General features: G+C 53.6%; 45 protein-coding genes (1 of these 45 running past the window's edge). 24 read left to right on the top strand and 21 right to left on the bottom strand.

Annotated features, from left to right (window positions below):
• Positions 1 to 263, top strand: the 3' portion of a protein-coding gene (locus tag CLV83_RS00770) for a LysE family translocator (RefSeq protein WP_132286126.1). The gene continues 352 nt to the left of window position 1, outside the view; only the last 263 of its 615 coding nucleotides appear in the window; its start codon lies off the left edge, out of view; it ends in the stop codon at positions 261 to 263.
• A gap of 540 nt (positions 264 to 803) precedes the next feature.
• Here CLV83_RS00770 and CLV83_RS00765 read toward each other — a convergent pair.
• The 4 genes from CLV83_RS00765 to CLV83_RS00750 all read right to left on the bottom strand — a co-directional run bounded on the left by CLV83_RS00765 (position 804) and on the right by CLV83_RS00750 (position 4,804).
• The gene (locus CLV83_RS00765) at positions 804 to 1,733 is read right to left on the bottom strand and encodes a Tim44 domain-containing protein (RefSeq protein ID WP_132286123.1); all 930 of its coding nucleotides are present in this window, start codon (positions 1,731 to 1,733) and stop codon (positions 804 to 806) included.
• A 74-nt stretch (positions 1,734 to 1,807) separates the two neighbouring features.
• Positions 1,808 to 2,719: a DMT family transporter gene (locus CLV83_RS00760; RefSeq protein ID WP_132286119.1), complete on the bottom strand. Its 912-nt coding sequence runs from the start codon at positions 2,717 to 2,719 to the stop codon at positions 1,808 to 1,810.
• On the bottom strand, positions 2,716 to 4,413 hold the full coding sequence (locus CLV83_RS00755; RefSeq protein ID WP_132286116.1) for a potassium channel family protein: 1,698 nt from the start codon (positions 4,411 to 4,413) through the stop codon (positions 2,716 to 2,718). Before CLV83_RS00755 ends, CLV83_RS00760 begins: the two co-directional genes overlap by 4 nt.
• 7 nt (positions 4,414 to 4,420) lie before the next feature.
• Complete coding sequence (locus CLV83_RS00750) at positions 4,421 to 4,804, bottom strand: DUF6394 family protein (RefSeq protein WP_132286113.1); 384 nt, start codon at positions 4,802 to 4,804, stop codon at positions 4,421 to 4,423.
• Between the two features lie 222 nt (positions 4,805 to 5,026).
• On the opposite strand from CLV83_RS00750, the gene CLV83_RS00745 reads away from it, so the two are divergent.
• On the top strand, positions 5,027 to 7,867 hold the full coding sequence (locus CLV83_RS00745) for an insulinase family protein (RefSeq protein WP_132286110.1): 2,841 nt from the start codon (positions 5,027 to 5,029) through the stop codon (positions 7,865 to 7,867).
• A 35-nt stretch (positions 7,868 to 7,902) separates the two neighbouring features.
• Here CLV83_RS00745 and CLV83_RS00740 read toward each other — a convergent pair whose 3' ends face one another.
• Both CLV83_RS00740 and sbcB read right to left on the bottom strand, forming a co-directional pair.
• Positions 7,903 to 8,268, bottom strand: a complete 366-nt coding sequence (locus CLV83_RS00740) for a hypothetical protein (RefSeq protein WP_132286107.1) — start codon at positions 8,266 to 8,268, stop codon at positions 7,903 to 7,905.
• Positions 8,269 to 8,317: 49 nt separating this feature from the next.
• Positions 8,318 to 9,769, bottom strand: coding sequence for an exodeoxyribonuclease I (gene sbcB, locus CLV83_RS00735; RefSeq protein WP_132286105.1), 1,452 nt, complete (start codon positions 9,767 to 9,769; stop codon positions 8,318 to 8,320).
• Positions 9,770 to 9,835: 66 nt separating this feature from the next.
• Here sbcB and CLV83_RS00730 point away from each other — a divergent pair, with 66 nt between their 5' ends.
• Positions 9,836 to 10,264 (top strand): YchJ family protein, encoded by a 429-nt coding sequence (locus tag CLV83_RS00730; RefSeq protein WP_132286102.1) that lies wholly within the window; start codon positions 9,836 to 9,838, stop codon positions 10,262 to 10,264.
• A gap of 225 nt (positions 10,265 to 10,489) precedes the next feature.
• Positions 10,490 to 13,081, top strand: coding sequence for a DUF349 domain-containing protein (locus CLV83_RS00725; protein WP_132286099.1), 2,592 nt, complete (start codon positions 10,490 to 10,492; stop codon positions 13,079 to 13,081).
• Between the two features lie 71 nt (positions 13,082 to 13,152).
• Here CLV83_RS00725 and CLV83_RS00720 read toward each other — a convergent pair whose 3' ends face one another.
• A complete protein-coding gene (locus tag CLV83_RS00720; protein ID WP_132286096.1) occupies positions 13,153 to 13,752 on the bottom strand; it encodes a DJ-1/PfpI family protein in 600 nt (199 codons plus the stop codon).
• 88 nt (positions 13,753 to 13,840) lie between these two features.
• Between CLV83_RS00720 and CLV83_RS00715 the strand changes: the two genes are divergently transcribed.
• Positions 13,841 to 15,211 (top strand): aminotransferase-like domain-containing protein, encoded by a 1,371-nt coding sequence (locus CLV83_RS00715; protein WP_132286093.1) that lies wholly within the window; start codon positions 13,841 to 13,843, stop codon positions 15,209 to 15,211.
• 69 nt (positions 15,212 to 15,280) lie between these two features.
• Here CLV83_RS00715 and phbB read toward each other — a convergent pair whose 3' ends face one another.
• Both phbB and CLV83_RS00705 read right to left on the bottom strand, forming a co-directional pair.
• Positions 15,281 to 16,030, bottom strand: coding sequence for an acetoacetyl-CoA reductase (phbB, locus tag CLV83_RS00710; RefSeq protein ID WP_132286090.1), 750 nt, complete (start codon positions 16,028 to 16,030; stop codon positions 15,281 to 15,283).
• Positions 16,031 to 16,250: 220 nt separating this feature from the next.
• On the bottom strand, positions 16,251 to 17,591 hold the full coding sequence (locus CLV83_RS00705; protein ID WP_243642243.1) for an MATE family efflux transporter: 1,341 nt from the start codon (positions 17,589 to 17,591) through the stop codon (positions 16,251 to 16,253).
• A 169-nt stretch (positions 17,592 to 17,760) separates the two neighbouring features.
• Between CLV83_RS00705 and CLV83_RS00700 the strand changes: the two genes are divergently transcribed.
• The 3 genes from CLV83_RS00700 (at position 17,761) to CLV83_RS00690 (ending at position 21,476) form a co-directional block, all read left to right on the top strand.
• Positions 17,761 to 18,474, top strand: a complete 714-nt coding sequence (locus CLV83_RS00700; RefSeq protein ID WP_132286087.1) for a 16S rRNA (uracil(1498)-N(3))-methyltransferase — start codon at positions 17,761 to 17,763, stop codon at positions 18,472 to 18,474.
• A 274-nt stretch (positions 18,475 to 18,748) separates the two neighbouring features.
• On the top strand, positions 18,749 to 19,768 hold the full coding sequence (locus tag CLV83_RS00695; RefSeq protein ID WP_132286084.1) for a Fe(3+) ABC transporter substrate-binding protein: 1,020 nt from the start codon (positions 18,749 to 18,751) through the stop codon (positions 19,766 to 19,768).
• Positions 19,769 to 19,784: 16 nt separating this feature from the next.
• A complete protein-coding gene (locus tag CLV83_RS00690; protein WP_132286081.1) occupies positions 19,785 to 21,476 on the top strand; it encodes an ABC transporter permease in 1,692 nt (563 codons plus the stop codon).
• Positions 21,477 to 21,519: 43 nt separating this feature from the next.
• Here the strand turns inward: CLV83_RS00690 and CLV83_RS00685 are convergent, their stop codons facing one another.
• Together CLV83_RS00685 and ampD are read right to left on the bottom strand one after the other, a co-directional pair.
• Positions 21,520 to 22,572 (bottom strand): ABC transporter ATP-binding protein, encoded by a 1,053-nt coding sequence (locus CLV83_RS00685; protein WP_132286078.1) that lies wholly within the window; start codon positions 22,570 to 22,572, stop codon positions 21,520 to 21,522.
• A gap of 111 nt (positions 22,573 to 22,683) precedes the next feature.
• The gene (gene ampD, locus CLV83_RS00680) at positions 22,684 to 23,268 is read right to left on the bottom strand and encodes a 1,6-anhydro-N-acetylmuramyl-L-alanine amidase AmpD (RefSeq protein WP_132286075.1); all 585 of its coding nucleotides are present in this window, start codon (positions 23,266 to 23,268) and stop codon (positions 22,684 to 22,686) included.
• A 108-nt stretch (positions 23,269 to 23,376) separates the two neighbouring features.
• Between ampD and nadC the strand changes: the two genes are divergently transcribed.
• Entirely contained in the window at positions 23,377 to 24,216 is an 840-nt protein-coding gene (nadC, locus tag CLV83_RS00675; protein ID WP_132286072.1) for a carboxylating nicotinate-nucleotide diphosphorylase, read from the top strand.
• Between the two features lie 60 nt (positions 24,217 to 24,276).
• On the opposite strand, the gene CLV83_RS00670 is transcribed toward nadC, so the two are convergent.
• From CLV83_RS00670 to CLV83_RS00655, 4 genes are all read right to left on the bottom strand, one after another.
• Entirely contained in the window at positions 24,277 to 24,621 is a 345-nt protein-coding gene (locus CLV83_RS00670) for a hypothetical protein (protein ID WP_132286069.1), read from the bottom strand.
• 368 nt (positions 24,622 to 24,989) lie between these two features.
• Positions 24,990 to 25,457 (bottom strand): pilin, encoded by a 468-nt coding sequence (locus CLV83_RS00665; protein ID WP_207894651.1) that lies wholly within the window; start codon positions 25,455 to 25,457, stop codon positions 24,990 to 24,992.
• A gap of 185 nt (positions 25,458 to 25,642) precedes the next feature.
• Positions 25,643 to 26,995, bottom strand: coding sequence for a sigma-54-dependent transcriptional regulator (locus CLV83_RS00660; protein WP_279387513.1), 1,353 nt, complete (start codon positions 26,993 to 26,995; stop codon positions 25,643 to 25,645).
• On the bottom strand, positions 26,988 to 28,613 hold the full coding sequence (locus CLV83_RS00655) for a sensor histidine kinase (protein WP_132286063.1): 1,626 nt from the start codon (positions 28,611 to 28,613) through the stop codon (positions 26,988 to 26,990). Before CLV83_RS00655 ends, CLV83_RS00660 begins: the two co-directional genes overlap by 8 nt.
• Positions 28,614 to 28,743: 130 nt before the next feature.
• Here CLV83_RS00655 and pilB point away from each other — a divergent pair, with 130 nt between their 5' ends.
• From pilB to CLV83_RS00615, 8 genes are all read left to right on the top strand, one after another.
• A complete protein-coding gene (gene pilB / locus CLV83_RS00650; protein WP_132286060.1) occupies positions 28,744 to 30,459 on the top strand; it encodes a type IV-A pilus assembly ATPase PilB in 1,716 nt (571 codons plus the stop codon).
• Between the two features lie 36 nt (positions 30,460 to 30,495).
• Positions 30,496 to 31,725 carry a type II secretion system F family protein gene (locus tag CLV83_RS00645; RefSeq protein WP_132286057.1) on the top strand — a complete coding sequence of 410 codons (1,230 nt, stop codon included), beginning with the start codon at positions 30,496 to 30,498 and terminating at the stop codon, positions 31,723 to 31,725.
• Between the two features lie 223 nt (positions 31,726 to 31,948).
• Positions 31,949 to 33,190: a site-specific integrase gene (locus CLV83_RS00640; RefSeq protein ID WP_132286054.1), complete on the top strand. Its 1,242-nt coding sequence runs from the start codon at positions 31,949 to 31,951 to the stop codon at positions 33,188 to 33,190.
• Positions 33,174 to 34,907, top strand: a complete 1,734-nt coding sequence (locus CLV83_RS00635; protein ID WP_132286051.1) for a site-specific integrase — start codon at positions 33,174 to 33,176, stop codon at positions 34,905 to 34,907. The genes CLV83_RS00640 and CLV83_RS00635 overlap by 17 nt, the downstream gene beginning before the upstream one ends.
• Positions 34,908 to 34,909: 2 nt before the next feature.
• Positions 34,910 to 37,627: a hypothetical protein gene (locus CLV83_RS00630; protein ID WP_132286048.1), complete on the top strand. Its 2,718-nt coding sequence runs from the start codon at positions 34,910 to 34,912 to the stop codon at positions 37,625 to 37,627.
• A gap of 2 nt (positions 37,628 to 37,629) precedes the next feature.
• On the top strand, positions 37,630 to 38,115 hold the full coding sequence (locus CLV83_RS00625; RefSeq protein WP_207894644.1) for a hypothetical protein: 486 nt from the start codon (positions 37,630 to 37,632) through the stop codon (positions 38,113 to 38,115).
• A 101-nt stretch (positions 38,116 to 38,216) separates the two neighbouring features.
• A complete protein-coding gene (locus tag CLV83_RS00620) occupies positions 38,217 to 38,603 on the top strand; it encodes an H-NS histone family protein (RefSeq protein WP_132286045.1) in 387 nt (128 codons plus the stop codon).
• Between the two features lie 174 nt (positions 38,604 to 38,777).
• Positions 38,778 to 38,972, top strand: coding sequence for a hypothetical protein (locus CLV83_RS00615; RefSeq protein WP_132286042.1), 195 nt, complete (start codon positions 38,778 to 38,780; stop codon positions 38,970 to 38,972).
• A gap of 426 nt (positions 38,973 to 39,398) precedes the next feature.
• Here CLV83_RS00615 and CLV83_RS00610 read toward each other — a convergent pair whose 3' ends face one another.
• Both CLV83_RS00610 and CLV83_RS22525 read right to left on the bottom strand, forming a co-directional pair.
• Complete coding sequence (locus CLV83_RS00610; protein ID WP_132286039.1) at positions 39,399 to 40,052, bottom strand: hypothetical protein; 654 nt, start codon at positions 40,050 to 40,052, stop codon at positions 39,399 to 39,401.
• A gap of 171 nt (positions 40,053 to 40,223) precedes the next feature.
• Positions 40,224 to 40,490: a hypothetical protein gene (locus CLV83_RS22525; RefSeq protein WP_165900204.1), complete on the bottom strand. Its 267-nt coding sequence runs from the start codon at positions 40,488 to 40,490 to the stop codon at positions 40,224 to 40,226.
• A 1,540-nt stretch (positions 40,491 to 42,030) separates the two neighbouring features.
• Here CLV83_RS22525 and CLV83_RS00600 point away from each other — a divergent pair.
• On the top strand, positions 42,031 to 43,470 hold the full coding sequence (locus tag CLV83_RS00600) for a sodium:solute symporter family protein (RefSeq protein ID WP_132286036.1): 1,440 nt from the start codon (positions 42,031 to 42,033) through the stop codon (positions 43,468 to 43,470).
• 45 nt (positions 43,471 to 43,515) lie between these two features.
• Here CLV83_RS00600 and CLV83_RS00595 read toward each other — a convergent pair whose 3' ends face one another.
• The gene (locus CLV83_RS00595) at positions 43,516 to 44,406 is read right to left on the bottom strand and encodes a LysR substrate-binding domain-containing protein (protein ID WP_165900203.1); all 891 of its coding nucleotides are present in this window, start codon (positions 44,404 to 44,406) and stop codon (positions 43,516 to 43,518) included.
• A gap of 114 nt (positions 44,407 to 44,520) precedes the next feature.
• Between CLV83_RS00595 and CLV83_RS00590 the strand changes: the two genes are divergently transcribed.
• From CLV83_RS00590 to CLV83_RS00580, 3 genes are read left to right on the top strand one after another with little or no spacing between them, the layout of a single operon-like run.
• A complete protein-coding gene (locus tag CLV83_RS00590; protein ID WP_132286030.1) occupies positions 44,521 to 46,158 on the top strand; it encodes an amidohydrolase in 1,638 nt (545 codons plus the stop codon).
• Positions 46,148 to 47,071: a CobW family GTP-binding protein gene (locus CLV83_RS00585; RefSeq protein WP_132286027.1), complete on the top strand. Its 924-nt coding sequence runs from the start codon at positions 46,148 to 46,150 to the stop codon at positions 47,069 to 47,071. The genes CLV83_RS00590 and CLV83_RS00585 overlap by 11 nt, the downstream gene beginning before the upstream one ends.
• A gap of 44 nt (positions 47,072 to 47,115) precedes the next feature.
• Positions 47,116 to 48,306, top strand: a complete 1,191-nt coding sequence (locus tag CLV83_RS00580; protein ID WP_132286024.1) for a pyridoxal phosphate-dependent aminotransferase — start codon at positions 47,116 to 47,118, stop codon at positions 48,304 to 48,306.
• 84 nt (positions 48,307 to 48,390) lie between these two features.
• On the opposite strand, the gene CLV83_RS00575 is transcribed toward CLV83_RS00580, so the two are convergent.
• The 3 genes from CLV83_RS00575 to CLV83_RS00565 all read right to left on the bottom strand — a co-directional run bounded on the left by CLV83_RS00575 (position 48,391) and on the right by CLV83_RS00565 (position 52,310).
• Positions 48,391 to 49,764: an NAD-dependent succinate-semialdehyde dehydrogenase gene (locus CLV83_RS00575; protein ID WP_132286021.1), complete on the bottom strand. Its 1,374-nt coding sequence runs from the start codon at positions 49,762 to 49,764 to the stop codon at positions 48,391 to 48,393.
• 32 nt (positions 49,765 to 49,796) lie between these two features.
• Positions 49,797 to 51,443 (bottom strand): thiamine pyrophosphate-dependent enzyme, encoded by a 1,647-nt coding sequence (locus CLV83_RS00570; RefSeq protein WP_132286018.1) that lies wholly within the window; start codon positions 51,441 to 51,443, stop codon positions 49,797 to 49,799.
• 387 nt (positions 51,444 to 51,830) lie between these two features.
• Complete coding sequence (locus CLV83_RS00565) at positions 51,831 to 52,310, bottom strand: Lrp/AsnC family transcriptional regulator (protein ID WP_132286015.1); 480 nt, start codon at positions 52,308 to 52,310, stop codon at positions 51,831 to 51,833.
• Positions 52,311 to 53,031: 721 nt separating this feature from the next.
• Between CLV83_RS00565 and CLV83_RS00560 the strand changes: the two genes are divergently transcribed.
• The 3 genes from CLV83_RS00560 (at position 53,032) to CLV83_RS00550 (ending at position 57,457) form a co-directional block, all read left to right on the top strand.
• A complete protein-coding gene (locus tag CLV83_RS00560; protein WP_165900202.1) occupies positions 53,032 to 54,597 on the top strand; it encodes an alanine/glycine:cation symporter family protein in 1,566 nt (521 codons plus the stop codon).
• Positions 54,598 to 54,754: 157 nt separating this feature from the next.
• A complete protein-coding gene (locus CLV83_RS00555) occupies positions 54,755 to 56,080 on the top strand; it encodes an OprD family outer membrane porin (protein ID WP_132286009.1) in 1,326 nt (441 codons plus the stop codon).
• Positions 56,081 to 56,164: 84 nt separating this feature from the next.
• Entirely contained in the window at positions 56,165 to 57,457 is a 1,293-nt protein-coding gene (locus tag CLV83_RS00550) for an amidohydrolase (RefSeq protein WP_132286006.1), read from the top strand.
• Positions 57,458 to 57,671: the final 214 nt, after the last annotated feature.

The following is a 57,671-nucleotide window of genomic DNA, read 5'->3' as shown; positions in this document are numbered from 1 at the left end:
ATCCGAAAACCTGGATGATGGCGCTGACCGCTACCAGCCTGTTCGCACCGGTCGCCCCCTCCGGCACAGCGGTTCCGAGCTTTATCCACGCGATACTGATGGCGACGATTTTCTTTATCGTCACCCTGCCCTGCATCGCCGCCTGGGCCTGGCTGGGCGATGCCTGCGTCAGGCTGCTGAAAAGCGTGCAACGCCTACAGCTGCTCAATCGCGTATTGGCGGTGCTGCTCGCTGTGTCTGTCTGGTCGGCGCTATTACTCTGAAACGGCGACTCAACTGGCATAAGCCACTCATAGTAATAATCCGCCTGTATGGCAGATGCTTTTGCATCTAGCTCCCTGTAAGGGAGCCTCGGCAAACCTTCCGACGAATTCAGGGATCGTCCATATACGAGTCCTTTTTAAGGCCGGTTTAGGCTGCTGCCGAGCAAAGAGACTTGTGCGACTTTCGTTGCTAAGCAAGTCCCTTTGCAATCCCAAACCGCCCCTAAGGCTTGATCGGCTACGCCGACTTCCCTGCGCTTCTCGTCTGAAAGAGCGGTACAGGAAACTCGGCTGCGCCTCAAACAGCCTGTCCCCTATTTCTCTTTCAGCCTCCGATGCTCGGCTGCGCCAAAGGAGATAGATTGATGCGCTCAGATAACTATGAGACATCGAGCCCTATTATCGCTGTGGCACGAAACAGGCCTAGCCTCGACTAAACGATCACCACCTCCATAGGAGGTGGTTTAAGAGCGACAACAAAAAAGGGCTTGCATCTCTGCAGGCCCTTTTCTATTTGCCTCGTTGGCGTCGCTGTTACGCTTACTTGGGCTGTTCGATACCGACGATAAACCAGTCAGCGTTTTCGACGCTCATGTCGCGGCTCAGGTGCCAGATTTCGCTGAACTCGGCCAGGCCGGACTGTTCATCTTCACGCAGCCAGCCGTAAAAGTTGATCGATACGATGACGTGATCTTTCTCGTCGATAAAGTTGATCAGGTCCGCCATCACCGAATCCACTTCGGTGGTCTGTCGATCCGGGAAGCGGCCGCGCTGGGCTTTCAGCTCTTCAAACAGCTCAGCGGTAGTGTAGCTTTTCAGCTCTTCCCAGTTGCACTCGTCCCAGGCTTTCTGCAGGCCGGTAAAGTGGCTGCAGGCCTGATCCAGGAACGCGCGCTTGTTAAACCATTCCGGCAGGTTCAGTTCCGGCTCTGCCAGTGATGCACCAAAACCGCTATCAACGACCGGTTCAGACTGGCTGGCCTGAGGCTCTGCCTGGTAATGCTGCCGAGCCTGGACCTGTGGCTCTTCCTGAGAAGACGTGCGCCACTGCCCCATATCGGGCTGAGGCCCCGCCCCTGCGTAGGCCTGCTGCTGCGCCGTCTGACGACGGCCGGCAAACAGCTTGAACAGCACAAAGCCGATCACTGCGACGATCAGGATATCCATGATCTGGATACCTTCGAAGGCGCCACCGAAGAAGAGAGCGCCCAGCAGACCACCGGCCAACAGACCGCCCATCAGACCACCCATACCGGGACGGCGCTGGGTAGTACCGGGCTGCTGCGCGGTATTAGTAGTTTGCTGCGCATCCTGCTGCTTGTTGGCAGTAGGTGCCGGCGAAGTCTTTTTCGGCGCCGAGTAGGACTTGCCGAGAGAGAAGCCGCCGCCAAGACGTTTGGCGTGAGCATCATCAACGGGCATAAGCACGCTGAGAAGAAAAGCAAAGAGACTGACTGTCAAAATCCGCATGGGAATCCTCGATTTAGGAAAAACATGAACAAACCCGTCTGTGCAGGCTTCTTCAAATCGCCCCTATTTCGTCGTTAAGTCGTTTTCGCTGTCTCCCTGTTTTTGCGCGTTTTGTTCCGGTTCATTGTTGCCAAATAGATACCAGTAAAGATGAGAAGAATACCCGCTCCGTGGAAAAGGTACAGCGATTCATCCAGAAAAAGTACCGACATCAACACACCGAACACCGGAATCAGGTGAATAAACAGCCCTGCACGGGCAGCGCCAAGCTCTGCCACACCGCGGTTCCAGAACAGGTAAGCCAGTATCGACGGGCCTACGGCCATATAGATAATGGCGGATAGCACCGGCAGCCCCCAGTTGATCTCCACGCCCTCGCCCAGATGCCAGATACCGAATGGCGCCAGCGCCAGGGTACCGACAACCACACTGACCGAAAACAGGGTGAAGCCATCCAGCGCCTGCGGGCGCCAGCGCAGCGCCACCGAGTAGACCGACCAGGTCAGCACCGCCACGCCGATCCAGATATCACCACGGTTGAACTCCAGCGCCAGCAGGGTCGCCAGATTCGCCTGACTGACCAGTACCGCCACGCCGGTGAGCGATACCAGAATCCCCGCCCATTGCCGCAGACTGATCGGCTCGCGCAATAACATGGAGTTAAGCAACACAATCACCACCGGTGCGGCGGACTGCAGCAGCGCCGCGTTTGAAGCGCCAGTATCCTGCAACCCCATGTAGATAAAGGTGTTGAAGCTGGCGACGCTGAGAACCGACAGCAGAAGCAGGATCGGCAGGTGGGTGCGGATCACCTCACGGCTGCGCCAGATCCGTGGCAACGCCCAGGGCAGGATCATCAACAGCACCAGCAGCCAGCGCAGAAACGCCAGTGCCACCGGATCCAGGTCCGCATGGATGGCACGGGCGGTCACCACGTTACCGGCCCAGAACAGCGGCGTCAGCGCCAGTAGCAGATAGGCTTTCACTTGGTGTCGCTCCCCTGCAGCCAGCGTTGCAGGCGGCTTTGCGTGGCATCGTTACCGGTGAGCACATAATGCAGGGTGTTGTAGTTGAAGGCGGTCCAGGCCATGCGGTCCAGCGCGCCCTTACGACCGCAGAAAAGGATATCGTCTCCTTCCTGCAGTTCGGTCAGCTCGCCGGGCAGCAGTTTCACCTCATCACCGCGACGCATCATCAACGGGAAGCAATGGAGGGTCTCCTTGCGGTAATGAGGGTTCTTCAGCAGAGCAATCAACTTGATTTCCGTGCCCTCCTGCAGTTTTTCCAGCACCGCCGGCGCCTCTTTGGTGCCGATGCAGACCGAACGACTCTCCAGGGGCTCCTCGCCCACGGTGGCGTTCATTCGGTTCAACAGGGTATGCGCCCAGACCTCATCCTGCAGCATCAGTTGATCGAGAAACTCCGACAGCAGCGGTGTTTTCAGCTGCGCCATGATGCGGGTGGCGATGATCTGCCCCGGTTGCATGATGAAATCGCAGCGGGAGTTTTCGAACACCAGATCATTGGCGCTCAGATTCTGGCGCACCACGGTGATCAGCTTCGGATTGAGCTCCCGGGCGGTCATGATGATCGACAGGTTATCCGCATCATTGGCGGTGCCGGCGACGATCCCCACAGCCTCTTCAACGCCAGCCTGTTGCAGGGTCACCGCCTCGGTCCCCACACCGAGCACCGCGCCCGGCAGACCACGGATATTCTTCCGATCCGGATCGATAATGGTGACCTCGGTATCCTCCTGCTTCAGCTCGCGGCTGATATTGCTGCCAAAACGCCCGAATCCACAGATGATCCAGCGTCCCTTGGCGTGGCGATAAACACTGGCCAGGTTGCGGTGTTCCGGGTTCATCAGCCAGTCAAACACCAGGTGACGGTGTGGACTGTGTGCCGCCAGCGCCACGTACTCGGCATAGGAACGAAACGGATCAACAATAAGGTCGGTGCCGAAAGAGGCCAGGTTGGCGGTGGTAATGTCGCTTTCCGAGCGGCTGATCGCGATACGTTTGGGCTTGAGTACCTTACTGGCAATGGAAATTGCCAGATTGACCTTGTCGCTGTTGGTGAGCGCCAGCACCCCGGCGCAATTGGGCAACTGCAGCCCCGCGTGATCGAGAATATCGGGCAGCGAAGCATCGCCACAGAACGCCGGCACCGGAATCCGTAGGCCGTCCAGTTCCAACTCATCGATGCGATCCTGATCGATATCCACCACAACCACGCGCACATTACGTTCGGTCAACTCCCGGGCCAGGTTGGAACCCGTCACCCCGTAACCGCAGATCAGGTAGAACGGCTCGGTCAGGCTGCGCACATGGTTTACGAAGCGCCGCAGCCGCAGCAACCGGGTAAAACCGGAATCCTGAAACACCGCCAGCGTGGTACCTATACCGTAGAGCCAGGCAACCACGCAGGCGTAGATGGTGCAGAGCGTCCACATCCGCTGGGCATCGGTAAAGGCGTAGGGAATCTCGCCAAAGCCGATGGTAGAGCCCATAAACGAGACGAAGTAGAAGGCGTGAAAGTAGCTCATGTGCCAGACGTTGCCCTGATCATCCTGACCCGGGATCAGCACAAGACCAAAGATCGACACCGCGTATACCACGATCAGCGTGATCAGCGGCGCGCGCAGACGCCGCAGCAGCACATAGAGAATATCGTACATGGGCGGATCAGCGCCGGATCAGAACGGTTTCAACCATCAGCAGAATCACCGAGGTGATGTTCGCCAGCAACGCGCCACCGGCAAAGGAGACCACGCTCGCCATCACCCTGGGATCCATTCCCGTGGCGGCAATGTGCTCGCCGTAACCCCAGATACCGGCGGCAATGATCAACTGCAGATCGGCCACCAGACTGGTCGCCAGCATCAGCGCGCCCAGGTGGCTGCGATCACCGAACTTGAGCACGGTACAGATCAGACTGACGACCAGGGCAAGAAAGAGTTCGAGGACATCGTGATGCTCGGGGTTATCGATGTCACCGACGAAAAAGCCGAAGTTCAGCGTTAAGGCCAGCACAATAAAAAAAGCGAAGATCACTTTTTCGCGATTCATCCGTTGAAACTCCCTGCGTTAGACTTGGCAAGCTTTGAGTAAGTCTTTGGCTTCTCAGGCTTATGTTTTTCTCAGGCTTAGATTTGATTGTATCCAGCCTAACGCACATGCGCATCCGGCTAGAGACGTTTTTAAGCAACGACTTAGAAACTTGGACGCGGAACTGAGGTCTGACCTCTACTATCGAGCACTATCGTCATAACAACAGGGATCAGGATTCACATGCATTTCAGGCGAGCTGCCCAAGCATTCAGTGCCCTTCTACTGCTTTTTGTGTTCACCAGCGTTGCCCGCGCGGCGCTGATTCAGAGCCAGAATGATCAGCGAAAGTACGAAAACTTCTCGCTGGATAACGGTCTCCAGGTGGTGGTGATTTCCGACCCAACCACAGATAAGGCCGCCGCCTCCATGAACATTCTGGCCGGTAGCGCCGACAACCCGAAAGAGCGCCCGGGCCTGGCACACTTCCTTGAACACATGCTGTTTCTCGGCACCGAGAAGTACCCCGAGTCTGGTGCTTACCAGGAGTTCATCAGCGCTAACGGCGGTAGCCACAACGCTTATACCTCTTACGAAAACACCAACTACTTTTTCGATGTAAAGGCTGACGCACTGTCAGGCGCCCTGGATCGTTTCTCCCAGTTTTTCATCGCCCCGCTGTTCACCCCGGAACTGGTGGACCGGGAGCGTCACGCCGTGCACTCCGAGTTTAAATCCCAGCTGCAGGACGATGGCCGCCGTCTCTATTCCGCCAGCAAACTGCCGATGAACCCGGAACATCCATTCAGCCGGTTCTTCGTAGGCAACCTGGAAACCCTGGCCGACCGCCCCGGCTCCGACGTGCGCGACGAGCTGATCAAGTTCTACGAAAGCCACTATTCCGCCAACCTGATGGATCTGGTGGTGATCGGGCATCAGTCCACCGCCGAGCTGCGTGCCATGGTGGAGCAGTACTTCAGCGCTGTTCCCAACCGCGAACTGACCCACAGTGCGTCTACTGCATCGCTGTACGAGGCAGATAAGCTGCCGATGCAGCTCGATGTGGTCACTAAAATGGATACCCGACAGCTGACACTGCGCTTTCCTGTCCCCGCGACACGGGATCACTGGCGGGAAAAGCCGCTCTATTACATCGCCAGCATGATCGGCTATGAAGGCGAAGGCAGCCTGCTGAGCCTGCTGAAAGAGAAGGGCTGGGCCCGTGGCCTGGGCGCCTCTCCCGGCATGGACCTGCCCAACCAGGCCAGCTTCGATGTGGGTATCGAGCTGACCCAGTCCGGCCTCGAGCATTACGACGAAGTGGTCGAACTGTTCTTTGCCTTTGTCGAGAAATTCAAAGCGGAAGGCGTGCGCGAAGAGCTCTACAACGAGGAGGCGCAGCTGGCCGCCACCGACTTCCGCTTCCATGAATCCGGCGAACCGGTGCATGAGGCGATGCAGCTGGCCGCACGGATGCCGGAATACCCGGTTGAGCACCTCCTCGACGGCCCCTACCTTTACGACCGTTTCGACGCTGACCTGATCCAGAGTTACCTGGACAAGCTGACGCCTGACAATATGATCCTGAGCCGCGCCGCGCCAGATCTGAAAACCGACAGCAAGACCGAGCGCTACGCCATCGAATATCGCCTCGGCAAACCGGATAGCAGTGCCGAACGTAGCTGGAAAAAACCTCAGGCTAACGACTCACTGGCCGTGCGCAGCCTCAACCCTTACGTGGCGAAAGATCTCAGCCTGATCCAACCCGAGGGCGCGCCCAGCGAAACACCTGATACACTCTGGCAGGCCGAGGGCGCCAAGCTCTGGTACCTGCAGGACCTGAGTTTCAACGTGCCGCGGGCCAACCTCTACTTCACGTTTATCTCCGAAACCGCCAACGACACCGCTCGCCATGCGGTGCTGAACACCCTGTTCGCGCGGATGCTTGATGACCGCATGAACGAGGATTTCTACGATGCCAGCCTGGCGGGTCTTTCTGCGTCGATCTACCCGCATATGCGCGGCTTCGGCATCCGCATTGCCGGCTATAACCAGCGCCAGCCGGTGCTGCTGGACAGCATCCTCGACGAAATCAAGCAGCAGCCGGAGTCAGAGAACCGCTTCCGCCGCATCAAGAACGCATTGACCGAAGAGCTGGAAAACGCCGACAAGGAAAAGCCCTACAACCAAACCTTCAGCGCGCTCTACACCTCGCTGATGCCGCAGTGGTCTGAGCAGCAGAAGCTGGAGGCCCTGACATCGATCAGCCTGAAAGATCTGCAGGACTATCTGCCCGAGCTGTTCTCCGGACTCTATCTGCGCAGTTTTGCCCACGGCAACATCAGCAGCGTCAGCGCTCGGCAGATGGCCAGCAAGGCGTACGAAACCCTGGTCGCGAAGGATCCGTCCGAAGCCGCCGCACAGTTGCCTGTGGTGCAGCTACCGGCGGGCAAACGCCTTTACGATACGCTGGACATCGAGCACAACGACTCGGCGCTGACGCTTTACATGCAGGGCGACAGCACCGCCATCGAGGCGCGCGCCGAAGTAGCACTGCTGAACGAGATCATGCAGACGCCGTTCTACGCGAGCCTGCGCACCGAACAGCAGCTGGGTTACATCGTTTTCTCCACCCTGCTGCCGATGCAGGATGTACCTGGCCTGGCACTGGTGGTGCAGTCCCCGGTTGCCGATCCTGATCAGCTGGAAGCCGCCTATGACAAATTCTTGCAAGGTATGGAAGAGCGTCTGGGATCGATTTCTGAGGAGGAACTGGCCGCGTTCAAACAGAGTTTGATCTCACGCATCAATCAGACTGATAAAACGATGAAGCAGCGCTCTGCCCGTCTCTGGCGCGAACTGGACCGGGAGAACCCGGACTTCAACACTCGTGAGGAGCTGACCGCCGCGACCCTGCAGATCACGCCGAAGGCTCTGGCCGAACGCCTGAGTGAACTGCGTACCCGTCAGTTGGCTCTGCGCAGCTATGGCGGCGATGCGGCTCCAGGGTCCAAGGATGACAAGGCGCTGCTGAATGCGCTGAAAGAGGATAAGCAGTTCGTTCCCGGAACAGCGGCGCCCTGAGCGCCGCGATATCCGCGACCGGAAACGGTCAGAAGTTAGAGTTCGATGACATTACGCCGGGTGCCGAAAGGGGCATCCGGCGTCAGTGAATCTCCGGGGGAAATACCGATATCCGGCTCCATCAGTTGACGGCAATCCTCACCACGTTTGCAGCCGGCGTTAATCTCATCCTGCATAATCTGCGCAAACACCAGATCTTCACCCGCTATCTGCACGCCATCGAGAGGTGATACCACCACTTCATGCACCGGCGGCGGATCCGAAGGCGCGACCACCGTTACCGGCGGCAGCGGCTTGGGCGTGCCTCGCTTAACCACCGCATACTCGATCTCCGAAGCGTAACGCTCGGCAACCCTTTTACTGGGCTCGGCCGCCTTCGCAGACCAAGCTGAAAATGCCAAAAGCAGCGCCGCAGCGCTGCCTGCCAAGAACGTATTGCAACGTCTGGCGTCAGTATTCAAGCGGGTAGATCGACTCGGCATAGAACGCCAGCTCTTCCAGAATAAGTTTGTCCCGATCTGAAGTAGTCGGCAGCTGCGCCAGTTTATTTAGCTCGTCATAGTAGCGAGGAATCGTCAGGTAGCCGTTGTTATTCTCGTTCAACAACTTATGGGAGCGATACTCCTCCCAGCGCTGATGTTCATCCTCGCGCATCGCTTCCGGAAAGTTGCGCGCCTTGTAGCGCAGCAGCATCTCTTCCAGACGCGGATCCTGGAACGGCGGCTCCATCAGCGCCAGCTCTTCCGGGGCAGCATTGCGAACCTGCTCCATCAGCGCCCGATCGGAATCACCGAAGAAACCACCGGAGTAGAGCATATGATCCGGATCACCATCCGCCGGCGGGTGTTCGTCGCTGTAGAGGGCCATCAGTTTGTCCTGCAGCCCCGGCTCAGCCCTCAGCATTGCCAGATGTCGTCGGCAGGTATCGCCGTCGATATTGAGTCGCGCCGCCTCTTCGCCATTCAGCATGCCGGCCGGCGCAACGATCGGGCAGCGGTTGCTATGCAACAGTTTCAGGGAAATCTGTGGCGCGCCTGCTGGGCGCTCATCGTGGCGGGTGTAAAGCAGCTCGCGAATCTGCTCAACGCTGAGTTCAAACAGCGGCGTCGGATCGATGCGCAGATCCCAAACAACCGCAGCGTTGCGATTCACCGGATGCCAGGTCAGCGGCGCAACGATGGCTGCATTGCCCCACTCCACCGGGTATTTTGACGACACATGCAGCACCGGCTTCATCGCCGGCACATCCAGTTTTGACTGCACGGCGCGCTTGCCACGATTGCTCAGCACGTAGTCAAACAGTTTTGGCTGCCGCTCTTTAACCAGCTTGGCCACGGCGATGGTGGCATACACATCGGACAGCGCATCGTGCGCCTGTTCGTGGGAGAGACCGTTGGCCTTACTGAGATCCTCAAGCCGAAGACTCGGGGTGCCGTCCTCGTATGTCGGCCACTCGATTCCTTCAGGTCTCAGCGCACGGGTCAGGCGCAACATATCGATGATGTCCCAGCGTGAGCAGCCGTTCTGCCATTCACGGGCGTAGGGATCATAGAAGTTACGGTAAAGGGTGTTGCGGGTCACTTCGTCATCGAAACGGATGGAGTTATAGCCCACCGCACAGGTGCCCGGGCGGGCAAGCTGCTCATGAATCTGGCGGATAAACTCGGCTTCGCAGACACCCTCGGCCAGCGCCTGCTGCGGCGTGATACCGGTCACAAGACAGGCCTGGGGGTGCGGCAGTATATCCTCGGAGGGTGAGGCGAAAATCACCAGCGGTTCTTCGATGATATTGAAGTCGGCGTCGGTGCGTACCCCGGCAAACTGCACGGGCCTGTCCCGCGCCGGATCGGTGCCGAAAGTTTCGTAGTCATGCCAGAAGAATGTTTCTTGAGCCTTAGCCATTGCGGGTCCGTTCGGTTCCGTCGTGTATAATCGGTGCATACACTAACATCGAAAGGGTTCTCTGGCATGTTCCACGATCAGTTAAGCAGCGACGCTCCCTGCCCCTGCGGCTCGGGCCAATCTTTCGCCGATTGCTGCGGTCCCGCTCTCAGCGGCACCACGCCAGCCCCGACCGCCGAAGCCCTGATGCGCTCGCGCTATTGCGCTTTCGCCCTCGGCGCGGTGGATTATCTGCTGGACACCGTTGCGCCGGAAAAACGCCAGGAAGGCGATGCCGAGCTGCTGTCGGAACAGACCCAGGTCACCACCTGGACTGGTCTGAAAATTGTCTCCACCCGTATGGGCAAGGAAAGCGACGATCTGGGAGAGGTCAGTTTCGAAGCTCGATTCCAGTCTGGCCCCAGCAAAGGGGTTTTGCGTGAACACTCAAGATTCCGCCGCGAAGCGGGTCTCTGGGTCTACGTTGATGGCGATGTGGAGCTTCTTCCCGGCTAATTTTGCCACTCTTTACTGACATCTTTTTAAGCTCTGTCAAGGCTTTTCCTGCATTGCGCTCCGCCGTTAGAATAGGTGCCCGCCCGTCCGGACGCCCTAATGGCGGCCGGAACTGCGGGCCCGTCGGTCGGTGCGAAACAGTACGCCCCGGCCGAGTCCCGGATCTTCGATGGAACCGGATACACGATTAAAGAGCCGAGCCCCTGCGCCGGTTTGTGGTGATTGATGTTTGCGAATCTGTTTAAACCCAAATGGCGGCACTCCAGCCCCGACGTCCGTGCCCGCGCCGTAAACCGGCTGCACTCGGACCGCCCCGCTCACTCCGATATCCTGCGCCGGCTGCTGCTGGACGACCGCAGCCGTGAAGTGCGACGGGCCGCCATTGAGCGTGTTACCGATACCTCGCTATTGCTCCAGGCACTGGCCGCCGAGCAGGACGCGGAGATTCGCCTGCTCGCCGCGAATGCTGTCGCTACCCAGGTGGCATCGCTTCCCATGAACGACCAGCTGGAGTGGGCACGCCAACTACCCGACGATACCGTGCGTGTCGAACTGGTCCTGGCCGATATCTCATCCACTCTGCGCAGCCACATTATCGACCTGGTTGAAGAGCAGAGGTTCCTGATCACCATCGCCCTGAAGGGCCCAACCGCACAGACCCGCCGCGAGGCGGCCTTGCGTGTAACTGATCCAGAACACCTTGAAACCCTCGCCAGAGACAGCCGTGGCAGCGACAAGGCCGTTCACCGTATCGCCCGCGATGCGATCCAGGCCCTGCGTGAAAAAGAGCGCCAACAGGCACAGATCGAAAGCCGCCGTCAGGAGTTGCTAGCTTCACTGGATACGCTGGTCAACGGTCAGGACCATCAGCTGTTCCAGGCCCGTTTCGATGTACTGATCCGCGACTGGACTCAGCTACCGGAAGCACCGCAGCAGCAGGCGGAACACTACCAGGTGCTTAAGGCACAGGCGGAACAGATCATCGCCGAAGAGGCCGCCCGCAAGGCCGCTGCCGAAGCCGCCGAGCAGGCGCGCATCCTGCGCGAAGAACAAGCGCAGGTACTGGATACGGAGCTGGCCGCACTCTGTCTGCGCAGCAGCGAAGGCAGTGACCTGCTGCCGGAGCTGGATCAACTTCTGCAGCAAGCGGAGCAATTCCGTTGCGAAGGCGAAGTGGAGAAACATCTCGTCGAGCGCGTTGAACTGGCCGCTCAGCTGCGCGGCTCCCTACAGCAGCTTGCAGAGCTTGAACCACGCATTCTGGAGCAGCTTGAAGCACCGGTAGAGGACAGCGACAAAGCCCTGGCCGGTTACCTGTCTAACATCGATTGGCCTACCTCCTGCCAGCCGCCGGCGCTGCTCAACCGCGCCCGTCAGCTGCTGAATGAAGCACGCCAGGCCAAACGTGAACAGCAGCAGCAAAGCAGCGAACTTTGCGCCCGTCTGGAGCGGACCCTCGACCAGCTGGAGCAGGCGATTGAAAACGGAGAGATCCGCACCGCGCTGAAACAGCGCGAGCGCGCAGAGCAGCAGACTCAAGCCCTGGCTGTACCGCTTCCCGATGCGCTTGAACAACGCCTCAAGTCCCTGACCGCTCAGCTTCAGGAGATCAAAGACTGGCAGGGCTTTGCCGTTAACGGCAAAAAAGAAGCGCTGTGCGAGCAGATGGAAGCACTGATCGGCTCCTCTCTGGACCCACAGCCTCTGGCTGACCGGATCCGCGCCCTACAGAAAGAGTGGAAGTCTCTGGACTCCAGTTCGGCCGTGCACTCACAGAAGCTCTGGCAGCGTTTCCGCACTGCCGCCGAAACCGCCTACGCGCCCTGCGAAAGCCACTTTGCAGCGCAGAAGGAGAAGCGCCAGCAAAACCTGGCTCAGCGTGAAGAGATCTGCCGCCAGTTGGAAACCCTGTTTGAATCAGTCAACTGGGATGAAGCTGAGTGGCCTGCCATTGAGCGTATCTGCCACACCGCCAAGCGCGAGTGGAAACAGTTCTCACCGGTGGACCGCGCCCCTGGCAAGGTGCTCCAACAGCGCTTTAACCAGTTGATTCGCGAGCTGGATAACCGGCTGCGTGACTGGCATCAGCAGTGTGCCAACACCAAACAAACACTGGTGGAGAGCGCCGCAGCGCTGACCGAATGGGAAGATGTTTCCGCCGCAGCGGCCGAAGCCAAGGCGCTGCAGCAACAGTGGAAAGAAACCGGTCCGGCGTTTCGTTCTGAAGAACGCGCACTCTGGCAGGCGTTCCGCGAACATTGCGACGCTATCTTCGCCCGTCTGAAGAGCGGCACCAGCAGCGGCGAACCGATCAGCGTGGAGCAGAGCGCACCGCCGCTGAAAGCCGACGCCCTGTCACGGCTTGAGTCCTGCGCCGAACTGCTTGATAAGGCAGAAAAAGCGATCCTTGATGGTAATAGCGGTATCGTCGACAAGCTGCTGTCCGCTATCAGCGATTCGTTGTCACAGGTGCCGGAACAGTGGCAGCTGGCGATGACCCAGCGCGTCGACGCGATCTCCGCCCTGCTCGCCTCACCGGATGAGCTAGAATCCCGACTGGCCGACAGCGAGCGTGAGCTGCGCGAACTCTGCATCCGCCTGGAAATCCTGCTCAGCCAACCCTCCCCGGAAGAGGATCAGGCCCAGCGTATGGAGTATCAGATGCTGCGCTTGCAGCAGGCACTGGACGAACAGAGTCGCAATCCTTCCAGCGCCGATGTGGCTGAGCTGGAACTGCTTTGGCAGTGCGTCGCGTTTAACCGCGTATTCCCACAACTGTCGCGGCGTTTCAATCAGCTGAGACAGCGCACTCAGTAAGAGTCATGCCCGCGCCGGTTGAACCCTCAAGCCAAGGACCGGCTTAGGGCCAGCCCGCAGAAAACATTCGATCAGGCTAGATAGGGCAGGATATTGTGAATCGTCTGATCGACATACATCTCCTTCTCTCCCACAGGCGCGACGTAATGGATCGCGCTTCTAGCCGCTTCACCCCCTTCCGACCGAGCGATTATCCATGCTGCAAGGTAGGAAGACGCCAAACAGCCTCCGGCGGTGGCCAGATTACCGCTGGCAAAAAACGGCTGTTCCAGCACCTCCACCCCCTTCTCCTCTACCCAGGGCTTAGTCGTCAGGTCGGTGCAAGCCGGCATCTCTGCAAGCAAACCCAGTCGTTCCAGCACCAGCGTGCCGGAGCACTGCGCACCGATAAGCTGACGCCGAGGGTCAAGCTTGAGCTGTTGCATCAACGCTGTATTCGCAACGACCTCGCGGGTTTTCATCCCACTGCCGACGAGCACCGCATCAGCCCCGTTCGCCTGCTGAAGCGATACCTGAGCTTCGATCACCACTCCGTTCATCGACTCCACTCGCGGCGCTGGACTGGCGATGGACACGCGCCACCCGGGCTTCTTGATTCGATTAAGCACGCCGAGTGCGATCAGAGAGTCGAGCTCGTTAAAACCGTCGAACGTCAAAATAGCGATATGCATCTGATACTCCTTGCCCTGGTTGATTAGCGAGAAGCCAGTCTATTTTTTAAAATAAGAACAATATAAAAATTGTCATGGATATTTTTCGATGCCACGAGCACGGTATAAACAGCTGGTCGACCGTTTTGCCAGCGATATCCGCACAGGCAACCTGGCACCGGGCTCCAGACTGCCGACGCATCGCGAGCTGGCTGGCTCGGAAGGCGTTGCGCTCGTGACCGCTTCACGGGCTTATGCCGAACTGGAGAAAATGGGGCTGATCAGTGGTGAGCAGGGACGTGGCACCTTTGTCCGTGAGACCACCTTGCCGCCCGGACAGGGAATCGATCAACGGCCGGTTCCCAAGGGAACCCTGGATCTCAATTTCAACTCGCCTTCGATTGATGGTCAGAGCCAGTTACTGCGCGAGGCTCTGAGACAGCTATCGGTATCCGGAGAACTGGAGCCACTGCTCCACTACCAGCCCCATTCGGGCCGACAGCATGAGCGCAGCATCATTGCCACTCACCTCAAACAGCGCGACCTTCACGTCGACGCCGACCAGGTATTGATCACCAGCGGCGCCCAGCACGGACTGGCCATCACCGCCCTGGCGTTGCTGAACCCTGGCGATATCGTCGCCGTCGACAGCCTGATTTACCCCGGTTTCAAAACGGTGGCAGAGGTCAGCCGGCTGGAACTTGCACCCCTCCCCTTTACTGAATCAGGACCTGACCTAGAGGCGTTACAAAAGCTCTGCCGTCAGCGGCGGGTAAAAGCGGTGTACACTCAACCCACGCTGCACAATCCGTTAGGCTGGGTGTTAAGCCTGGCTCAGCGTGAGGCGCTGGTGGCTATTGCCAGAGAACATGATCTCATGCTGATCGAAGATGCCGCCTACGCCTTTCATGCCGATCATCCCCCGCCACCGGTCAGCCAAATCGCACCGGAGAGAAGCATCTACATTTCGGGACTGTCGAAAAGCCTGGCCACCGGCCTGCGCTGCGGCTTTTTGGCCGCTCCGATTGAATATGTTGCCCAACTCGAGCGAGCCATCCGCGCCACCACCTGGAACACTCCGGGATTGATCACTGCACTCGCCTGCCAATGGGTTGCGGACGGTACGGTCACCCAGCTGGAGGAGCAGAAGCGTGAAGACGCCAGGGCTCGACAGTTAATCGTCAGACAGGTGTTCAACGACTGGGACTATATAGCCCATCCCAACGCTTACTTTATATGGCTTCCGTTGCCTGCGGAGGTACGTGCAGACAGAGTCTGCGCCGAGCTGCTCGAACAGGGAATCTCTGTAGCCTCAGCCGAACCTTTCGCCACCACCGAGCACGCCCCCCATGCCCTGCGACTGGCTCTGGGTTCGGTTAAACCGAAGCAGCTTGAAGCTGCGCTGTTAAAGGTCAAGGAGGTGATTGAAGACAACGCAGCGTTAATGGGTACGCGCGTTATAAAGCGTCGGGAAAGCTGAGCCTCGGTTCGAATGGGCAATAAAAAACCGGCCAGTGACGGCCGGTTTTTTAGACATGCGCCTCGCGCATCAGTGCATATGCTGACCACCGTTGATCGAGAAGTCGGCACCGGTGATATAGCCGGAATGCTCGTCTGCCAGGAAGGCAACCATGCGACCGATCTCCTCTGGTGTACCGAGACGGCCCACCGGAATATTGGAAGCGATTTTATTCAGAACTTCCTGATCGATCTTGGCCACCATGGCGGTCATGATGTAGCCCGGAGATACGGTGTTGACCGTAACGCCCTTGGAAGCCACTTCCTGCGCCAGCGCCTTGGTAAAGCCATGGATACCGGCCTTGGCGGCAGAGTAGTTACACTGACCGAACTGGCCCTTCTGCGCATTGATCGAGGAGATGTTGATGACTCGACCAAAGCCAGCTTCCAGCATCGGGTTGATCGCCAGGCGGGTCATATGGAACATGGAGTCCAGGTTCGCGGTCAGGACTTCGTCCCACTGCTCCCAGCTCATTTTCTTGAAAGTACCATCACGAGTGATACCGGCGTTGTTCACCAACACACTGATATCGCTGCCGGTCAGCTCCTTGACCGTCGCTACGCACTGGGCGCAGGACTCGGCGTCGGTAACGTCGCCGTAGGCTACATCGATCGAGTAGCCGTCCTTTTTCTGCTCTTCCTGCCACGCTTTGGCTTTGTCGTGGTTACCACCACTGTTATAGCCAGCAACCACACGGTAGCCAGCGTCAGCCAGTTTGCGGCAGATTGCCGTACCCAGACCGCCAGTACCGCCGGTCACCAGAGCTACTTTTTCACTCATAATATCGCACCCCTCTTTGTTTACTTATACGAACCAGTTGAATCCGGTTTTCGAATTTGTATCAGGGAAGCTGAGAACAAGCCCGGGCCTATCGGGATAACAGCTTCCCCAGGTTTTGTGCGTGTACTTGCTTTGATCTTAGTACGCGCAGGCACTAATAAACAACCGTTTATCTGCCGTTAAGGAAGAATAAGTGAGGGGTTTGACTTAATGATGACACTCAGCGGGCAAGACGCGCGAGATAGCGCCGCATCCAGGTGTAGGCAAGCGTAGCGGTGATACCGTTGGCAAGCACCAGCGCGGCAAACATCCCTTCCAGCCCGAACAGCAAGCTGCCAAGCCAGCCCAGGGGGACATACATAATGAACAGCCGGAACAGACTGATACGCATCGCGCGCATAGGCTGATGGAGCGCATTGAACGAGGAAGCACTCAGAAAGGTGATCGCCTGGAAGCCGAAGCCGGCGGGCACCACCACCATCCAGAGAGCGAGCCAGCGTGAAACCTCAGGATCTTCGGTAAACAGAATCGCCAGAGGGTTGGCAAAAATAAACAGCGCCAGATAGATCAGCCCCTGCCAGATAAGAGCGAAACGAACCGCCCCCATATAGGCTTTGCGTACCCGCTCCACCTGGCCCGCACCGTAGTTCTGGCTGATAAACGGCGGCAGTGTCATCGACAACGCCAGGCAGACCAACAGCGACAACGACTCAACGCGGTTACCGACTCCATAGGCTGCCACCGCTTCAGCGCCGTGCCCCGCTACCACCGCGGTCAAGACGCCGTTGGCCAGGGGCGTCATCATGTTGGAAAACGCCGCTGGCAGACTGATCTGCATCAGCTGCTTCCAATGCCCGAACATCTCCGCCAGATCGGGCCAGGCGAAGATCAGCATGCGGCGGCGCCCGTAAAGCAGATAGAACGCCAGCAGAGTGGTGCTGCCCCAGGCCAGCACACTGGCGACAGCAGCGCCCTGAATGCCCAGCGCCGGAATCGGGCCAAAGCCAAATATAAACAATGGGTCCAGCAGCAGGTTCAATATCGCTGACACCAGCATCACCAACCCGGACATGCGCGTGTCACCCGCCGCCCGAAAAATGCTGTTGCAAACCATGTTCAGCACCAGAAATACCGACCCGGAGAACCACACGGTCATATACGCATGAATGTAAGGCATCAACCCGGATTCCGCCCCCATGGCCCGGAATACCGGATCAATGATCCAGTGCCCACCGATACCCACCACCAGCATAATCAGCACCGTCATGATGATGTTGTCGGTGGCCATACGCGAGGCATTACGGTTTTCCCCCGCGCCGATCAGGCGAGCCAGGGTCGCCGAGGTCCCCACACCAAGGCCGATCGCTAGACTGGTAACCGAAAACGTCACCGGAAAGGTAAACGCCAACGCCGCCATCGGCTCGGTGCCGAGCTGCCCCACAAACCAGATATCCGCGATGTTGAACAGCATCAGACTGACGATGCCAAGCATCATCGGCAGCGTCATGCGTACCAGCGTGGATTGGACCGGGGATTTCAGGATATCGGGAGCTGGGGACATGGGCGGACCGGTTCTCAGAAGGACGCGCAGTTTACCATAGGCCCCGCAGGCTGACTAAACGGTCAGAACGTTCAATGCTAATCACTCAGCACCTGATGCCAGGGGCGGGGCTGACATGCCCCCGCCCGGCTGTAGTATGATCGCCGCTCACCTGAGCCATGTAGTCGCTATGAATCTGATACTGCTGTTCGAAGAAGATTTTACCGCCCCCGGCCAAGTTCACCTGCACGACCGCCGCCTCACTCATATACGTGAAGTCCACCGGGCCAACCCGGGCGACCGCCTCAAGGTAGGGCTTCTCAACGGCGCGATGGGATCAGGGCAGCTGCTTTCCCTCTCCGAACATGAAGCGGTAATGCGCGTTGAGCTGGACTCAGCTCCGCCACCGCCGTTGCCGCTTACCCTGATCCTGGCGTTACCACGACCCAAGATGTTCAAGCGAACACTGGCGGCCGCAGCCAGCATGGGGGTGAAAGATCTCTGGCTGATCAACTCCTACCGTGTCGATAAAAGCTATTGGGGCTCCCCTCTGTTGACCGATGCTGGTCTCAGAGAGCATCTGCTGCTTGGGCTGGAACAGGCCGGCGATACCCGTTTGCCTGAAGTACATCTGCGCAAACGGTTTAAGCCTTTTGTGGAGGACGAACTACCCGATCTCTGCCGTGACCGCCGGGCACTGCTGGCACACCCCTATAATGCTGAGCCCTGCCCTTCCGCTTCGAATGAATCTACCGTTTTGGCGATCGGCCCTGAAGGTGGCTTTATCCCCTACGAAGTGGAGAAGCTGATCGAAGCGGGCCTGAAACCTGTGCACCTGGGGCCGCGAATTCTGCGCGTGGAAACAGCAGTCCCTGCTCTGCTATCACGACTGTTCGCTTTCTGAACAGACAGATAAGAACGACCTTTTCGTATTTAAACCCGTCGATTATTTAAGACATTGATCTGACAGAAACATATAAATACTATGGTTATATGATTCGAATCTAAAACGAAAACAAGAATCGAACTCAGTTGCGTTGACCCGACAGGAAAAAGTGATAACAATTCGCATTACGCGATTGATATCCCGGCCTCGGCACTCTTCCAGAGTTTGAGTGCGGCCCGTTTTTCCAAAATCACTTTTCCAATAAATAAAAGTTACCGGAGAATCCGCGACAATGAAAAAAGCTCTTTTATCTGCCGCTGTATTGAGCGCCACCTTTAGCACCTTCGCTCAGGCCGAAGAGGTCAACGTCTACTCTTTCCGCCAGGAGTTTCTGCTGAAGCCTCTGCTGGAAGCGTTCACCGAAGAGACCGGCATCAAGGTCAACGTGGTTTTCTCCAAGAGTGGCCTGCTGGAACGTCTTGAGCATGAAGGCCAGAACACCCCGGCCGATCTGCTGCTGACCGCCGATATCGGCCCACTTTACGACGCTGCGGAACGTGATTTGGTCGCGCCGATCAAGAGCGACATTATCGAGCAGAATGTTCCGGAACACTTCCGCGCCACTGACGGCAAATGGGTCGGTCTGACCAGCCGCGCACGTATCATCTACGCGTCCAAGGATCGTGTAGAGCCGGGTGAAATCACTACCTATGAAGACCTGGCCGACCCGAAATGGGAAGGTCGTATCTGCACCCGTAGCGGCAAGCACACCTATAACCTGTCTCTGATCGGTTCCATGATCGCCCACCACGGTGAAGCAGAAGCTGAGAAGTGGCTCGAAGGCGTAAAAGCAAACCTGGCGCGTAAACCCCAGGGTAACGACCGCGCCCAGGTTAAAGCGATCAAGGAAGGCGTCTGCGACCTGGCGCTGGGCAACAGCTACTACTACGGCAAGATGGCCACCAACGATAAAGAACCGGAACAGAAAGAGTGGGCCGCTTCTGCCAACCTGGTATTCCCGAACCAGGATGACCGCGGCACCCATATGAACATCTCCGGTGCTGCGCTGACCAAATACGCTCCGCACCCGGAAGCTGCAGTGAAGCTGGTTGAGTTCCTGAGCCAGGAACAGGCACAGAAGCTGTACGCCGAAGCCAACTACGAGTTCCCGGTGCGCCCGAACACGCCCTGGTCCGAGCTGCTGGAAGAGAAAATGAGCGGCTTTAAAGGCGACGAGATCAACCTGGGCGAAATCGGCGCTAACCGTGCCGCTGCCGCCAAGCTGGTCGATAAGGTCGGCTTCGATAACTGATTCCAGGAAATAGTGCATGAGTGCCACAGCCGAAACCACGCTGACCGAATCGCGAACACTGCCCCGACTGCGCGGGCTTCTTCCCGGTTGGTACAGCATCGGCTGGGGCACCGCACTGCTGGTGATGTTACCGGTGCTGGCCGTACTCTGGCTGGCACTCTTCCCTACCGAGAATATCTGGCCGCACCTGGCTTCTACGGTGCTGCCTGTCTACATCAAGTCCACGCTGATCCTGATGGTGGGCACTGGCGCATTGTCGGTGATCATCGGCGTCGGCACCGCCTGGCTGGTGACGCTCTGTCATTTCCCCGGGCGACGGATGTTTGAATGGGCACTTCTGCTGCCCTTCGCGATTCCCGCTTACGTGATCGCCTATATCTACACGGACCTGCTTGAATACGCAGGCCCCGTGCAAATTCTCCTCCGCGACCTGTTTGGCTGGGAAACCGCGCGCGATTACTGGTTCCCGGAGATACGCAGTATCGGCGGCGCGATTTTGATGCTGACGCTGGTGCTCTACCCTTACGTTTACCTGCTCGCCCGCGCCAGCTTCCTGGAACAGTCCATGAGCATTCGCGATGCCAGCCGCATGCTGGGCTGCAGTCCCTGGCAGAGCTTCTACCGGGTTTCTCTACCGATCGCCCGCCCGGCTATCGCCGTGGGTCTTTCACTGGTATCGATGGAAACGATCAACGACTTCGGCACCGTGGATTACTTCGCGGTAAAGAGCATGTCGGCCGGTATCTATGACGCCTGGCTTAATATGGGCAATGTGGGCGCGGCGGCGCAGATCGCCAGCCTGATGATGATCTTTGTAGTGGTGCTGATCTCACTGGAGCGCGTGGCCCGCGCCAAATCCCGGCAGTACACCAGCCCTGACCGGTATCGAACCATCGAGCGTTACCGCCTGACACCCACCCGCGCCTGGCTTTGCACTCTGGCCTGCGCCCTGCCGGTAGCCTTCGGCTTCCTGCTGCCGTTCCTGTCACTGGCGGATATGTCCCTGGCCCACCTGGACCAGTTCAGCGACAGCAACTTCCTTGGTTTTGCTACGAACAGCTTCACCCTCTCAGGTGTGACTGCATTGCTGGCTGCGGCCATCGCCATCGTGCTGGCCTACAGTAAGCGCCTCTACGCCCGTAATCGTTCACTGCAGGTTGCGGCCCGCATGAGTAACCTGGGCTACGCCCTGCCCGGTGCGGTGCTCGCCATCGGCGTTATTGTGCCGCTGGCTGCGTTTGATAACAGCGTCGATGCGTTTATGCGGGAGCACTTTAACGTCAGCACAGGCCTGCTGCTGAGCGGTACGCCCTTCGCCCTGGTGTTCGCCTACTGCGTGCGTTTTCTTGCCGTTTCCGGCGGTGCTGTGGATTCGTCACTGGGCAAGGTCACTCCCAATATGGATATGGCCTCCCGCTCGCTGGGCGCCAATACACTGAGAACTCTGAAAGAGGTGCACCTGCCTTTGATTCGTGGCGGCCTGCTCACCGGGGTGCTAGTGGTATTCGTGGACTGCATGAAGGAGTTGCCGGCGACACTGATCCTGCGACCGTTTAACTACGATACGCTGGCGACCTACGTCTACCAGTACGCCTCGGACGAACAGATCGAAAGCTGCTCGCCCGCTGCGCTGTTGATTGTGCTGGTGGGGATTATTCCGGTGATTCTGCTAAGCCGCACTATTACGGCTACCCGCGCCAGCCGGTAAAGGCGATCGGCGCGAGATGATCCGACCTTTGGGTCTGCGCCTACTACCGGTCGAAAAAGACGATGGGGCGATGCGGCGCGACGCGCAGAGAGACCTGTTCGCCGATCGGATAACGGTGCATACCACTTTCCACCGCCTGCAACTCAAGGCCAGAATCAAGCCTCAGGCTGTACAGCGTCTGACTGCCCTGGAACTCGCAGGTCAGCACCTCGGCAGAAACTCCGCCTTCGTGGCTCAGTTGAATATCGGTGGGACGCAGGAACAGCCTGACAGAGCGCCCCTCAGAGTCATCCGCTCCGAACGGCTCGGCAAACTCCAGCTCGCCCAACTCACAGCTGAGACGATCCGGCGCCAGCGCCTTCCCAGAGACCATCACCCCCTTGCCAACGAAGGATGCGACTTCCGGCGTTGCCGGCTGGTAGAACAACTCTTCAGGTGTCCCCCACTGCTGAACCTCTCCCTTTGAAAGCACACCCAGGCGATCGCTAATAGTGAACGCCTCCTGCTGGTCATGGGTCACCATGATCGAGGCGATCTGCTGCTTCTTCAGAATACGGCGCATCTCGGCGGAAAGCTGGCGACGCAGGTCGGTATCCAGGTTGGAGAAGGGCTCATCCATCAGCAACAAACGCGGCTTGGGCGCCAGCGCTCGGGCCAGCGCCACGCGCTGCTGCTGGCCACCGGAAAGCTCATGAGGATAGCGTTTACCCAGATCCGGCAGTTCAACCAGGTTAAGTACCTCTTCCACCGCCTTCTGTTTTTCACTGCGACTTTTTCCCTTGAGGCCGAAAGCGATGTTCTCCGCGATGGTCAGATGAGGAAAAAGCGCGTAATCCTGAAACACCATGCCCATACCGCGCTTTTCAGGAGGCAGCGTGCTTTTCTCGTCGCTGATCACTTCGCCATTGATGCGGATGGCACCGGCCTCCGGCTCAATGAATCCCGCAATCGCGCGCAGCACTGTAGTCTTACCGCAACCGCTGGGGCCGAGCAGGCAGGCGATCTCGCCCTCTTCAATGGAAAAACTGACCGACCGCAGTACCGGAGTTCCCTCATAGGCACACTGAAGTTTTTCGACGGAAAGAAGTTCGCGCATAGATCTCCTGATACCGAACCCGACTCCCTTTCCCATCAACAGATCGAAAAACGCGACGTGAACGGTTTAATACCCTGAAATGACAGGGTTAATAATAATTGGAAATCATTCTTAATTACCAGCCAGATTACTGGTGAGGCTTCTTCTTAGGGAGTCTCGATAACGCTGCCAGTCGAACGCGGGGCCAGGGTCTGTCTTTCGACCCGCCGCTATATCGGAATGGCCACAGATTCGATCCAGCGTTATATCCGGGTAGCTTTGCATCAGCACCTGAGTAATAGCGACCAGCGCCGCATACTGCTCATCGCTGTAAGGGGTATCGTCTGCCCCCTCAAGCTCGATGCCGATAGAGAAATCATTGCACGCCTCGCGCCCATCAAAGCAGGATAGCCCCGCGTGCCAGGCACGCTTGTCGAAAGGCACGAACTGGATCACCCGCCCCTTCCGGTCGATCAGTAGATGTGCAGACACCTCAAGCTGATGGATCTCGCGATAGTAGGGATGCTCATCCGGATTCAGGCAGTTAGTAAACAGTTGCCGAATACCGGGCCCACCGAATTGCCCGGGCGGCAGGCTGATATTGTGAATAACCAGCAAGGAAATCTCGCCTACGGGGCGATCATTATGATTGGGCGAAAGACACTGCTCTGCCGGCGTCAGGCAGTGATTTTCTATGGAAAAAGGCGGGTTCGTCATCGAAAGGGATAAACTCCTGATACAAGCGAAATCACTGGGTGAGGTTCTCGCTGAGACGCGCTTTCGCTAGAATATCGACCCCGAACCACACCCGCAACGGAACCTCTCATGCTGAACCTGACCGACCTGAAACCGGTGATCGAAGAAAATGTACGCACAGCCCTAACCGAAGATGTGGGCGCTGGCGATATAACCGCCGCACTTATCCCTGCGTCGGACCAGGCTAGCGGCCGGGTGATCAGCCGCGAGCACGCTACTATCTGCGGTACCGCCTGGGTGGATGAGGTGTTTCGTCAGGTTGATCCTGAGGTTCGCATCGAGTGGCAAGTAAAAGACGGCGACCAGGTTGAGCCGGATCAGACTCTGTTCACCATCGAAGGCGCCGCCCGCAGCCTACTGACTGGTGAACGCGCCTCGCTTAACTTTCTGCAGACCCTGTCCGGCACAGCCACCCTGGCGCGCAGCTATGCCGACCATGTGGCGGAAACCAGCGTGCACCTGCTGGATACCCGCAAAACCATCCCGGGGCTGCGCATGGCGCAGAAATACGCCGTCAGCTGTGGCGGCTGCTTTAACCACCGCATCGGTCTGTTTGACGCCTTCCTGATCAAGGAAAACCATATCCTCGCTTGTGGAGGCATATCTGCCGCCGTAAACACTGCGCGCAGCATGCACGCCGACAAGCCGGTGGAAGTCGAGGTAGAAAACGAGGAACAGCTGCTCGAAGCGCTGCAAGCCGGTGCAGATATCATCATGCTGGATAACTTCAGCCCCGCACAGATGGTTGATGCCGTCACCATCACTGCCGGCCGCGCCAAGCTGGAAGCCTCGGGCAACATCACCGATGAAACCCTGCTGGATTACGCAAAAACCGGCGTCGACTACATCTCCATCGGCGCACTGACCAAACACTGCCGGGCAATCGACCTGTCGATGCGACTCGTTTAAGCCTCACAGACGCAAAAAAGCCAGCTATTTAGCTGGCTTTTTATCTATTTAGACTCAGGTTCATTCACAGCGCGCGGCGCCTATCTGTACCCAGTCATCATCATTCTGAATCTGCAGCACATCAAACACCTCCACCTCTGCAGGCGTAATGCCGTTCTGCAACATGATTGAACATGCATCCCGGGCTTCCGCATTGCGATTCGAGCCATCGGGAATAACACCTATACCCAACCGGTGCCCCTTATCCCACCAGACTGGCTGAGCCGGCAGATCCAGTTTCTGCAGCACTTCGGCGGCAACTTTATCCCGCACTTCAGCAGGCACTTCCTTACGTGCAGATTCGATATACCAGGTAACACCGATACTTAGGGCAATCAGGATAAGCACCATCAGGCGTTTGTTCATTTATGCAGCTTCCAAGCAAATCGTTTTTTGTTCAGTGGCTTGAGTGTGCCGGGAAGTAATTCGGGAGACAACCGGACTATAGGTTAAATTGGGATTTATGGAGAGAAGGAAAGCAAGATTACAAGAATCGGTTACGAGTCACGTTAACGTGACAGTTTATACTACAATCGCTTAGCCAGATGCTCCATTGGTAACAATCGCTTTCACTATTGATCAGCTCAATGTGTCTCTAAACATACAAAACCAACCATACAGAAATCAAAAGAACTAAACCAAAAAGGACCGCCGAAGCGATCCTCTTGGAGCTAGGTATCTTGAAATAGGGCTACCCCTTACCTTCCGCCCACCCTGCTTGCACTATTTTTCCTTTAGTCGTCACAGTATCCGACAGTCAGGCAAGAAGAAGCTGACGACGAAACGTCCCAAGTCACCTGCCCGTTAGTCAAGGTACCATCCAACTGGTAGGTTTCGCCTTCTAGCCCCTCAACAGGCGAAGTAGAAGAACCCACCGCCTTAGCCTGAATAGAGATAGTTGTAGCGCTGTTAGCAGTGACACTCATCCCTGCACTGGAGCTATCTACATAAGTACCACCTGTAGCACCAGCTATAGCCTGAGCTACTGAATTATCACTGGAGTCACACTCCTGCATATCACCCTTGGTCTGACCACATACTTCAACGGAAGCCTTTACGCCCTGAGTCGCGCTCACAACTTCAGAGAATTTAGCCTTGTTTACGTAAGTCTGATAAGCCGGCAGCGCAATCGCAGCCAGAATACCGATGATCGCTACAACGATCATCAATTCAATAAGAGTAAAGCCCTGTTGTTTTTTCATCATCATCTCTCCAGCGAGTTGAACTTCCTGTTACTAAACAGCACATTGCTGTCCGCGTAATTTTTTAAGCAAGAGCAGTGCCAACATCCAACCTTCCCGTTTTCTGCGGCTTTCCGACCGTTGCGCGAAGCGATCCTAAGTCAGCAGGTGACAATCTGTCACCCCCAGTGTCAGAAATTGACAAACTAGTGTTTAAATTCTTGATCCAGATCCTGATCCAGACCGTATTTCTGAATCCTGTAACGCAGTTGGCGCAGTGTAAGACCCAGCTGTCGAGCTGCCGCCGAGCGATTCCAGCGGTACTGCTCCAACACGGCAACCAGTTGCTCGCACTCATCTACATCGGACTCCGAGGAACCGGAGCTCGCATATACAGGCCGACTGGACAAAGAGAGGTCCGCGGGCGTGATGCGTCCCGCCTCGCAAAGCGCCAGGGCCCGCTCCAGAATATTTTCCAGCTCACGCACATTGCCTGGGAACGCATAAAGCCTTAACTCTTCCAGCGCGGCATCAGTGAGCTCTGCACGGCATTGAATGCCACTCTCTTTATTGCGACGGGTAATTTTTTCAAGAATGGTGCGACTCAGTGCAGAGATATCTTCACTGCGCTCCCTCAGTGGAGGCACCTGAAGCTCAATCACATTGACGCGGTAGTAGAGATCCTGCCGAAAGTTACCCGATGCGACTTCATCATGCAGCTGCTTATGGCTGGCACTGAGTATGCGCACATCAACCAACTGCTCATGCTCGGCCCCCACCGGACGTATCTTCCTCTCTTGTATGGCTCGAAGAAGCTTTACCTGCATCGACATCGGCATATCGCCGATCTCATCCAAAAACAGAGTCCCGCCCTCGGCAGCCTGAAAAAAACCCTCCCGCTGGGCAGCTGCGCCGGTAAAGCTTCCCTTCAGATGGCCAAAAAACTCGGATTCGATCAGATCTTCAGGAATGGCGCCACAGTTCACAGCGATAAAAGGGCCCTTTCCACGATGACTGCGCGCGTGGATCTGACGGGCAATAATTTCCTTACCCGTGCCGGACTCCCCCCAAATACAGACCGGCGCCTCGGTTTTTGCGAGTTTTTCGATCCGTGACTTCAAGGTTCTCATCGGTGCAGAGTTACCCACCAGCTCATCGTCGCCGTCTGGCCTGACAGGACTACCCAATGCCTGATTAACGAGAGCCCTGAGCTGATCGATATCAAGCGGCTTGGAGACACAGTCAAAAGCACCTTTGCGAAGCGCTTCCACCGCCAACTCCATATCGCCATAGGCGGTAATTATGGCGACTGGCAACGCAGGCAGGTCTCGCTGGATATCTTCAACCAGCTCCATCCCTCTCCCGTCGGGCAGCCGCATATCGGTCAGACACAGATCAAAGGGTTGCCGGCCAAGCAGCTCTCGCGCCTCGCCCAGGCTTGCAGCCGTGCTGCACTGCATGCCCATGCGGCTCAGGGTAATTTCCAGCAACTGCCGTAAATCCGCCTCATCATCAACCACTAGCACACTGGGCTGCTTTTCAGACTGCACTTTATCCACTTACCGCTTCCTTACTACTACTCACGCTTTTTACCGGCCTTTCCATCGGGAAGGTAATACGAAAGCATCCCCCTTTCGCACTCCTTGTCTGAGTTCCACTATAACCCACACCGGTGCTGTACTTCAGTTCACAGTAGTTGGCCTCACACAGCTCCTTTGCGATATAAAGCCCCAGCCCTGTGCCCTCATGCCGGGTCGAGTAGAAGGGTTCATAGATCATCCCCAGTTTGTCGTCAGTAATGCCGGGGCCGTTATCCATTATTTCAATACAGGGCGTTGCGTTAGGGTCTTCCCGGTAAAGGCTAAGACGGATTATCGCCTCTCCCGTCTCTGGCACCCCATGCCTTAGCGAATTATCCAGCAAGAGCGTTAACAACTGACGCAGATGGTCTGGATCAGCCCGCACCTGTATCAGACTATCCTCGATACTCAGGCGCAGGGAACGATACAGGTCTGGCCAACTCAGGCGCCACTCCTCACGCAATGCCTCAAGCCAGGAATTCAGCTCCAGATCCTCCCATTGCGGAGTCTTGCGGCGAGACAGTGTTAAAACATCCTGAATCAGCCGATTCAGACGCCTGACCTGACCTAGCTGGATCGAAATCAGCGGCTGATCCTGGTCAGATAATGAAGGAGACTCCGCTAACAACTGGGTTGCATGACTGATCGCCGCCAACGGGTTACGAATTTCATGGGCAAGACTCGCCGTCAACCGCCCCAGCGCGGCAAGCTTCTCGCGCTGCAACCTGGAGTCCTGCTGCTCCATATTTTCGAGCATCAGCAATGCTCGCTGGTCACGACCACGGCCGGTGGCGGTCAACTGCAGCCGCAGCGGCAGAATCCTCTCCGACTCTAGCTTCTCTCCTTTCCGCCAGACCTTGAGTAGATCATCCAACGGCCTGGAAAGCTCGGATAGTGGCCGATGCAGCGCGTTTTCCGGCCTGATACCAAAAAGATCTGCCGCGGAGGGGTTGATCAGACGCACTACATCATCGCTATCTACAACCACAACCCCCTCATCCATACGCTGCACGATCAAGGCGTTAAGCTGAGTTAAACTCTCCAGATCGAGCTCTTTTTGCCCCATCTGAAACCGAGTATCCGCGACACTTCGCCCGGCAAGACCGCTCACCAAAGCAATGGTCAGATGTGCCAGCGCCAGAACGCCGAGGTCGGCTAATGGGAAACTTTCATCAACCCACTCCCGAGCTGACATGCTAGCGAGCAATACACCAATGATAGCGAGCAGTGCATACAGCTGGGTCCAGCGTCCCGGTTGCCAGAACCCGGCGAACGTAACGGGCACGAGGGTCAGGGTTGCAAAAACACTTGGGCTGGCGCCGCTGGCGAAGTCCAGCAATGAGAGCACCGCGAGATCGATCAGCATTTGAAACACAAAAGGGACCTGCCTGGAAACATCCCGGCTTCCAATGCCAAAACTAAAACCGATAGACAGTATCAGGTAAACCAGCGCCGTCATACTGAACAGAGCGGACTGCTGATTCACAAAAGAGAGTTTTTCAACGGGAAGCAACAGCAGGGTTACCAACGCCCCCCCTAATACCATCCGGTAGAGGCTTAGAAGCCGAAGCGCACGCCAATCACCACTTTCTCGCATCAGAAAAAGACCCTGATCAATTTATACCTCATCATATTTGCCACTACGCATTTGCCACTCTCGGGAGGCTAATATAGAGTATCGTCAACACCGTTTCTTAGCTTTGATTTGCAAATGTAAGGTAAGGCAGTTGTCGAACGGATTTCAACCACTTAGCGGTCTCGCCAAGCGTCTGGTTAACGACGGTGCATTTTCTGCCGAAGTCGCCATGGAAGCGCTGACCCAGTCCCGTAATGCTAATCAGAGCTTTGTCAGCTACATTATTTCTCAGCGCCTGGTCAGTTCCCATCGTGCCGCCTGCGCGGCTTCAGAGGAGTTCGGCCTGCCATTGCTGGACCTGGATGCGTTTGCCAGCGATGCGATTCCACAGGGTCTGATCGCAGAGAACCTGATACAGAATCATCGCGCACTGCCGCTGATGCAGCGCGACAATCGTATCTTCGTTGCCATTGCAGATCCTACCAACATCCAGGCCCTGGATGAGATCAAGTTCCATACGGGTACCACCACCGAGGCGGTGATCGTCGAGGAAGACAAGCTTTCCCGCAGGATCGACGCCTTCCTTGACTCGGGTACCGAGGCGCTTGAAGAGCTCGACGACGCCGATCTGGATAACATCGAAACGGACGATGGCAGCCAGAAAAAGAAAGAGGAAGAATCCGCTGAGGAAGCGGCCTCTGATGCCCCCATTGTTCGCTTTATCAACAAGATACTGCTCGATGCGATCAAGAACGGTGCCTCGGATATCCATTTCGAGCCCTATGAGAAAGCCTATCGCGTCCGCTGCCGTATCGATGGCATATTGCAGGAAGTGAGCAAACCGCCCACCAACCTGGCATCGCGGCTTTCAGCACGCCTCAAGGTTATGTCCAATATGGACATAGCTGAGCGACGCGTACCGCAGGATGGACGCATCAAGCTCAAGGTTTCAGCCAAGCGTTCGATCGACTTCCGTGTAAACACCCTGCCTACGCTCTGGGGTGAAAAGATCGTCCTGCGTATTCTTGACCCCACCAGCGCAACCATAGGTGTCGACGCCCTGGGCTTCGAACCCGAGCAGCGCGAAGTTTATCTGAGCACCTTGGAGCGTCCTCAGGGGATGATTCTGGTCACCGGCCCCACCGGCTCAGGTAAAACAGTAACGCTCTACACGGGTCTGAATATCCTCAACACCGAGGAGCGAAACATCTCCACAGCGGAAGACCCTGTGGAAATAAACATGGATGGTATCAACCAGGTCCACGTAAACCCCAAGGTTGGCCTAACCTTTGCTGAAGCACTGCGATCCTTCCTGCGTCAGGACCCTGACGTCGTGATGGTGGGTGAGATACGCGACCTTGAAACTGCTGAGATCGCCATTAAGGCTGCGCAGACCGGGCATATGGTGCTTTCGACACTGCATACCAACAGCGCCCCGGAAACGCTTACCCGACTTAGAAACATGGGCGTACCATCCTTTAATATCGCCACCTCAGTCAGCTTGATTATCGCCCAGCGACTTGCCCGCCGACTTTGCGAATCCTGCAAACAACCGGTTTCACTCCCCGAAGCAACGCTACTGGAGGAAGGGTTCAAGCCGGAGGACCTCGACCAACTGCAAATCTACGAAGCCAATGCTGACGGCTGCACCAAGTGCAACCGGGGCTATAAGGGCCGCGTCGGTATCTATGAAATGCTGGTAATGAGCACCGAAATTGCTGAGTGCATTATGGAAAATGGAAACTCTCTGGATATCCTTCGTGTCGCCCGCGATCAGGGCTTCAAGACACTGCGTCAGTCAGGCCTCTTTAAAGTAGCCAAGGGGCTGACCAGCTTGGAAGAGATGAACCGCGTTATCAAGGTCTGACACCTGGCCGCACAGAATTTATAGGCAGCAGCAACTATGGCGACAAAAACAAAAGAAGCGAAAAGAATAACCTTTGCCTGGCAGGGCAAGGACAAGAGCGGCAACCTGAGCAAAGGCAAGATCGACGCCGAGAGTATCGCAGCCGCAAAAACATTGCTGCGCAAGCAGGGGATTAATCCAGGTAAGGTCGCCAAAGAAAGAACATCGATATTTGGCGGCGGACGCAACAAAGCGATCAAACCGCTCGATATCGCTTTTTTCACTCGCCAGATGGCGACCATGATGAAAGCCGGTGTACCGATCATTCAGGCCCTGGATATTGTCGGGCAGGGTGCTGAAAAAATTAAGCTGAAAGAGTTGATCTACAAGATCCGCAGCGACGTTAGCGGTGGTACCGATTTTTCTACATCCTTGTCCAAACATCCTGATCATTTCGACGATCTTTTCTGCAGTTTGATCAAAGCAGGTGAGGCATCAGGCCAGCTGGAAACCATGCTGGACCGCGTCGCAACCTATAAAGAAAAAGTCGAATCACTCAAAGCAAAGATCAAAAAGGCGCTGACCTACCCCACAGCGGTCATTATTGTGGCCATTATCGTTACCGCGATCCTGCTGGTAAAAGTGGTCCCCGTTTTTGACGACGTATTTAGCAGTTTTGGCGCCGAGCTGCCGGCCTTTACTCTCTGGGTTATCGGGTTATCGGAAGTCGCACAGAAATACTGGTTCTTTGCGCTTCTGGGAATTATCGGCGCCTTAGTCGCTTTTGTTCAGGCGCGAAAAAAATCACAGAAATTCGCGGATTTTGTTGATCGAGCTCTACTTAAGATCCCTATTATCGGCAGTATCGTCAACGAAGCGATTATTGCCCGTTTTGCCCGCACCCTGGCCACCACCTTTGCAGCGGGCGTCCCTCTGGTACAGGCACTTGACTCGACTGCCGGCGCGACAGGCAACGTGGTCTATCGCAACGCTACACTGCAGATTCGTAATGGTGTATCCACCGGCCAGTCACTCACTAACGCAATCAATATGACTGGCGTATTCCCGGTGATGGTCGTGCAGATGACATCCATCGGCGAGGAAGCGGGCTCTCTGGACATGATGCTTGATAAGGTTGCCACGTTCTACGAAGAGGCGGTCGATAACGCCGTTGATAACCTCTCCAGCCTGCTTGAGCCACTGATCATGGCAATACTCGGTGTTCTCGTGGGCGGCCTCGTTATCGCCATGTACCTGCCAATATTCCAGCTGGGTAACGTGGTTTAACAATAATAAAATTCCCGATATATTTCGTTCCAAAATCCCAATAGAGTAGTAAATACGGGAACTAGAGACAAAAAAACGCCCAGAAAGAGTGTTCCATTCTTCTGGGCGTTTTCATTTATATCGTGAATATCGAAAAATGTTCCATTTTAGCTTGCACTAGAGCCCCACCCCATCTATTTTATAACGTAAAGGAAATTTTTAGTTCCAACCTGGATGGAGATGAATGGCTCGGGTACAGATAAAAGTAATACGATTTGAAAAGCTGAATGACGCCCCCCTTGCGCTGATATTCGTTGATAACGACCTTGAGCCGCACAGTGCGTCCTATCTTCTTAGTGTGCTGGATAGGGGGCACCCGCTTTCACAGATCAAGACTACGGCGTTCACAATCAAGCGTTTCTTCGACTACTGCATTGAATATCGAATCGACTTCCCAGCCTGTTTCAAGCGAATGGACCCTCTTCCAAGCGGCACGATTGAACACTTGGCAGGATTTCTTTCAGCCCGCATTGATACTGGCGAGCCTGTAGGTCCAAATACGTTCAAGTACCGATGGAGTCATATCAAAGCCTTCCTGAAACACGTCTGGCGTTTTTACCAAGAGAGAGTCGTTGATCCTGATGCACTCAAAGCCGCACAAGTAAAACAAGCTATGATGGAAGAGGCACTGAAAGAGTACGGCACATTCGGCTACAAGGCAGACAAGAAAGACCACGTTGGCCTTAAGCCTGAATTAATAGCAGAGTTCTTCAATATCGTTTTCCCAAGTAAGGAGAATGATCTAAACCCTTGGAAGTCTGAGCTAATACGCTGGCGTAACTATTGCCTTTTTCTGACGATGATTCTGGGCAGTAACCGCAAGGGCGAATCCCTCAACCTGACCATCAATGATTTTGCGCTCACTGGCCCCGCCAATCAGCCTCGGTACTTCGAGTTTCAGAAGCACGATACCGTTATGTCCGATTACGGGACACGCAGTATCAGGCCGGCCCAAAAAACGAAAGGCCGCAGAGTTGTTCTAGCGCCCCAACTGGCTGAGGTATTCGAGCATTACATCACACATATCCGCCCGAAGTTCAAAGGGGCTAAGCGCTATCCCCATATGTTTTTGTCACTCAGAGACGGTGAGCCAATCAGCGTTAACACACCTAACGAATCACTCAAACAGCTGATAGAAAAACACCCTCAGTTCAAAGGTCTCTTGTCGCCTCACATCCTGCGGAATACTTGGGCCGACATGGTTAATGAAGCACTGGATGAAAAGTATCAGCATCAGGGACCACTGGCCAAACAAGGCCTGAAAGCGGCGGCATTGGAATACGGCGGAGGCTGGGCTAAGGGTAGTGCGATGGTTGAGCGATACCCTAAAGGTTCAACCGAACGAGCAGTAGCAGAACTACATCTACAAATTCACGAACGGATTTTCACCGAGTCAAAGGAAGAGTCGAATGGCAAAAAACATTGAGTCGATTGATACAGGAGAGCTAGTTACGGCTGAAGTGGCTGAACGCCATCTTATACCAGTACTTCCTGAAAGCGAGCGTGTTATTACGTCACGTTTTGGTTACCGCTTGGAGTGCAAAGATTATTCAGGCTCCTGGTTGCCCATCATCAAGACCTTCAATGACGATGCTAAACAGACTCCCGTCAAGACTGCCCCGTTTTTCTGTGGCCGTCCTGAAATAGATCGCATCACCTCTTCCCTATTGACCCACTTGCTCAAGCATTATGCCGCAACCACGGTAAATAGCTACGCAGAGGGCATCTGGCTCGTCACATCTCGGCTTATGCAGGGCGAAGACGTTCAGGAGGCCATTCTTAATGCTATCGCGGATATCAAAAAGGACTCGGATCTCACAGCAATTAAGCGACTCGGCCGCTACTTTTTGATGTACGAGCTGGACGGTTATCTGTACGATTTTCACCAAGAAATACAAGCACTCTCTCGCGGCGGCGCTCAGAACGCGTATATGTCCTACAACCTCAGAGATGATGAAGAGGGGCCGTTCATGCGCGAAGAAATGCTTGTTCTTAACCAGGCACTGGGTGACCCCTTCATCCACTTGGAAGACCGTGTACTAATGGGGTTGATGATCGAGTGGGGACTGCGCCCTATCCAAGTTGTCCTACTGAAGCAAAGCGACTTTGAGGTTCGAGAAATCGCAGGCGAAGCACTCTACCGCATCAACGTACCGCGCGTTAAACAAGGGGCCAAACAGCGCCGTCAGCAGTTCACGAAACGCCCAATCTCACGCAAGTTAGGCGAGATGATAGATGAGCTGATACAAATCCATCAGTCCGTTTATGCCGATCTTGATATTCAAGATCCGCCACTGGTGATGCGTCGCTACAAGCTGTTCGCGGGAAACAACCCCTATCAGCATAAAGCGCCCATAAAGATACTAAGGGATCAACAAGTCGCTAGCGGTACCTGGGACGTAAGTTTTGCCGCGCCAACAAACATTTACCAAGATGTTTATGACGCAAATAACAAGAGCGATATGGGTCACCACGTTCAACGTGATCGCATACAATATCGCTTGGATGCGATAGTTGATCACCTCCCCCGCTCTCCACGTACGGGCCAGCCCTTCAACCTCTACGCCTACCGTTTCCGTTACACCAAAGGCACTACAATGGTTCAGGAGGGTTACACGCCCGCCGAAGTTGCCGATGCGCTCGACCACAGCGATACGACCTCCGTTCGACACTACTTTCGCGAGACTGCGGAAACTAACGAGCTCGTTGAGGAGGCGACAAACCGCCGGGTTGAACAAGGCATGTGGGTTGCTGCCTGGCAGCGAAATGACAATGTTGAGAACAACATTTACGGCGAGGATGTGGTTGAACTGACCGCTTTCACTACTGTAGGTAAATGCAAAAAAGGATCACCCTGCTGGTTTGAGCCTGCCGTAGCTTGTTATGGCTGTGACAAGTTTAAACCCAACACTGATGCCCAGGGCCACAAGAACGCGCTCAAACGCATAGAAACACAGATAGCAGAACTCGCGAAGACAACATTCGGTGCTGCAAGCCATCAGCTCGACGAGGCTCGCGCAGGCTGCATGGCGGCTATCGCCTATGCGGAAGGTAAACAGGTCGTATTTATCGAAGACGGAACCATCGCGACCAAAGATGAAGTTATTGGTAGTAGACTACGGATGATCGAGGAACGCTCATAACCATGAACGTAAGCACGAATATAATCGCGTTTGGTGATAAGCGCCTTAAATCAATTCGGGAGAACTACGAACGCTTGATTCAACGCGCTCGCGAACAGTTCCCTCTGGTTCTGAAATCAAACCCATACCTGATCGGCAACTACGAAGACACATCCTGGCGATATCGCGGCGAAACGGTATGGTTCAACACCTTACCTAAAGGCCGCCGATCGAATCAGCACCGCCTCGACTGGGATCCCGAGGTTACCGAACTTGTAAAAGCTTTCGTCACCGATAAGCTATTCAAGTCTAGAACACGTAAAGAGCCATTATCCAAGTCTCGGGTGATAGCCTTGCGTAACTTCGTCCCAACCATGATTCAATCGGGAATCACTGCCCTTGATCAGATCAATTCTGAATCTTATCACACGGCATTCCATACGATCTTGGAAGGATCAAAGGACCCTACCAGCGTTATCCAGGACCTAAACCTATTCATCCAATTCCTGTCCGATGCCCATGTCTTGAGGTCAGTTATTGACCTTCGTAGTCCTATTAAAGATCAGAGCGTGAAAGAGAAGGTCGGCCCGAAAGCGAAAACGGGCAAAATGCCTCTACCTGAGCTCATTCGTGCCATCATAGCGCTGCGTTGGAAAGTCGAAGAATCCTTCGACGGTAGTGATCGAGCGATTTCAGACACGCTCTGTGTTTACACACAAGTGTTTGCTTACGCGCTAGGACTTCGAGCCGGCGAGATACTTCGAATCCCCCATGACTGTTTGTTTTGGGATGGCCCAGATCTACGCTGTCGTGTGTACACCGAAAAAGGCCAGCAGGCACGCGCACCCTATGTACCGACTATCTGGCGAGAGTTGGTTATTGAAGTCGTTGATCGCATCAAAAACCTGACAGACATCTATCGAAAAAGAGCTCGAGAGCTTGAGAAAAACCAACGTCTATCCGAAGTAGATACCCGTCTAGATAGATGGCGGGAAGAGCGCGAGTCCGATGCTCAAGCGCTGGTTCAGGAGCTTGATGACTACCTCTCAAAAAAACGCGTGGAAGCGACGAATACCTGGACGCTGAAGCTCGCGATTAAGCCCGAGATGGAATACTCCCTTGATGATTTACAAAGTATTCTTCCAATTTATTCTCAGGCAAAGTCTACGGCAGACAAGGTTAAATACTATACAAAGTGGGGTCTTAATCTAACCGTTCATCCGATCGACCCAAAAAAAAGCTCATATACGATTTCGGGTCGATCCATACTAATATTTGTCGATGATCAGGTCGAGTATAGGGCTAGTCACATTACCGAACAAGAGTTTCTAAGCATCCTTCACGCGAGGGACGTTTATCGTTTTAACTCAGGTGACAAAACAATATCCTCGCTAACTAAAACAGCCGATGGAAGCACGGCGACCTGCTATACTTTTAATCCCGAAAATTTCGCTGGCAAAGGACGTGCACCTGCTGTGATGAGCCGGAACGATGCTGCTGCGAAACTCAGAGATTATGCTCTTGGCGGATTTGACCCCTATACGAAGATCGATCTTTACTCATTTAACAAACTTTTTCCAGAAATCCCCCTTCTATTTTCCAGGACAAAGGCTGGAAGCCTTAAATCTTTTCAGGCTCAAAACCCTTTATTCAAAATCAACGACAAGCAGAAAATATACGCCAAAGTAAAGACGGAAAACTCCCACATTCGATACAGTGTGAACGAAGGATTCACCATTGATATCACGTCGATTCACAGCATGCTCTTTGAGACCTTTACGTCATCGAACTTGGCACTCGAAAAAGAGGTTTGGGAACAGGACAAGAAGGATCAAGAGGAGGAAGCAACGTTCACTGGAACCGCTGTGATGATTACATCGAAAGCCTTCAGCGTGGAACAAAACGTCTCTGATTTCCTGTTTTTACGGTGCAGACTCATGTCTCGCAACGCTAACAGCCTGGTGCCAGAAATCCTGAGTTATCAAGCACTATCCTACGCAATGCACGGCAACGATCGCTTCAAATCGATGTTTGAGCGATACGATGTCGATGTGCCAGATAATATTCGTAAATCTTGGAGTAGCCATCATGGACGGCACTGGAAAACCACATCAATGCTCCGTGCTGGATTGGAAGCAGAGGTAGTCAACCGCTACATGGGCCGTGAAGCCTCCCAGTTAGATCATTACGACCACAATACAGGTACGGAACGCGCAAAAATATTAGGCGAGGCCATGCAGGAGAACCAAACGCGCTTTTTGGGCGCAATACCGCAAACAGTGCGCAAAATGCAGCATGAGAATATTCCTGCTAAAGAAATCGATGAGTACTTGAACGAAACAGTACAAACAGCCCAGCATACACCTTGCGGGATGTGCGTTGGCTCACTCAACCTTAACCCCTGCGAGTTCAACATGGGGTGCCTTGTCGGCAATGAAGGCAACGGCTGTAGCCGCTACATCTTCGATACTCGGGATGCGGCTATGCGCGTAACTCTGGCGAATGAGAAAGATAAGTCCGAAAAAGAAATCTCGCGCCTTCTTGATGTGTTTGATGCTGGTAACCCTGCCGCTGAAAAGCACATACTTCGGCACGCTACGCTGGTTGAAAATATCAACAAAGTCTTCGACTATTCGAATAGACTTCTAGCCTCCACCTCGAAGAAGACCACTGAAATAGCCCCCTTCGAAGAGGAGGGCTCTCTGCCAGACGACTGCCCCTTTGGTTGTGGAGGCGACTAATTATGGCGACCAGTAAAGAACAATGGGACCAAGCTTACCAGCTCCTTAGTCAGTTCGAGCGTGAGCTGATAGATCCCACCCTTTTTAAATGGGACTACTTCATCGAGAACGTCGGTGCCAGTAAACAAACGTTCATGCGTAACAAGGAGTTCAACGACGAGTTTAAACGTGTCCGAAACCTAGTTAGGCAGTACAAGAATTCGAAAGCTTCCTACTCATTGGAACGCTCACAGAAGAGTAGGAAAGACCAAGAAATTGAGCAACTGAAAGAGCAAATTGCTTCTCTCAGAAAAGAACGAGACCGGGCGCATGAGCAGCTAGCCTACGCGTGCTTGATAGCTCGCCGCAACAACATTGATCCAGACCTGTTCATGGAGAGCTCTCCTCTGCTTCGCGCTAACATGAAGCCCAAAGAAGAACCGAAACTGCAAAACAATCAGGTGGTTTCACGTTTGAGGGCAATGAAAAAAAGTAAGGCAAGCAAATAGCAAAGATTAATGCACCAAAATCCGATCAACGGCTTTTACGTATTATATTGCCTTCAGCGACATAATTTTTTGGTAATTATTGTCACATAGGAAATATTTTGATGGATTTCATTAGCACACTAAGACGCAAAAACTCACTCCGCAAAGCGGTAAAAGATCTCGATAGTGCACAGCTTGAAAAAGTAGTATCTGACCTATTTGACATTCTAGAGCACGCTAAAGCCATAGAGGCTTACAAAGAATACGAGGAGCAAGCCCGTATAGCAGCCATTCATGACATTCAGAGGAAAATGATAGAAGCAGGACTCTCTCTTAAGGACTTCGCAGATCTAAACGAATCCAACTCTCACCCGAAGGTAAAACCGAAATACAGGCTAATTGGATCAGACGGCAAGCCAAACGAATGGTCTGGACGAGGGCGAAAACCTGTAGTCTTTCGAGATTATGAGGAACGAGGCGGAAATATCGAAGATCTTAAAATTATCTAAGCCTTCAAAAATAGAATATTAGACTCTCAGAAACTTGGGTGCTTGTATGTACTGACATTTTACCTAATCTAAATAGGATTAAGCAGAATTCTATATACACAGACATTTAAAATATATTTAAAATAACTAAAAGTAAAGAGTATGTAAATACAGATTGTTGGAGGAACTGGTTCCATGAGTGCTACAAACACCCACAAGGCCCGTTGTGGCTGGATTCAAACGAAGACGTCTGTAAAGCGAGAAAAAACCGATTGTAATTTAGTCATGGAACTCCCGGCTTTTCTTGACGCGCAGCACTCCCACAGCACCAGTGCGATTGAGGTCTATTCGCATATCGCGTGGCAGATCGTATTGATCAATACGATCTGAATCTAGTTATCAACGAATCCTAGCCCACCTATTCTCCAAGCTGGTGGCCAGAAAACCGTGCGGACAGTTACAAAGATTTGAGATTTGCGGGCTGAGTACCGTTCTTTTCAACGGAGGCACAGGTCTCTGCTTCCAGGTTGAAGTAGCCTTTGCCTCTGAGGCTTTGAGGCATATCGTCCCACAACACATATTCGTTGCTTGTGGCCGCCATAGCCGACATATGGCAAAGAATGCAACTTATGCGCAGAATTTCTGACGATGGTCTTCCAACCTGTTCGTTGGGTTACTCGGCGAATCCGTCACGTGCAAAAATCTATAAGTCGATCGAACTTTTGAAGTTGTGCTCCGTTACCAATCAGTCAAACTGTTCACACAAGAATGTGTCAACCTCCATGGTCGTGGCCAGTAGATCGGAACCCCCATTCATCAATACCCCAGCCAAGGGCCGCCGTGGCGGGAAAGCTCGCGGTCTATTTTGGCCTCATCCGCCAACGCAAGCACCTGCACCGTGCGGCGCACATCCGCCTCTGCGTACGTTTCCGCGATTGTCACGAGTTTCTGTTCAAGATCATCATCGATCGCAAAGTGAGCCAACTCATCCCCGCGCTCGTTGGTTACATCCAGAAAACCCTTATTTACAGCGCAAAAGCGGTTATTGTAGCCATTGCCAAACGCCATTTGGAACGTGGAATTCACTTCCGCGTCCGCATCTTGCTGGGCGTTTTCGCGCTCAATGCACAGTTCAAATTGCTCCCGCACGAAACTAATAAGCGGCGCGAAGAGATCGCGATAAAGCTGGTTTTCGAAGTCATCCAGATCCGTGATGCCCAAGGCGCGAGCCAACATTGCGTTGTCTTCGTCGTTGCCAGCCTCTGTCGGGGCCAAGTCAAGTTTCGTGCGGCCGTCCTGAAAGGGGTCCCGCATTTGGAACACGAGCGACACGTTGCAGTCAGGCCCTTCAACGTCGGCAATAACCTGCGCCAGATCCGGCTGATCGCGGTCATACTCAATATCCAACCCGTTAACAGTGAGGGTGTGATTGGCGAGGGTAAGGGTGTGATTGGTTTTACGGTAAGCCATGTTATTTATTCAGTCCTTGAATACGTGTGTTTTAAGAGGAATTCCATTCCTCGACGATTTTGATTATACAAAATCAAAAACAAAAATAACAATAAAAATAACAATAAAAATAACAATAAAAATAAAAATAAAAATAACAATTTATCTGAACGCCCATGACGCGCACGGGGCCTATGCGCCGGTAACCGCCCTGCCCGACCTGCACTGCCCCAAGCCAAGACGGCAGGCGAGAAGGGGCCAGGCGACATAATCGCGCGAGCGGAGACAGAGTTCAGCGTCGGCGCTCCGGAACAGCGCATCAGTTTTTGCTTTGAGCATGTCGGCCACGAGGTAGTAGCGATACGGCTCGGCAATCTCGTTGACGCGTAGCCACGCGCTGGAAATGACGGCGCCAAAGAGCGGTGTCGCCGCGAGGTTTAGCGCGGGGTGTGTAGACATGAGACGGTCTCCTCTCGTTTTCGTCGAGGAAACACTAGGATGTAGTTAAATATTCGTCAAAGATGGCATAAATAAGTTTAATATATTTTATAAACCAACATAAAACGGATAATGTATTGATAAATTCTATTGAGTAACCCGGCGATTAACTTAACTGGCTGATTCCGTTTGGCTTGAAATAATTCAATAGAATTAAATAGATAGCAAATTCTATTAGAGTTCTAGCTAATTTTACATCTATGATTTATTTTCGCTTTTATCCTAAAATAAAGAACCAAAAGGAATTAATGGGTCAGCCAGTCGGTACAAGCTAAACCCCCATCACCGCTAAAACCCTATAGATGCGTGATGTTCGGGGCGATCAGGCCTTCTAGGCGTAGCCCGCAAGCTCGACGGTTTGCGCCGCGACAGCAATACGCTCAGGTCGCATGAGATCGAACGCCAAGCCCTTCCTAGCTACCAGGGGTAAGGATTTGCGCTAAGACTTAGGCCCCGCCAGTAAGCGTCATAGCCTTTCTTTCGTAAAACGCCACGGGATCCGGGTCTCGATCTCAGGTACACAAGGTCACCCTTTTCCCCCCCACCCGCGTCGTTGGCGCTCAGCGTATGTTGCCGGGAACAGTTCTGCGTTAACGACTGCCTTCGCAATCCTTAAGAACCATAACAGCCCTTAACGCTTGCAAAGACAATCACTACAGCCTCCCCCCTGCACAGAACGTCGATCGGTATTCTCAGTGCTCTCGTTACCCTTTCTCGTCTGACACTCGACAGCGTCAGATTCGATTAGCTGGATGGCCCCCTGAACCGATGAGCGTTATTGATACAAAGGCGCTCAGCATCGGGATAAGAGATAGACGTACGTGAAGCCGGCCCCCGTAACCTGATCGCTGGCGATGGCTTTGCTTTCTAGCATTCATCCACTTTCGCGGTGCATTTACATCAATGCGCTTTATACCCTCTATAAAGAAGTTAAAGATTCTCCCATAAAACCATTATGGTTAGATCAAGATTTAATGTTCTACAAAAAAACTCTACGATAAAATTAACTCATCACCCCATAAATAAAAAGCATCGTTTACACAGCATTTATATGTTGTATAGAGCATGGCTTTATCTGTAGGCTCTTTACGAGAAATCGACTCCTGTACTAACGAGTCATAAAATAAATTTAATACAGAACCTAAATTATGATTGATAATTGTCTATATAACGGTTTTGAAACGGACATACATAAGTCTGAGTATATGTTTTCTTCAGAAAAATCTAATACAAAAGCATAAAGCCATCATAAAAAGTGACAGATTAGCCTATACCAAAACTCAATGCGACCGATTAGGGCGTAGTTTTATACGATAAAACCAACTTATAAAAATAAAACTTCAAACAAGCCCCCTCATGAAACTAAAACCAATTAATATAGTTAATTAAAGGTCTACGATGAACTCACGTTTTTTATATTCGGCTTGTATGAAATTATTTCAGCAAAAAAAAATAATGAAAATAAAAAACCTCATAAAAAAAATAATTTAAGGACCTAACAATGGAAATACCCAATAACCAGCTGCCGATAATCATTACCATAACTGGAGTTTACGGCGTATTTATTTTGCTTTATGCGTACTATTTTTATCGTAAGATAAACACTTACGCTGAGTACAACTTAGCAGGTCGCAGCATGCCACTAGTACCAATGGTCCTGACCATTTTAGGTACTTCTATAGGCGGAGCTATGCTCCTTGGCTTGATGGCCGATGGATATCGTATAGGCCTGAGCCAGATTTGGATGCTGGTTGCCCTGAACGGCATGTTATTGCTCTTCACCATTTTTTTCGTCAAACGCTTACGTAAGGTCGGCGATAAACACGAACTTTATACCGTTGGCGATTATGCCGTTGTACGTTACGGCCCCTTAGCACGCTACCCTGCCTCTATTGCGAATCTCGTTGCCATATCCGCTTTGACCGGAATGCAGTTCATCGCACTCGCAACGATCTTCAAGCTGTTATTTGGCCTGGAAATGACTCAAGGGATTTTGTTGGCGTGCGCCCTCCTGACATTAAAAACCTATCTCGGGGGATTCACATCCGTTGTCTGGTCTGACGCTGTACAGGGCACGATACAAACCCTGGGCATATTATCTCTATTTGCTGCGGTCTACTTTCTCTCAGGAGGCTGGAGTGAAATAGCGAGCCGAGCTGAAGCGACGGGCCAACAAGCGCTATTCGTTTTAACCAGCATGTCCCCGTACAAGATCTTTATATTCGTATTCACCATCGGCGCTGCCGTTTTGGTACGCCAGGATTTTTGGTCGAGAATCTGGGCTGCACGCGACCTCAACACCACAGTGAAAGCTTACTGGTTGTCCTGTATTCTCCTACTGATAACAGGCCTGGTTATCATCTCGACGGGGGCACTCGCTAAAGTAGGTCTAGGCATCGTCTCTGAGCCCGCCTCAATGGTGTATTACCACGTAATCCAGGAAGCGATGCCCTTCTGGTTTTTCGTACTGATGCTCGTAACCTTGATCGCCACAGTTGTGTCATGCGCTGACTCGTTTTTTATTGCAGGTGCATCCACCATCGTCAGCGACTTTATCCACCCCAATTTCAAAGGTGCCACCGACAGGCAGCTGCTTCTTTGCAGCCGGGGGGCCGTCATCATCATGGCAGTGATTTCATTAACTCTAGCAATGGCCGTTCCGGGCCTGATTCAACTCTGGATTACGGGCTCAGCGATACTCGTCTCCAGTCTGCTAGTACCTTTGCTGCTGGGGGTTCTCTGGAGCCGTCCGAGTCGGCGCGCAGGCACAAGTGCCATGTGGTTCGGACTGATTGCCTCACTGGCGTGGCAGCTGTCAGGGCAGTCCGCTAACTGGAGCCCAGTGTTCATAGGCGTTGCGATTTCTACGCTCACCTTGTTTTCGGTAATGCTATTGGAGCGTACTCAGGGAGAACCGGCGCTGGCCAAAAACGAAGCCTAAGCTTAACCCCAGGCTCGTTACCATCCCCTCAGCGAGCCTGGCTTTTCAATTAACGAGCTCTTTCTCGAGATGCTCCAAAAAGCGACGTTTAAGAGCGAAATCGGCACTTCCCAGCCATACCGCTGAAGTTTGGAAAGTCGTATTAACATCGTGCAGCGGACGAACCGCCAGATTATCACCAGCCCGATACCCGGCCGTTTCAATGTGTATACTGACCCCCATTCCTGCCCCGACAAATGCAAAAACAGCTTGACTATTACTCGCTTCCTGGATCACATGTGGCTCAAAACCATGTTCGAGGAACAGCGCATCCAAGTTCCGCCTGAAATCTCTCCATGTCCTCATCTCACCTATTACAAAAGGTTCATCTTTCAGGTCGTCAAGACTCAGTGAACTACGTTCAGTTAAAGGATGATCGGATGGCAGCAATGCCACGAAGCGATCACTTTTAACTTCACGACTTTCAAAACCGTCAACCGGCATCATCCCCGAAACAAACGCGATATCGAGCTTATCTTCACCGAGCATCTGTATTTGCGGAACATTGGGCAGGTGGATTAACTGAATATCCACATTCGGGTAGATGTCTCGAAAATTACGTACTATCCGCGGGAGCACGCCCAGGATAGCGATATCGGTATAGCCTATACGCAGAATTCCATGTTCGCCCCGCCCTGCCTGGCGGGCGATCTCGATTGCCTCATCAAGATCGTCAACGATGCGTTGAGCTTTCTCCATGAACACTTTGCCCACTTCAGTCAACGAGACACTCCGATTACTTCGAATCAGAAGGTCTTCGCCAATAGCCTCCTCCAACTGCTGGATTGTTCGACTGAGTGCAGGTTGAGTTAGATGTAAAGCGGCGGCGGCTTGACCGAAATGCAGTCTTTCCGCGACGGCTAGGAAAGCTTTTAACTGCCGAATTTCAACACGCACAGTGATAAATCTCATGCATCATAGGATAAATCTTCAACATTATACTTCCCCATTTTCCTTCCAGATAATCAGAGATCACCACTAAAGATAACTCAGTAATTGTAAGGTAACACAATGACGACCACAGTATTCAGCGCGAGCAAAGTCATAACCATGAACCCGTCTCTGCCAGAGGCAACACATATCGCGGTTAAAGATGGTCGTATTCTGGCTGTGGGAAATGCACAAACCATCAGTGAGCTGGCTGGTAACCTAGGTACAATTCGTCATGATGATCGCTTTGCCAATCACATCATCATGCCGGGGATGGTCGAGGGTCACTGTCACGCCCATGAAGGCGCGCTATGGAAGTATCTTTACCTGGGTTTTTATGACCGCCGTGATCCTGAAGGCATGGTTTGGGCGGGAATACAAAATACTAGCAGTCTACAGGAACGCCTTAAAAAGGCTGCTCAAACACTTCCAGCAGGTGAACCGATTATCGCCTGGGGCTTTGACCCGATCTTCTTTCACGACGAAATCATCGACCGGCACACCCTGGATGCCGCCGTAGGCGATCGCCCGGTCGTCATCGTACACCTTTCTTTCCATGCCATGACCATAAACAGTGCCGCGATCGAAGGCGCTGGCTTGGGAGCTCATACCAACATCGAAGGGGTAATGCTCGACGAAAGTGGGCAGCCAAGCGGCTCAATAAAAGAGATGGCAGCCATGCATGCAGTGCATGCAAGCCTGGGGGTTAATCTCTTCGACATGGTATCCAAGCCAGAGACTCTTCGCCGTTTTGGACAGGCGGCTAGCCTTGCCGGTGTCACCACCGCCACCGACCTTTTCAACCCGCTAACAGACGAAGGTATCCAGTCATTACAAACGGTTACGCAGGAGGAAAATTTCCCGATCCGCCTGGTGCCTGCGATGAGTACACTGGGACGCCCAATCGAAGAAGGAGTTGAGCGGCTCGCATCTGTAGGCAATCTGAACAATGATCGGCTTTACTTCGGGCTGGCAAAAGTCATGTCTGACGGCTCAATGCCAGCCTTCACCTGCCGACTGAAGTGGCCCTACTACCACAATGGCACGGGTAACGGTGCCTGGAACGCATCACCGGAAGAGCTGCGAAGGATCGTACACGCTTACCACCAAGCAGGTGCACATCTCCAGATTCACACTAACGGTGACGAAGCGGTCGAGGTAATGCTCGATATATTGCAAGAGGCACTCGAAATGTGGCCGCGCTTTGATCACCGTCATACGCTACACCACTGCCAGATCACCAATCAGGCACAAATGCGACGTGCCAAAGCTCTGGGGGTTTGCATGAACCTTTTGACCAATCACATCTATTTCTGGGGCGATGAGCACGCCGAAACACTGCTTGGTTGGGAACGCTCCCAGCGCCTCAATCCGGCAGCATCCGTACTCCGCCACGGCATCCCTCTAGCGATCCATAGTGATGCGCCTGTCACGCCGCTTGGTCCATTGTTCACAGCTTACGTGGCGTGTACACGAAAAACGGCTTCAGGGAAGGTACTCGGCCCATATGAACGCATCAGCGTGGAACAGGCACTGGAGGCGATCACGATTGGCGCGGCCTACACTCTGAGACTGGACCACCTGATAGGTAGTCTGGAAATTGGCAAATTCGCTGATATGGCAGTACTCGATCAAGACCCTTTGTCTGCCGATCCGGAGGATCTCAGGGACATTAAGGTAATCGCTACCGTTTTAGGGGGACGGGTCCATGCAGCCTGAGTTAAATGAAGGCTGCGAACCGATCCCGATGACGGTTTTAAGTGGATTTCTGGGAGCGGGAAAAACCACGTATCTCAATCAACTGATACATTCAAGGCGTATCCCTAACGCCTTGATAATGGTGAACGATTTCGGTGACATCAATATCGACAGCGAACTGATCGATTACCAAAATGATCGTATTATCAACCTTACCAACGGATGCGTATGCTGCACCCTCGGCGGTTCCCTTGCCGAGCAGCTTGCAGAAGCTTTACGTTTTACACCACGGCCTTCCGCTATTGTTATCGAGGCCAGTGGTGTTGCGAACCCGGCTCGAATCGCCGACATCGCGAGGGTTTCCCATGAGCTTTTTCTTAAGGAAGTCATCTGTGTTGTCGACGCCAGCCAAGCACTGGTAAATGCAAAACACCCCCAGATCGGCGAAATATGGCGGGAACAGATTGCAGTTGCCGACAGACTTCTGTTGAACCGTCTAGTAGATGAAGCGGAATTTGTGAAGAGCCTTGATACACTTCTCAATTCACTCAACCCTAGCGCAGCAAGGCTCGAGCTCCCATTACCGAACGGTGCCCCAGCTCCAACGCCAGCATCGCAGTCCACGCATACAGCACCCACTTCGACTAAAAATTCACATAGCTGGGCCAGCGCCACATTAACCCTCTTGTGCGCAATTGATGCAGAGCGACTAACGTCCCTGCTGAAGAACTACGCTGACGTGGTAATTCGCGCGAAAGGCTTTCTAGTCTGTGGAGACCAGAGTCGCCCAAAGCTGCTCCAATTCAGCGGCGGGCAGGTGCGCTGGCTTCCCAGCGTAAAACCACCGGCCCAGGCCCAGCTCGTGCTTATCGGCATTCCCGGCAAGCGTTTCGACGAGGCGTGCTCCGCAATAAGGTCTCTTGGAGACCTCTAGAGCGGAGTACACCTCCCGCTTACATTGAACCACAGGAGACATAAATGCAGTTCTCTCAACTTACCAGCCGCATTGCCGGAGAAGGAACGGCAGCCTGGGATATACATATCCAAGCACTTCAGCGCCGAGCCCAGGGAGAGGAGGTAACCATACTGTCTGTGGGCGACCCTGATTTCGATACTCCCACGGAAATCGTGGGAGCCGCCGTCAATAGTTTGCGTAATGGCCACACCCATTATCCAGATATGCGCGGCTCTCTGGCGTTACGGGAAGTCATTGCAGAATATCACCGTAATCAAGGTGTTAAGGACATTGATCCGCAAAATGTCATCATTCTGCACGGTGCACAGAATGGTCTATACGCGGTAGCTCAGTGCCTGTTTAACCCAGGAGATGAAGTAATTATTCCTGAGCCTACCTATGTGACTTATGAACCTGCGGTCCGGTCGACCGATGCAAAAATCGTAAGAGTTCCGATGAACCCTGACTCTGATTTCCGATTGGACCCCAAGCTCATCGAAGCAGCTATCACCCCCCGGACACGTGCGTTGATGCTGAACAGTCCACACAATCCGACCGGTCAACTGATCGGTCCCGAGACATGGAAAAAGATCGCAGCGCTGTGCAAAAAACATGACATCTGGCTGGTATCAGATGAGGTTTATGCTGAGCTGATATTCGAGGGCGAACATCTTTGCCCCGCTAGATTTGAAGAAATTGCAGATCGTACGGTCGTGATCAGTAGCCTTTCTAAGTCACATGCAATGACAGGCTGGAGACTCGGCTGGGTCATGGGTCCACGGGCGCTTATCGATCATATATTCAACCTGTCGCTATGCATGCTGTACGGTTGCCCGAGTTTCTTACAAGACGCCGCCGTTGAGGCCCTGTCCAAGGCTCATCCAGAGCTGGACGTTATGAAAGAGACCTACCGTAATCGACGCGATACGGTATGCGACACCCTTTCTGAGAGCCGATGGCTGCGTGCCGTGCGTCCTCCCTCAGGCATGTTCTTGATGATCGACGTACGCAAGACTGGCCTTTCATCCAAGGCTTTCAGTCAGGCACTGCTTGATAACTACGACGTTTCGGTGCTGCCAGCCGAGGCTTTTGGCCCCTCTGGTGCCGGTTTTGTTCGCCTCAGTTTAACGGTCGATACGGAACAGCTTCGCGAGGCCTGCCGCCGCATGGATGCCTGCGCCCGAGAGCACTCAATTACACCGGTTAGCGCTTGAATTGATATTGCTTTACAGCGATTGGACTGACCATTAAAAAACCCCGCCGTTAATACGGCGGGGTTTTTAGATGTCTGTCTGAAATCATTCCCCAATGCGTACCACTTTACGATTAACGAACTCCTCCATACCATCGCGGCCCAACTCTCGACCAAATCCAGATCGTTTTATCCCGCCGAATGGTATTTCAGGAGCAGAGCCCGGCGCTTCGTTGATATTAACCATGCCAACGTCCAAACGGTCAGCCAACTGGCGAGCCCGATTGATATCGGTTGACTGAATAACCGCACCTAGACCATAAGCTGAGTCATTAGCTAGACGTACTGCTTCGTTTTCGTCCTCTGCGTTAAAGACAATGGCGACCGGCCCAAACAGCTCCTCTCGGTAAACGCGCATCTCAGACGTAACACCCGTGAGAATGGTCGGCATGAACCAAGCACCGGCGCGTTCAATCCGATAGCCCCCTGTATTTACCCTAGCCCCCTGATTGATAGCATCTCGCACCTGCGCGTTCAGACTCTCTACAGCAAGCTCCGATGACAGAGGCCCCATGAAAGTGTCATCGGCCATCGGGTCCCCAACTTTGATGCTTTCCACGGCTTGTGTGAAAGCGGCCAGAAACTCATCGTAAACACTGCTTTCTACGATGATACGTTTAGCCGCGTTGCACGCCTGACCCGCATTAGCAAAACGGCCCAGGAGAGCTTGCTGAACTGCGGTTTCCATATTGGCATCGGACAGCACGATAAAAGGGTCAGAGCCCCCGAGCTCAAGCACTACTTTCTTCAGGTGTCGCCCTGCCACCTCCGCAACTGCACTGCCGGCACGTTCAGACCCCGTGAGGGATACACCCTGAACCAGCGGATCCGCAATGATGTCAGCGGTTTGCTCATTGGATGCATAGACATTGATATATAGGCCTTCCGCGGCCCCCGCATCAAGGAATATCTGTTCCATCGCCTTTGCCGACTCCGGACACTGTGGCGCGTGTTTAAGCAGCAAGGAATTACCATTCATGATGTTGGGCGCTGCAAACCGCGCAACTTGGTAGTAAGGGAAGTTCCACGGCATGATGCCGAGTAATACACCCATACCTTCCTTGCGAATCATGGCCTTGCCCGGACCATCCAGAGCAATTGGCTCATCGGCCAGAAACTCTGGGCCGTTATTCGCATAGTAGCGATAGATAGACGTGACAATATCTATTTCAATACCGGCCTGGAACAGTGGTTTTCCCATCTCACGGGTAATAATGGCGGCCAGTAAATCACGTCGCTCCTCATAAAGGTCGGCGACTCTATTTAGAAGCTTGGTACGTTTATCCAGGCTACTGCTACGCCATTCCCGGTAAGCCTGGTGAGCATGTGCGATTTTTTGACGAATTTCTTCGTCCGTTGCCTGGGTGAAACTTTTTACCATATTCCCCGTGGCGGGATTAGTTACAGCATACATTGTCATCCGATCACTCCATTTGTTCTTGTTAGATAGGTTCAGGGAAGGTCGTGAAGAGGATCAGTGATAACGTGTATAAGGGCGGGTATCCCCTTTTCCTTCACTGCACTGAGCGACCTTTCGACCGCTGCTGCGGCGTCACTATTGGATGTAACTGTTTCTCCGTGGCCACCGTAGGCACGGCACAGCGCAGCAAAATTGGGGTTGGATAACTGGGTCCCACTAACACGCTCGGGGAAGAAGGCTTCCTGGTGGGCGCGGATTGTGCCGTACTGACCGTTATCCATTACCAGGATCAACATCGCCCCGCCATATTGCACGGCAGTGGCTATTTCCTGGCCATTCATCATGAATTCTCCATCCCCGGCAACCGCTACGCTTATTCGCTCAGGGCTTTCCAACGAGGCAGCAATCGCTGCCGGGACGCTGTATCCCATAGAACCGTTGCGGGTGCTGAGCTGGCTCGGGAAGGTATTGGTGGGGAAATAACGTTGCGCCCAGGCACAGTGGTTGCCTGCACCAAAGCTATACACGGCGTCCTCCGGCAGACGTGCAACAACCTCTTTAACCACCGCGCTCATGTGCGCAGTACCGGGCGCCGTGGCCGGCAGTTGATCCAACGCAGGTATAATCGACGCAGCCGCATGTGCTGCACGACCCTCTGAGCGCCAGTTTTCCCAGTCAGTCGAACGACCAAGTTGGAGGTCAACCACAGCTTCGGCGAAGGCGACAGGCGACGCGACAAAATGACGGGTAACCGCGCCACTTCGACCACGTAAACTTGTATCGATATTAACGAGAATATTGGTTCGATCATTTTCCTGGCGAGCAGTATAGCCTTCGGTAGACACGTCACCGGGTACAGTACCGATAGCAACTAGGACATCCGCGTCCTCAAACATCGAAAGCGTCATCTCAGTTCGCCCATAGCCTAGCGAGCCACAATTGACGGGAGAGTGAAATGGAACCCGGTCAGCGGCCCTCCAATCATGAATAACCGGAATGCCGTTCTCCTCGGCAAACCGGGTAACCATAGAGGCCGCTTCAACTGTCCAGCGCTGCCCCCCAATAAAGAGCAGCGGACGCTGCGCTGCAAGTAGCAGCTCCTTCAGTTCCTCCAGCTCGCCAGACGAAATAGCCCCTTCTGCGACAGGAAGTACCGGATGCAGCGCATCACTTACTTCATGTGTGATTACATCTTCTGGTAACCCGATTACAACCGGGCCAGGCCGTCCAGAACTAGCAGCAAAGAACGCTTCCGCAACGACTTCAGACGCGCGCTCCGCCTCATCCAGTACGAAAACGCGCTTACACTGAGTGCCGAACCACGCATAGGGATCAAACTCTTGGAATGACTCACGCATGCGGTCAGCTACGGGGATGAGTCCAACGAATAAGACCATCGGCACAGCATCCTGCCAAGCAGTGTGCAACGCGACAAATGCATTCGCTGCCCCGGGTCCCCTGGTTACCATCGCGACACCCGGTTTACCCGTGAACTTTCCGTGGGCTTCCGCCATGTAAGCTGCACCACCCTCGTGGCGGCAAACTACCGTGTCAATGTTAGAGTCATGAAGTCCATCCAAGACCGCAAGATAACTCTCCCCGGGAACTACAAATACTCGCTCTACGCCATGTAACGCTAAAGAATCTACGATGGCCTGACCGGCATGGTTCTTATTCATTTACTCACTCCTATTTTTCAGCCGTATATCAGGCAACATGCTAGGATCGAGTTTTGAATCTGGATAATGCTTTATATCTCTCGTTCGATAAGCCAATGACATTAAACTTTTGGGAATCTATCGAAGTATGCTCTTGCCTTTATCCACTTGAATGCCAGCGACGAACTCTTAGCCCGCCCCCGGGGCGGCCGTTTTATTTCTCCCACCGAGACAAGCAGTTCAAATTTTTTAAACGGACTCATCAAGGACGATATAATGATCGGGAGTAGCACCGGTTCTGCCTTTCTACGGCTCAGTGGGTGCAGTTTCCAGCGAATGCGTTCCTATTGACTACTTTACCTGAAGTCTGGAGAAGATGACTGACTCGGCAGCACCCGCAATCAGGTGTTACGACAGTGTCGGGGACGGCAGCGGAATCTCGGTGGTGTACTTCAAGCTATCCAGCAGCAGGTGGGTTTCCGCACTGGAGACTTGCTCAAGACTGAAAATCTTCTCGCTGAGGAAGCGCGAGTATTCATCAAGGCTGGGAGCTACGATACGCACCATGATGTCTTTATCGCCAGCAATAGCCCAACATTCGGTGACCATGTCGTACTGGCTAATCGCGTCCTTGAACGCCTGTTTACTTTGCGGCGACAGATTGCTCGCCTTGATGATTAGAATTGCCTGTACCTGCAAGCCAAGCTTCTGACGATCAAGTAACGCCACGTAGCGGGCAATATAGCCTTCCTCTTCAAGCCTTTTGACTCGCCGGTGGCATTGCGAAGACGACAAGTTGATGCGTTCCGACAACGCCGCATTAGAAAGACTCGCGTCGTTCTGAAGCTGATGCAGGATGTTGAGATCAATTCGGTCGAGAGGTGTCATATCTATGCTCTGGCAAGAGACGAAGAGGCGGTACACTACTTAGCAAAAGTATCCGTGCCGCTTTTGTATTATACCCCACGGATAGACGCAATCTTAACAGGAACACACATCAACAGCTCTAGCCTGCGCGCACCAGTGCATCCGGCCCACGGGGTTGGTCAGGCATAGTCTGATGACTGAAGTGTCGCGGCAAACCTAATAATCCCGCCCAGTACCAGTCATTGGTTCCCCTTCCGTAAAACCGCTCCAACGACTCTCAGCGAAGCCGAGGGCTAAGCTTTCATCCCCCCCTCTTCCGTCACTGTTTCAACGTACTGCGCTTTGCGTCTGAAGAATCCAACTTTCGAATCCTAAAACCACCCCGCATGCAGCTTGATGCAATTTTCTTTCATCAAATAAAACAACCTTGCAAGTACCTCCCATTTATCAATTAAAAGCACTTACAAAACGAAAATTAACTGCGTCCAAGTTTTGCTATTCTGAATTGCAATAAAAACTAAAGTTCCGTCATAAACGGACCAATAGATATTTTGCCCCTCATGCAAAAAGAAAAAACATAAGAACATCAACTCTTCTAGTTAGCTAAATAACCAAATCAATTATCGGTTGTTAATTAGCTCAGAAGATTTGAAAACTCGAGCGGTACCACTCCAGACTGGAGTGGTACCTACACAGCTCGTCAATTTTATTGGCGACTAAACCGATGTACGAGTTGCATACAATGAGAGCAAAGATCCTACTTGCCTGCCGCTGGCTGTTGCCGGCATTTGCCATCACCCTATTCGCGCCGCCCGCTTGGGCGAATGGCGCGATAAACGATCTGCATCAACAAGCCCAAAGCCTTATCTATGGCTTCATGGGCCTGGTATTCACCTCCGTCCCGCTCGGTGGCACACAGGTACCTATCATCATTCTCTGGTTAATAGCCGGAGCGCTGTTCTGCACGGTCTATTTCAAGTTTTTGCAGTTCCGCTCACTCAGATTGTCCTACCGCCTGATCAAGGGTGAGTTCAACGACCCTGATGCACCTGGTGAAGTCACCCACTTTCAGTCACTTAGTTCAGCCCTGTCTGTCACTGTTGGCCTGGGCAACATCTCCGGCGTTGCTATTGCAATTGCCGTTGGCGGCCCTGGTGCAGTCTTCTGGATGGTCCTGATGGGATTCTTCGGCATGGCCACCAAATTCGCGGAGTGTACCCTAGGGGTTAAATACCGTGACATTCATGCCGATGGCAGCGTCTCCGGCGGTCCAATGCACTACATTCGCAAGGGCTTTGCTGAAAAGGGTATGCCCCGACTGGGAATTATCCTGGCTACCTTTATCGCTCTGGCGATTACCCTCGCCACATTTGTATCCACTAATATGTATCAGGTAAACCAAGCCTATACGCAAGTAGCTGTTGTGGTTGGAGAAAATAGCTTTCTGGCTCAAAACAGTTGGATCTTTGGCATCGGTTTTGCCCTAGTAGTCGGCACCATCGTCATTGGCGGTATTAAAAGCATCGCGAGCGTGGCGGACAAGCTGGTGCCATTTATGGCGGTGTTTTACGTCGGTACGTCTCTCATAGTCTTGGCCTACCACATAGACGAGATTCCACACGCATTCGTGGTCATTTTTGAAGCTGCCTTCAACTTGGATAGCGCAGCAGGTGGCTTCTGGGGTGCCGTAACCCAGGGCATAATCCGCTCTCTAATTTCTAACGAAGCGGGCATGGGTACTGCTTCTATTGCTCACGCCACAGCCAAGACCCGCTTCCCCGCAGCCGAAGGCTACGTTGCCCTCCTAGAGCCATTTATCGATACGGTCATTATTTGCACCATGACGGCGCTAGTGATAGTCGTTACAGGTACTTATACAAATACCGAGCTTAGCGGGGTCGCTCTGACCTCTGCGGCGTATGCTAGTGTTTTCCCTTGGTTTCCCTATGCCCTAGCGATATCAATCTGCTTATTTGCCTTCTCAACAGTGCTCGTTGTCGCATACTACGGCATGACCGCAAGCAGCATGTTATTCGGTGATCGCAAGTTGGTACGTCATCTCTACCTCGCAATCTTCCTCTGCCTAACTGTGGCTGGGTCGATGCTCAAACTAGAACTCATCGTTAATCTGATGGATACCCTCGTAGTACTGATCTGCATTCCCAATCTGATCGGTGTCTACATGCTCGCCTCTATTGTTCGTGATGAGCGTCGTAAGTTTCTCAAATACGTCAAACAACACGACGCTCAACGCGCCACCTCTCAAGAGAGTTCTCCTCCCCCCCTGCACACCAGTCAGGACACCTAAATCCAAGGTGAGGCGTTCCAGCGCTTCACCAACGAAAACTCTAGCAACCCAAGGTACCACCACCGGATTCCCCTCGGTGGCGGGCCTGATCGCACCTGAATTTTGGGTCAGCACAAGACTGTCCCCTGCTTTTTAGACAGATAAGGAACTAACCGAAATGAATCGCAAACTTCTGCCTGTGGCAATTAGTATGCTGCTACCACTAACCTTCAATGCCAATGCCGATGTGTTACGCGACGGCGACGAGCTCAAACTGACATACAAAAACTACTACTGGAACGAATCCGCTCAGCGCGGCGACGACGGACGGGTCTGGGGCGCTGATCGCGATGAGTGGATACAGGCGGCCCTGCTCGAGTATAACTCAGGATTTATTGATGACTGGATCAGATTCGAGTATGGAGCAATCGCGGCAGACAACCTAAATATCGGTTCTAGCGCTACTAACATTACAAACCTTTCGGATAACGATAGAGACGGGGAGCCTGACGGACTTCTGGGCACACAAACAGCCTATATCGAAACCCGGTATCAAGGCGAGGGGTTCATTCTCAGCGCAGGCGTCGGCAAGAAGGCCCGACTCGCCCCTGTGTACAAAGACAACACTACTCGAATCATTGACGCCACTTCGGTGGGTTATGACCTCAATGCCAAACTTGGCAATTTGCAGCTCTATTTCACGGAGCTGAACAAGATGAGTCAGCGTAACGAAGATGACTGGGGCGAACCGTTGACTAACTACAGTGGTGAACGCATCGACAGCCTTCGCTACTTCGGCGCTCAGTATCGTTTTTCAAACGGCCTGTCACTTGAGGCAGCCCAAGCTGAATCTGAGGATTACATCCGTGAACGCATGGCCCGTGCCCGCTATATGCTGCCGTTACAAAACCAGCATTCACTAATGTTCGGACTAAGCTATGGCACGCTGGACAGCGTGGGAGATCTTTACAACCAGGATGCCTCCGCTCCGTTTTTATCTTTCTTCAATGACGATCTAAGCGCTAGCTACCATGAACTGAGCCTGGGCTACCGTTTGCCCGGCATTGCCCTAAGCTTGAACTATTCCAACGTACAGGGAGGCGACTGGAATTATAACCTCGTCGAACAGGAATTCCGGCAGTGGGACACCCACAACCAATACGCTTGGTCTTGGTTTGGTCTAGAGGGTGAGGATGCTATCAGCCTCCTCGGTATGGTTGATTTTAGTCACTTCGGCGTACCGGGGCTACGTTGGAACGCGGGCGTCTGGTTTTCTGATGATGCCAAGGGGTTCCGAGACTTTAAGCGCCATGACTTCACCAGCGTACTCAGCTACGACTTCCCCGGCGCCTTTAAAGGCCTCAACCTAAGCTGGATGCACAGTACTCACCGCGCCGAGGGCGAGATCGATGGTGTAAACCGTACAGCTTACCCCCTGGGGCCTGCGGGCCTGGAACGCAAAGACGTCAATCGACTGTACATCGCCTATAGCCGGACATTCTGATTTGCAAAACTCTCGGCGCAGGGCTTCCCCTTCGTCCTGCGCCGAGCTTAATTAAACCATCCTTTAAATGAGGTTTATATACTGATGATCCCAACACTTAAGCGAGCCTTGCTGACCTCAGCTTTATCCAGCACCTTTCTCGTGGCGCAGTCACAGGCTGCCGTAGACGCTATACACGTCGACACACTTATCAGAAATGTGATGCCTCAGGTTATCGACTGGCGTCGCGATATTCACCAGCATCCGGAGCTTGGTAACCGCGAGTTTCGTACCGCTGAAAAAGTTGCCAATCACCTCAAGGGTCTTGGTATCGAGGTCGAAACAGGTGTTGCTCACACCGGCGTAGTGGGTATTTTGCGTGGAGCCAAAGAAGGCCCTGTCGTCGCACTGCGTGCAGACATGGACGCTTTGCCAGTGACTGAAGATACCGGTCTACCTTTCGCCTCTAAAGTCACCACCACCTTTGCGGGCAAAGAGGTTGGCGTCGCCCACGCCTGTGGTCATGATGCACACACAGCGATACTGATGGGTGTAGCAGAGGTGTTAGCCGAGCTTAAGAATGAGCTCAATGGTACCGTTATGTTTATCTTCCAACCAGCTGAAGAAGGTGCTCCTCCTGGCGAAGAAGGTGGCGCTAAACTAATGCTGGAGGAAGGTTTGTTCGCCGAGCTTACACCGGACGCGGTCTTCGGTCTGCATGTAATGCCCAGCCCTGTTGGAACTATCGAAGTGCGCGAGCGCGGTATCCTAGCCTCCTCAGATGGCTTCGAAATCAGCGTAAACGGAAAACAGACACATGGCGCCATGCCCTGGTTAGGCATTGATCCTGTAACACTGTCTGGCCAGATCATCACCGGGCTACAAACGATTCCTTCTCGTCAGCTAGATTTCACCAACTCGGCCTCACTTATCACAGTCGGGAAGATTGAAGGCGGCGTTAGGGCGAATATCATTCCAAACAACGTCAAAATGGAAGGAATAGTGCGTACCCTAGATCCTGAAACACAAACGACGATACATGAATACATGGAGCGCACTGTACACAATATCGCGGAAAGTGGCGGCGGCAGCGCTGACCTGACAATCACTCCCTACTACCCGGTAACCTACAACAACCCTGAACTGACAAGGCAGATGACTCCTTCCCTGAGCGAGGTAGCCGAGGTCAATGAGGCCAAACCTTTAACTGGTTCTGAAGACTTCTCTTTCTACGCTGAGCAAGTACCTGGAATGTTTTTCTTCCTCGGAGCCGCACCGGATCAACCTGATCAGGTATTCCCGAATCACTCCCCCAAATTTGTTGTGAATGAAAAAGCCTTGCCGATTGGCGTAAGCGCGATGACGAAAGTGACTTTAGACTTCCTGTCAAACAACTGAGGTCAAAGGCGCCCTTTGGGCGCCATAACCCAGTTTTATTTTCGACAATCTACAGGCCTAAATGAATCGCCCGGATTCCTACACACATAATGACCTCAGGGATGCATCGAGAATGAGGCCTTGCCGCCAACAGCTAATTTGGAGGTAGGGTAATCTGCCTGGTAAAAGTAATCTTGTGGTTCTTTGCTCTTGCTAGCCTATTGGAGGCTGTCAA

This window comes from Marinobacterium mangrovicola (assembly GCF_004339595.1).
GTDB lineage: Bacteria > Pseudomonadota > Gammaproteobacteria > Pseudomonadales > Balneatricaceae > Marinobacterium_D > Marinobacterium_D mangrovicola.
The sequence above is the reverse complement of the archived record's forward strand: the minus strand, read 5'-3'. Positions and strand labels throughout refer to the sequence as shown.

What these genes read in the sequence shown, in the direction of transcription:
- CLV83_RS00765 (WP_132286123.1), bottom strand. Translation starts at nt 1,733, where the DNA reads ATGCGGATTTTGACAGTCAGTCTCTTTGCTTTTCTTCTCAGCGTGCTT.
- CLV83_RS00755 (WP_132286116.1), bottom strand. Translation starts at nt 4,413, where the DNA reads ATGTACGATATTCTCTATGTGCTGCTGCGGCGTCTGCGCGCGCCGCTG.
- CLV83_RS00750 (WP_132286113.1), bottom strand. Translation starts at nt 4,804, where the DNA reads ATGAATCGCGAAAAAGTGATCTTCGCTTTTTTTATTGTGCTGGCCTTA.
- CLV83_RS00745 (WP_132286110.1), top strand. Translation starts at nt 5,027, where the DNA reads ATGCATTTCAGGCGAGCTGCCCAAGCATTCAGTGCCCTTCTACTGCTT.
- sbcB (WP_132286105.1), bottom strand. Translation starts at nt 9,769, where the DNA reads ATGGCTAAGGCTCAAGAAACATTCTTCTGGCATGACTACGAAACTTTC.
- CLV83_RS00730 (WP_132286102.1), top strand. Translation starts at nt 9,836, where the DNA reads ATGTTCCACGATCAGTTAAGCAGCGACGCTCCCTGCCCCTGCGGCTCG.
- CLV83_RS00725 (WP_132286099.1), top strand. Translation starts at nt 10,490, where the DNA reads ATGTTTGCGAATCTGTTTAAACCCAAATGGCGGCACTCCAGCCCCGAC.
- CLV83_RS00720 (WP_132286096.1), bottom strand. Translation starts at nt 13,752, where the DNA reads ATGCATATCGCTATTTTGACGTTCGACGGTTTTAACGAGCTCGACTCT.
- CLV83_RS00715 (WP_132286093.1), top strand. Translation starts at nt 13,841, where the DNA reads ATGCCACGAGCACGGTATAAACAGCTGGTCGACCGTTTTGCCAGCGAT.
- phbB (WP_132286090.1), bottom strand. Translation starts at nt 16,030, where the DNA reads ATGAGTGAAAAAGTAGCTCTGGTGACCGGCGGTACTGGCGGTCTGGGT.
- CLV83_RS00705 (WP_243642243.1), bottom strand. Translation starts at nt 17,591, where the DNA reads ATGTCCCCAGCTCCCGATATCCTGAAATCCCCGGTCCAATCCACGCTG.
- CLV83_RS00700 (WP_132286087.1), top strand. Translation starts at nt 17,761, where the DNA reads ATGAATCTGATACTGCTGTTCGAAGAAGATTTTACCGCCCCCGGCCAA.
- CLV83_RS00695 (WP_132286084.1), top strand. Translation starts at nt 18,749, where the DNA reads ATGAAAAAAGCTCTTTTATCTGCCGCTGTATTGAGCGCCACCTTTAGC.
- CLV83_RS00690 (WP_132286081.1), top strand. Translation starts at nt 19,785, where the DNA reads ATGAGTGCCACAGCCGAAACCACGCTGACCGAATCGCGAACACTGCCC.
- CLV83_RS00685 (WP_132286078.1), bottom strand. Translation starts at nt 22,572, where the DNA reads ATGCGCGAACTTCTTTCCGTCGAAAAACTTCAGTGTGCCTATGAGGGA.
- ampD (WP_132286075.1), bottom strand. Translation starts at nt 23,268, where the DNA reads ATGACGAACCCGCCTTTTTCCATAGAAAATCACTGCCTGACGCCGGCA.
- nadC (WP_132286072.1), top strand. Translation starts at nt 23,377, where the DNA reads ATGCTGAACCTGACCGACCTGAAACCGGTGATCGAAGAAAATGTACGC.
- CLV83_RS00670 (WP_132286069.1), bottom strand. Translation starts at nt 24,621, where the DNA reads ATGAACAAACGCCTGATGGTGCTTATCCTGATTGCCCTAAGTATCGGT.
- CLV83_RS00665 (WP_207894651.1), bottom strand. Translation starts at nt 25,457, where the DNA reads ATGAAAAAACAACAGGGCTTTACTCTTATTGAATTGATGATCGTTGTA.
- CLV83_RS00655 (WP_132286063.1), bottom strand. Translation starts at nt 28,613, where the DNA reads ATGCGAGAAAGTGGTGATTGGCGTGCGCTTCGGCTTCTAAGCCTCTAC.
- CLV83_RS00645 (WP_132286057.1), top strand. Translation starts at nt 30,496, where the DNA reads ATGGCGACAAAAACAAAAGAAGCGAAAAGAATAACCTTTGCCTGGCAG.
- CLV83_RS00640 (WP_132286054.1), top strand. Translation starts at nt 31,949, where the DNA reads ATGGCTCGGGTACAGATAAAAGTAATACGATTTGAAAAGCTGAATGAC.
- CLV83_RS00635 (WP_132286051.1), top strand. Translation starts at nt 33,174, where the DNA reads ATGGCAAAAAACATTGAGTCGATTGATACAGGAGAGCTAGTTACGGCT.
- CLV83_RS00630 (WP_132286048.1), top strand. Translation starts at nt 34,910, where the DNA reads ATGAACGTAAGCACGAATATAATCGCGTTTGGTGATAAGCGCCTTAAA.
- CLV83_RS00625 (WP_207894644.1), top strand. Translation starts at nt 37,630, where the DNA reads ATGGCGACCAGTAAAGAACAATGGGACCAAGCTTACCAGCTCCTTAGT.
- CLV83_RS00620 (WP_132286045.1), top strand. Translation starts at nt 38,217, where the DNA reads ATGGATTTCATTAGCACACTAAGACGCAAAAACTCACTCCGCAAAGCG.
- CLV83_RS00615 (WP_132286042.1), top strand. Translation starts at nt 38,778, where the DNA reads ATGAGTGCTACAAACACCCACAAGGCCCGTTGTGGCTGGATTCAAACG.
- CLV83_RS00610 (WP_132286039.1), bottom strand. Translation starts at nt 40,052, where the DNA reads ATGGCTTACCGTAAAACCAATCACACCCTTACCCTCGCCAATCACACC.
- CLV83_RS22525 (WP_165900204.1), bottom strand. Translation starts at nt 40,490, where the DNA reads ATGTCTACACACCCCGCGCTAAACCTCGCGGCGACACCGCTCTTTGGC.
- CLV83_RS00600 (WP_132286036.1), top strand. Translation starts at nt 42,031, where the DNA reads ATGGAAATACCCAATAACCAGCTGCCGATAATCATTACCATAACTGGA.
- CLV83_RS00590 (WP_132286030.1), top strand. Translation starts at nt 44,521, where the DNA reads ATGACGACCACAGTATTCAGCGCGAGCAAAGTCATAACCATGAACCCG.
- CLV83_RS00585 (WP_132286027.1), top strand. Translation starts at nt 46,148, where the DNA reads ATGCAGCCTGAGTTAAATGAAGGCTGCGAACCGATCCCGATGACGGTT.
- CLV83_RS00580 (WP_132286024.1), top strand. Translation starts at nt 47,116, where the DNA reads ATGCAGTTCTCTCAACTTACCAGCCGCATTGCCGGAGAAGGAACGGCA.
- CLV83_RS00575 (WP_132286021.1), bottom strand. Translation starts at nt 49,764, where the DNA reads ATGACAATGTATGCTGTAACTAATCCCGCCACGGGGAATATGGTAAAA.
- CLV83_RS00570 (WP_132286018.1), bottom strand. Translation starts at nt 51,443, where the DNA reads ATGAATAAGAACCATGCCGGTCAGGCCATCGTAGATTCTTTAGCGTTA.
- CLV83_RS00565 (WP_132286015.1), bottom strand. Translation starts at nt 52,310, where the DNA reads ATGACACCTCTCGACCGAATTGATCTCAACATCCTGCATCAGCTTCAG.
- CLV83_RS00560 (WP_165900202.1), top strand. Translation starts at nt 53,032, where the DNA reads ATGAGAGCAAAGATCCTACTTGCCTGCCGCTGGCTGTTGCCGGCATTT.
- CLV83_RS00555 (WP_132286009.1), top strand. Translation starts at nt 54,755, where the DNA reads ATGAATCGCAAACTTCTGCCTGTGGCAATTAGTATGCTGCTACCACTA.
- CLV83_RS00550 (WP_132286006.1), top strand. Translation starts at nt 56,165, where the DNA reads ATGATCCCAACACTTAAGCGAGCCTTGCTGACCTCAGCTTTATCCAGC.